The following is a 56858-nucleotide window of genomic DNA, read 5'->3' as shown; positions in this document are numbered from 1 at the left end:
TAAACGGAACCGCATTGCGCGTGGCCACCATTTGTTCGCCCAAGCCAATTCGCTTGCCGTCGCTGTCATTAACGACGAACTTGCGCTGACAGCGAAAGCGAACATTCGCTTTACAAGACAAGTGAAAGAAAACGAGCGCGTAGTGGCGAAAGCGAAAGTGATCGGCGAAAACGAGAACGGACGGACGATTGTCGAAGTAAACAGCTACGTCGGACAAGAGCTTGTCTTTTCTGGAACGTTTGAAATGTATCGATCAAATAACGAAAAAAAGGATGGAGACAGCGATGAAAATAGCCATTGATGCGATGGGCGGCGACCATGCGCCAAAAGAAATCGTCCTTGGCGCCATAAAAGCTGCCCGGCACTTCTCAGATATACATATTACTCTATTAGGAGACGAAAGCAAAATTCGTCCATACCTTTCATCGGAAGATCGCATCACTGTTATTCATACCGACGAAGTAATCGAAGCAACAGATGAACCAGTGCGGGCGGTGAGAAGGAAAAAGCGTTCGTCCATGGTACTAATGGCTGAAGAAGTGAAAGAAGGCCGCGCTGATGCTTGCATATCGGCGGGAAATACAGGCGCGCTGATGGCGGCAGGGTTATTTGTCGTCGGACGGATTGCTGGGATCGATCGGCCGGCATTGGCGCCGACGCTTCCGACGGTTGGCGGCGAAGGATTTTTATTTTTGGACGTCGGCGCAAACGTTGATGCCCGGCCGGAACATTTGTTGCAATACGCTTTAATGGGTGCGGTGTACGCGGAAAAAGTGCGCGGAATTTCACAGCCGCGCGTCGGCCTGTTAAATGTCGGAACGGAAGACCAAAAGGGGAATGATGTAGCAAAGCGGACTTTCCAACTTTTAAAAGAGACGAACCTCCATTTTATCGGTAACGTGGAAGCGCGCGATTTATTACAAGGTGTCGCCGATGTCGTTGTTACAGATGGATTTACTGGAAACGTCGCGCTAAAAACGATTGAAGGCACGGCCATGTCCGTTTTTTCGATGTTGAAAAAAACGTTAACAAGCAGTTTTTCAAGCAAATTAGCGGCAGCCATGTTGAAACCGAAATTAATCAATTTGAAAAAAACGATGGATTACACCGAATACGGAGGAGCAGCACTGTTCGGATTAAACGCGCCTGTCATAAAAGCGCACGGTTCGTCTGATGCGAATGCGATCTTTCACGCCGTCCGTCAGGCGCGGGAAATGGTAATGAACGATATCATCACTACCATAAAAGAGGCGCTTGAACAAAATCATTCATAAAGGAAGGGAAACGTATGGGGAAAATCGCCTTTATTTTTCCAGGACAAGGATCGCAAACGGTAGGGATGGGAAAAGACATCGCGCAAAGCGACGCCAATATTGCTGCGGTGTTTCAGTCCGCGGACGAGCGCCTTGGTTTTGCGCTTTCCTCACTGATTTTCGAAGGACCGCAAGAAACGCTGACATTAACGTACAACGCACAGCCCGCTTTATTGACGACAAGCGTTGCGCTTCTTCAAAAAGTAAAAGAAGCCGGGATTACGGCTGATTACGTCGCCGGCCATAGTCTAGGAGAATATACGGCGCTTGTGGCTGCGGGAGCGCTTTCGTTTACCGATGCAGTATATGCGGTAAGGAAGCGCGGAGAGTTTATGGAAAAAGCGGTGCCAGCGGGAGAAGGAACGATGGCGGCTGTGTTAGGGATGGATGCGGCTGCGCTTGAAGCCGTCACGAAAGAAATTTCCGAACAAGGCGATCCTGTGCAGCTGGCGAATTTAAACTGCCCAGGGCAAATCGTTATTTCCGGTTCCAAAGCAGGAGTGGAAAAGGCAGGAAAACTTGCGAAAGAGCGCGGAGCAAAACGGGTGATTCCGCTTGAGGTGAGCGGTCCGTTTCACTCTTCGCTAATGAAACCGGCAGCAAGCCATTTGCAAGATGTGCTCAACACGATTACGATTTGCGACGCGGAAATCCCTGTCGTTGCCAACGTCACTGCACAGCCGGTTGTAAAAAAAGAAGAGATTTTGCGCCTATTGATCGAGCAATTATATTCTCCTGTCCGCTGGGAGCAGTCGGTAGAAACAATGATCCATTTAGGAGTAGATACATTTGTTGAAATTGGTCCGGGAAAAGTGTTGTCAGGACTTGTGAAAAAAATTAGCCGCAGCGTTCGTGTATACGCAGTGAACGATCTTGCGTCTTTGCAAGCGACCGTTGCGGCCTTGAAAGGAGAATAAACGATGTTGCAAGGGAAAGTCGCGCTTGTCACGGGAGCGTCGCGCGGCATCGGCCGGGCGATTGCGTTGGAACTGGCGCGCCAAGGAGCAAAAATAGCGGTCAATTACGCCGGCAGCGAAGCGAAGGCGAACGAAGTTGTCGAAGAAATTAAAAACATGGGCGGAGAAGCATTCGCTATTCAGGCGGACGTATCCGATGCCCAAGCCGTTGATCGGATGGTTAAAACGGTATTAGAACGATTTGGACGCATCGACATTTTAGTCAACAACGCCGGCATTACCCGCGACAATTTATTAATGCGCATGAAAGAAGAAGAATGGGATGATGTGATTAACATTAATTTAAAAGGGGTGTTTAACTGCACGAAAGCAGTGACGCGCCCGATGATGAAACAACGGTACGGCCGCATCGTGAACATCGCTTCCATCGTCGGCGTCATGGGAAATCCGGGGCAAGCAAACTATGTCGCCGCGAAAGCCGGCGTCATTGGTTTGACAAAAACGGCGGCTCGGGAGCTGGCAAGCCGCAACATTACCGTCAATGCGGTTGCCCCTGGATTTATTACGACCGATATGACCGAGCGCCTTAACGAAGAAATAAAGGCGGAAATGTTAAAGCAAATTCCGCTTGCCCGCTTTGGTGAACCGGAAGATGTCGCAAAAGTCGTTGCCTTCCTCGCATCGGATGCGGCCAGCTATATGACGGGGCAAACGCTTCATGTTGACGGTGGAATGGTCATGTAAAATAGGTTTTTGAAATAGCCGCTAGTATTTTCTAGTCGAATCTACTATAATCATGAAGGGAGGTGAATGCGATGGCAGACGTATTAGAGCGTGTGACGAAAATCATCGTCGACCGTTTAGGTGTCGAAGAATCCCAAGTAACATTGGATGCTTCTTTCAAAGATGATCTAGGTGCCGATTCTCTAGATATCGTAGAGCTTGTGATGGAATTGGAAGATGAATTCAATATGGAAATTTCGGATGAAGAGGCTGAAAAAATTGTCACAGTAGGAGACGCTGTGAACTACATAAAAAGCCACATGTAATATCGTACTAGAAAAGTCCCGTTCAAAAACGGGGCTTTCTATGCTTTTTATCGGTGTAACGCATGGATGAACGGATATAATAGTATAGAAGCATTGCTTCTTGCATATATTTCGCGTGGATGAAGTCGGAGGGCCTTATATATGTCGAAACAAAAAGATAAGGAACGTATCAATGAAAAAAGGCGTGCCAAATTTAAGGAATTGCAAAACAAAATCGGCATTTTTTTTACGAATGAAAAGCTTCTCATTCAAGCTTTTACCCATTCATCGTATGTGAATGAGCATCGGAGACGGCCGCATGAAGACAATGAACGGCTTGAATTTTTGGGCGACGCGGTGCTTGAACTTACCGTTTCGCAATATTTGTTTAAAAAATTCCCCCATATGAGTGAAGGCGAATTGACGAAACTGCGCGCGGCAATCGTATGTGAACCATCGCTTGTGAAGTTTGCCAACGCCTTATCATTTGGTGAACTCGTGCTTTTAGGAAAAGGGGAAGAGTTGACAGGGGGGAGAACAAGACCAGCGCTGCTGGCTGACGTATTCGAAGCGTTCATCGGCGCGCTTTACTTAGATCAAGGAATGGATGCGGTCATGCAATTTTTGGGACAAACGATTTTTCCAAAAATTGATGAAGGTGCTTTTTCTCATGTGATGGATTTTAAAAGCCAATTGCAAGAACTTGTTCAACGCGACGGAATCGGCGTGCTGGAATATAGCATTTTAGAGGAGAAGGGGCCGGCGCACAATAAAGAATTTGTCTCGCGCGTTTCGTTAAATGGGCAAGAACTCGGCATTGGTGTCGGAAAATCAAAAAAAGAGGCGGAGCAACACGCGGCGCAAATGGCATTGCAAAAGCTAAAAACGGCGGTGAAAGAATAAGGGGCTGGCTCTCTGAATAATAGTCAGCCCTTCTTTCGGCTTTTATGCTATAGTGATGGTACAGGTACAACAATAGGAAGATTGTGAGGCGGGGTACGAATGTTCCTCAAACGGTTGGATATTATCGGATTTAAATCGTTTGCTGATCGGGTATCTATTGAATTTGTTCCCGGGGTGACGGCGGTCGTCGGTCCGAATGGGAGCGGAAAAAGCAATATTACTGACGCGATTCGCTGGGTGCTTGGCGAGCAGTCGGCGAAATCGCTGCGCGGCGCAAAAATGGAAGATATTATTTTTGCCGGCAGTGATTCTCGCAAACCGCTGAATGTCGCAGAAGTGACGATCACCCTCGATAACGAAGATCAATTTTTGCCGCTCGATTATCAGGAAGTCAGCATTACGCGGCGTGTTTACCGCTCGGGAGAAAGCGAATTTTTCATCAATAAACAGCCGTGCCGCTTAAAAGATATTGTTGATTTGCTCATGGATTCCGGCCTCGGAAAAGAAGCGTTTTCCATTATTGGACAAGGGCGCGTCGAAGAAATTTTAAGCAGCAAACCGGAAGAAAGACGCACCATTTTTGAAGAGGCAGCTGGTGTGTTAAAGTATAAAATCCGCAAGAAAAAAGCGGAAAATAAGCTTGCTGAAACGCAAGAGAATTTGCACCGCGTGAGCGACATTTTACATGAGCTGGAGCAGCAGCTGGAGCCGCTGAAGATGCAAGCATCGATCGCAAAAGAATATTTGGAAAAGCGCGATGAACTGGAAAGATTTGAAGTAGCGCTGATGGTGCATGACATTGAACAATTGCATCAGCAATGGACGTCGTTAAAGCAACTGCTCGTGCAGCATCAAAACGATGAAATACAGCTTTCCGCTGCATTGCAAAAAGAGGAAGCAGAAATCGAACAGCTGCGCGACCATATTGCGGCGCTGGATGAGTCGATTGATGGCCTTCAGCAAGTGCTGCTCGTTGCGAGCGAAGAGCTGGAAAAGCTCGAAGGACGAAAAGAAGTATTAAAAGAACGAAAGAAAAACGCCGCTCAATATAAAAAGCAGCTCGAAGATACGATCACGTCTCTTTCCGAAAAAAAAGAACGCCTTGAGCTCATGTTAAAGCGTGAAAAAGAACAGCTTGCTCAATTGAAGAAGGCCGTTTCTACTATTCAAGCGGAACTAAAAGAGAAACAAGCTTCCCTTTCTGCCTACGACGCAAATGTTGAAGAGAAAATCGAGCAGTTAAAAAGCGATTATATCGAACTAGTTCACGAACAAGCTTCGTTAAAAAACGAACGCTCCCATTTGCGAGCGATGCTAGAGAAGTTGCAGGCAAAACAAAGTGCGCTTGCCGAGGAAAACCGCAAATATTTGGATGAGCGCAAATATCTTAAAGAGCAATACACAAAACTAGATGAGAAGCGTCAACAAATGGAAAAAGCGCTGCAGCAAAAGGAAACGCTTTTGCAGCAAAAAACCAATGAACTTGCGGCGATGAAAGCCGATTTGGAAAAGAAAGAATCGCTGCTTTATCAAGCGTACCAATATTTGCAGCAAACGAAATCGCGCAAGGAAATGCTTGAAGAAATGCAGCAAGACTATGCGGGGTTTTTCCAAGGAGTAAAAGAAATATTAAAAGCACGCGCGCAGTTTCCGGGCATTCATGGGGCCATCGTCGAATTGATTCAAGTGCCTGACCATTACGAAACGGCGTTGGAAATCGCGCTTGGCGGCGCGATGCAGCACATCGTTGTAGAAAATGAGGAAGTAGCGCGAGAAGCGATCCGTTACTTAAAAGCGCATGCGTACGGCCGCGCCACCTTTTTGCCGCTGAATGTCATGCAGCCGAAAGTGATTTCTCCCGAACAATTTGCTCTTGTTAAAGGCCATCCGGCATTTGTCGGAATTGCCAGTGAGCTGATTCAATATGACAGTACCTACCGTTCGGTGATTGCCCATTTGCTTGGAAACGTGATTATCACGACCGATTTAAAAGGGGCGAATGAACTGGCGCGCTTGCTGCATTATCGCTACCGGCTTGTAACGCTTGACGGCGACGTCGTTAGCCCGGGCGGCGCGATGACCGGCGGTGGAATCGCAAAGAAAACGAATTCGCTGTTAAGCAGAAGCCGCGAATTAGAAACGATTACGGAAAAGCTCCGTGAAATGGAACAGAAAACGGAGCGGCTTGAACGTTTTGTGCAAACGAAAAAGAAGGAGATCCAAAAGGGAGAAGCGGCATCGCTTGCGCTGCGCCAGCAAATAGAGAAGGAGCGTTTTGCCCTGCAAGAAGTAAAAAGCGAATTGCGCGAAGTGCAATTGCAAGAACAAAATATGAACGAACGTTTAGCGCTTTATGATCATGAAAAATCGCACGACGAACAAGAAGCAAAGCAAATGAAAGAAAAACTAACGGTAATTGAAGAACAGCTTCGCGGCTTAGACGAAAAATTGCGGGAAATTGACCGGACGATTGAAACGCTGCAAGCGCAAAAGCAGACGGAGCAGACGTCCAAAGAAGCGCTGCAAACTGCGATGACCGAACAAAAAATTATCCTTGCCGAGACAAAGCAGCGCTTAAACAACGCGCAAGAAAAAGTAGAGCAGCTCAATGCTGAGCGTGCGGATACAGAAAGACAGCTGCAGACAGCCAAACAGGAACTCGCCGCTCTGATCGAAGAAATGAACGCTAGCCATTCTGGAGAAGAAGAATTAGAGAAGACGCGGCAAAAAAAAGCGCAAGACAAACAAAAAACGATTGAGCTGATTGCCAGCCGCCGTGAACAGCGCTTGCAATATCAGGCGAAGCTCGAGCATTTGGAACGGGAATGGAAAGAGAAAAAGCGGCAGCATAAACAGCTTGCCGATATCGTGAAAGATGAAGAAGTAAAACTGAACCGCCTTGACGTCGAACTAGAAAACTTGCTGAACCGTCTTCGCGAAGAATATACGCTTTCGTTTGAAGCGGCGAAAAAAGCGTATCCGTTAACGGTCGATGTACAAGAAGCACGAAAAAAAGTGAAGCTCATTAAACGGGAAATCGATGAGCTTGGGACGGTAAACTTGGGCGCAATCGACGAATATGAACGGGTATTGGAGAGATATCAATTTTTAACGGAGCAAAAAGCGGATCTTCAGCAGGCAAAAGAAACGCTTCATCAAGTGATTGATGAGATGGACCAAGAAATGAAAAAACGGTTTTTATCGACGTTTGAACATATTCGTTCCCACTTTCGCGATGTGTTCCGCCAGCTGTTCGGCGGTGGAAGCGCTGATTTGCGCCTGACGAACCCGTCCGATTTGCTCGAAACGGGCATTGAAATCGTCGCTCAGCCGCCGGGGAAAAAACTGCAACAGCTAAGTTTGCTTTCCGGCGGGGAACGGGCGTTAACGGCAATTGCGCTATTGTTCGCGATTTTAAAAGTGCGCCCTGTTCCGTTTTGTGTGCTTGATGAGGTGGAAGCGGCGCTGGATGAAGCGAACGTGCACCGCTATGCCCAATATTTGAAGCAATTCAGCGACCAGACGCAATTTATCGTCATCACCCATCGAAAAGGAACGATGGAAGAAGCGGACGTGCTATATGGCGTCACGATGCAGGAATCGGGCGTATCAAAACTCGTTTCCGTGCGCTTGGAAGATTCAAAGCAACTCGTAAAGTCGTAATGGAGAAAGGATGGCGTCGATATGAGCTTTTTCAAAAAGCTGAAAGAAAAAATTACAAAACAAACGGATTCGGTTACGGAAAAATTTAAGCAAGGGCTTGCGAAAACACGCGATTCGTTCGCCGGACGCGTCAATGATTTAATCGCCCGCTATCGAAAAGTCGATGAGGAATTTTTTGAAGAACTTGAAGAAATTTTGATTGGCGCCGATGTCGGCGTGACTACCGTCATGGAGCTCGTTGATGAGCTGAAAATGGAAGTGAAACGCCGCAACATTCAAGACCCGCAAGAAATGCAAGCCGTCATTTCCGAAAAGCTTGTGGAGATTTACCGCGGCGATGATGACAAGCCGGCCGAATTAAATATCCAAGAAAACGGCTTAACCGTTATTTTGTTTGTCGGTGTGAACGGAGTCGGAAAAACGACGACGATCGGCAAGCTTGCTCATAAGCTGAAGTCGGAAGGAAAGACGGTGATGTTAGCGGCAGGAGACACGTTCCGCGCTGGGGCGATTGAACAGCTGGAAGTATGGGGAGAGCGCGTCGGTGCGGAAGTCATTAAACAAACGGCTGGTTCCGACCCAGCGGCGGTGATATATGACGCGATCCAAGCGGCAAAAGCGCGCGGTGTCGACGTGCTTTTGTGCGATACGGCAGGACGCTTGCAAAATAAAGTCAATTTGATGAAAGAGCTCGAAAAAGTAAAACGCGTTATTGAGCGGGAAATTCCGGGTGCGCCGCATGAAGTGCTGCTTGTGCTTGATGCGACAACAGGGCAAAACGCGATGAGCCAAGCGAAAACGTTTAAAGAAGTGACAAACGTTACCGGCATTGTATTGACGAAGCTCGATGGCACAGCGAAAGGTGGAATCGTGCTGGCGATCCGCAACGAGCTTCATATCCCGGTGAAATTTGTTGGGCTTGGCGAAAAAGTGGACGACTTGCAGCCGTTCGATCCGGAGCAATACGTATACGGTCTGTTTGCCGATTTATTGGAAGAGAAAAACGAGAAGTAAAATCGGGTAGTAGACAACTACCCGATTTTTTGTAAAGATAAAATCTTGACATCGATAATAAAAAAGGATACACTAATCATCTGTAAAGGTGTTTCACTTAACAAGAGAGGAGGGAGTTTCATGCTTGAAAAAACGATGAGAATGAACTATTTGTACGATTTTTATCAAGCGCTGCTGACGCCAAAACAGCGCAGCTATATGTCGCTTTATTATTTAGACGATTACTCCCTCGGCGAAATTGCACAGCAGTATGAAGTCAGCCGTCAGGCTGTTTATGATAATATAAAGCGAACTGAGGCGATGCTGGAGGAATATGAAAAAAAATTATCGCTCTTTCAGAAGTTTCAAAAGCGAAAACAGCTGTTGAACGAACTGAAAGATTATATTTTTCAAAAATATGGAAACGATCAGCAGCTTTTTCATATTATTGAAGAGCTAGAAGAATTGGAATAAGGAGGTGAAAGCAGATGGCGTTTGAAGGGTTATCGGAGCGTTTGCAAAGCGTCATGAGCAAAATCCGCGGAAAAGGAAAAGTGACGGAAGCGGACGTGAAAGAAATGATGCGCGAAGTTCGCCTTGCGCTTCTTGAGGCGGACGTCAATTTTAAGGTAGTCAAAGATTTTGTCAAACGGGTGAGCGAACGCGCAGTCGGGCAGGAAGTGCTAAAAAGCTTAACACCGGGGCAGCAAGTCATTAAAGTGGTGAAGGAAGAGCTGACCGAGCTGATGGGCGGAGAACAAAGTAAAATTGCCGTTGCCAGCCGCCCGCCGACTGTCATCATGATGGTTGGTCTGCAAGGCGCCGGAAAGACGACGACGACGGGAAAATTAGCGAACTTGCTGCGGAAACGATACAACCGTAAGCCGCTGTTAGTCGCGGCCGACATTTATCGTCCGGCGGCGGTTAAGCAGCTTGAAACGCTTGGCAAACAGCTGAATATGCCGGTTTTCTCTCTAGGCGATCAAGTCAGCCCTGTGGAAATTGCCAAGCAGGCCATCGAAAAAGCAAAGGAAGAACATTACGACTATGTGCTAATCGACACAGCCGGGCGCCTTCACGTTGACGAAGCGTTAATGGATGAATTAAAGCAAATGAAAGAGGTCGCGAAGCCGGATGAAATTTTTCTCGTTGTCGATGCAATGACAGGGCAAGACGCCGTGAACGTCGCGCAAAGCTTTCACGAACAGCTTGGCATTACCGGCGTCATTTTAACGAAGCTAGACGGAGACACGCGCGGCGGGGCGGCACTTTCAATTCGGGCAGTGACAAACACGCCGATTAAATTCGTCGGAATGGGCGAAAAGCTTGACGCGCTCGAGCCTTTTCATCCGGAGCGCATGGCTTCGCGCATTTTGGGAATGGGCGATGTGCTCACGCTTATTGAAAAAGCGCAAGCCGCTGTCGATGAAGAAAAGGCGAAAGAGCTTGAGCAAAAAATGCGCACCGCCACGTTTACGCTCGATGATTTTTTGGAACAGCTCGGGCAAGTGCGCAAGCTCGGGCCGCTTGACGAAATTTTAAAAATGCTTCCCGGTTTCCATAAAATAAAAGGATTGAACAATTTGCAAATTGATGAAAAGCAAATTAGCCGCGTAGAGGCGATTATTCGCTCGATGACGAAAGAAGAAAAAATGCATCCGGAAATTATTAACGGCAGCCGGAAAAAGCGGATTGCCAAAGGAAGCGGGACGTCTGTCCAGGAAGTCAACCGGCTTCTTAAGCAGTTTGACGAAATGAAAAAGATGATGAAAATGATGACAAATATGCCAAAAGGAAAGAAAAAAGGGTTTAAATTCCCGTTTATGTAGAAAATGATGTGTTAAGAAAAAACACTTTACAAACTACATGATTACTGTTAATATACTATCTTGTGTGAACTATTTACGGAGGTGCTAAAATAACATGGCAGTAAGAATTCGTTTAAAACGCATGGGCGCGAAGAAAAAACCTTTCTATCGCATCGTGGTGGCAGACTCTCGTTCTCCGCGCGACGGACGTTTCATCGAAACAATCGGCACGTATAATCCTCTTGCGGATCCAGCGGAAATCAAAATTGACGAGGAACTCGCGCTGAAATGGCTGCAAAACGGCGCAAAACCATCGGATACGGTCCGCAACCTTTTGTCGAAACAAGGCATTTTAGAGAAGTTTCATAACTTAAAATACGGCAAATAATGTCTGTGATGCGCATGAAATCATTAATCGAAACGATCGTACAAGCGCTTGTCGATCATCCTGAAGCGGTTTTTGTGACAAGCGACGAGGATGAACAGACAATCACCTACAAATTGGCTGTGCACAAAGAAGACATTGGCAAGGTGATTGGCAAACAAGGCCGCACGATTCACGCGATTCGCACGGTCGTATATGCTGCGGCGGCGCGTCAGCCGAAACGCGTGATCGTGCAAGTGGAAGAAAAAGGGTGAGGGCGTTTTTTCCTCTCCCTTTTTCTATATTCGTTCTCGTTAGGAGTGACGTTATGAAAATTATCCAAACGATCGAAGTGCGGCAAATCGTCACAGAAAAAAGCAAACAAGCGCTTCGTGAGGCATTTTTGGCGCAAAAACAACAGCTGATGCGGGAATGCGAGCAGCTTCGTTTCGAGCAAAAACGTCTCGAAAAGACTGGAAAATATTCTTCTTCCCTTCTTAAGCAATATTTTTCAAAAGAAATGGATACAAGATTAGAGAAAATAAAACTTCTTGATTTCCAGCTCGAACAATTACATATTTTACCGTTAGGCAGCGAGTTAAAAGAGCGGGAAGTGCAAGCGCTCATTGACGTAGAGATCGGTGACAAATGGGAAAATGTCATTTCCAAACGTGCCATTATCATTGAAGACGGAATCGTCAAAGAGATTCGCTAAGAAGGGGTGAATTCGATGGAAAAGTGGTTTAATGTTGGGAAAATTGTTAATACGCACGGCATTCGCGGCGAAGTGCGCGTGATTTCCCGCACTGATTTTCCAGAGGAACGTTATAAAAAAGGAAATACGTTATATATTTTTATGGAGAAATCGGAAGAACCGATCGAAGTAATCGTCAAAAGCCACCGTGTTCATAAGTCATTCGATTTGCTTTCGTTTGAAGGATATGACAGCATCAACCTTGTCGAAAAGTTTAAAGGCGCGATGCTGAAAGTGCCGGAAAGCCAACTTGGCGAGTTAAACGAAGGAGAATATTATTTTCATGAAATTATTGGCTGTACGGTCGTTACCGAAGAAGGAGAAACGGTCGGAACGGTGAGCGAGATTTTAACGCCGGGTGCCAACGACGTATGGGTGGTGAAACGGAATAACGGCAAAGAAGTGCTTATTCCGTATATAGAGGACGTTGTGAAAAACGTCGATGTAGAAGCGAAAATTATTACTATCCGCCCAATGGAAGGGCTGCTTGAATGATGAGAATCGATATATTGACATTATTTCCAAATATGTTTACAGGTGTATTCAATGAGTCGATTTTGAAAAAAGCCCAAGAGAAGAAAGCCGTTTCGCTAAATGTGATTAATTTTCGCGATTTCGCCGACAACAAGCATAAAACGGTCGATGATTATCCGTACGGCGGCGGGGCGGGAATGGTGCTAAAGCCGCAGCCGATTTTTGATGCGGTTGCCCATGTAACAAAAGATTCCGAACGCCCGCGCATCATCTTGCTCTGTCCGCAAGGGGAGCGGTACACGCAAAAAAAAGCGGAAGAGCTGGCGAAAGAGGACCATTTAGTGCTGATTTGCGGGCATTATGAAGGCTATGATGAACGGATCCGCGAATATTTAGTGACTGATGAAATCTCGATTGGGGATTACGTATTAACAGGAGGGGAATTAGGTGCGATGGTCATCGTCGACAGCGTCGTCCGGCTGCTTCCCGGCGTGCTTGGCAATGAAGCTTCCCCCGTGCATGACTCGTTTAGCTCCGGTTTGCTCGAGCATCCGCATTACACGCGCCCCGCTGATTTCCGCGGCATGAAAGTTCCTGATGTGCTTTTATCAGGAAATCATCGCCTCATTGAAGAATGGCGCGAAAAACAGTCGTTAAAACGAACGTTTTTGCGCCGACCGGATTTGCTAGAAAACTACCCGCTAACAGAAAAGCAAAAACGATGGATCGAAGAATGGAAAAAAGAAGAACAGTAGCTATTGCGCATGATACAAGTTTATGCTACTATATTCCTTGTGTAACTTAAGCAGTTTGCTTAAGCGAGGAAAACGATGTTCCGCTGCAATGATGAAAAAGCATTGTCATGAACATCTGTTGGAAGGAGTGGAAAATGATATGCATCATTTAATTCGAGAAATTACGAAAGAGCAATTGCGGACAGATTTACCGGATTTCCGCCCTGGTGACACAGTGCGTGTGCATGTGAAAGTCATCGAAGGAAACCGTGAGCGCATCCAAGTATTTGAAGGCGTCGTCATTAAACGACGCGGCGCAGGCATTAGCGAAACATTCACGGTCCGCAAAGTGTCTTACGGTGTTGGCGTAGAGCGCACTTTCCCAGTGCATACACCGAAAATTGCGAAATTGGAAGTGGTTCGCCGCGGTAAAGTACGTCGCGCGAAATTGTATTATTTGCGCCAACTTCGCGGTAAAGCAGCGCGCATTAAAGAAAACGTTCAATAATGAACATAGTGAAGCGGGGAAAAGGAGCTTGATGGCAAGCTCCTTTTTTCACATCCCTGTCGTTATGTCATAATAGCTAAAGATTAGGTGGGAGAATGATGGAAAAGAAAAAAAGCGAACTGAAGGAATGGATAAAAGCAATCGTCATCGCCATTTTACTTGCGGGCGGCATTCGTTATTTTATTTTTGCGCCGATTATTGTGGATGGGCTGTCGATGATGCCGACTCTTCATAATCACGATCGGATGATTGTCAACAAGCTTTCTTATAAAATCGGCACACCGCAGCGATTTGATATTATCGTCTTTCATGCTGAAGAAGGAAAAGACTATATTAAGCGGGTCATCGGTTTGCCGGGTGACCATATTGAATATAAAAACGACACGCTGTATGTAAACGGTAAACCGTACGACGAACCGTACTTGGACGAATATAAAAAACAAGTAGTGGATGGCCCGCTGACGGAGCCGTTCACTTTAGAGGAGATTACCGGGCGAAAAACGGTGCCAAAAGGTTATTTGTTTGTGTTGGGCGACAATCGCCGCTTTAGCAAAGACAGCCGCCACATTGGATTTATACCGATGGAGAAAGTCGTCGGGAAAGCTAGTATCGTATATTGGCCGCTTTCTGACGCACGCGTTGTGAAATAATAGCAATTATAGGTGATGCATATGACGATTCAATGGTTTCCAGGACATATGGCAAAGGCGAAGCGCGAAGTGCAGGAAAAACTGAAACTAATCGATATCGTTTTTGAATTGCTCGATGCGCGCATTCCCGTGTCGTCAAGAAACCCAATGATTAATGAAATCCTCGGAAATAAGCCTCGCATCGTTTTATTAAACAAAGCGGATATGGCGGATGAAGCGATCACGCAGCAATGGATTGCCTATTTTCAACAGCGACAGTTGCGCGCGTTAGCGATCGATGCGCAAACCGGTACAGGAATTAAACAAATTGTCGCGGTGTCAAAAGAGATGCTGAAAGACAAATTTGCGAAAATGGCGGCGAAAGGAATAAAAAATCCTCGCCCGATGCGCGCGCTCATTGTTGGGATTCCGAATGTCGGAAAATCGACGCTGATTAATCGCCTTGCCGGAAGAAATATTGCAAAGACAGGTGATAAACCGGGTGTCACGAAAGCGCAGCAGTGGATTAAAGTTGGCAAAGAAATGGAGCTTCTTGATACGCCGGGAATTTTATGGCCGAAGTTTGAAGATGAAGAAGTCGGGCTGAAGCTTGCTACCACCGGCGCAATTAAAGATACGATTTTAAATTTGCAAGATGTTGCCGTATATGCGTTAAATTTTTTGAAACAGCATTATCCAGAACGGTTAAAGGAACGCTATTCGCTTGATGGCATTCCAGAAGAAATCGTGGAGCTGTTTGCTGCGATTGGCAAACGGCGCGGCTGTCTCGTCAGCGGAGGGGCAGTTGACTATGATAAAGTCGCGGAAATCGTGCTTCATGATATTCGTACGGAAAAATTAGGGAGAATTAGTTTTGAAACGCCGTAAAAGCCCGCGAAATGAATCGGGCTTTATTTTTTTGTCGGGATGCCGATATAAATATTAAAGAGAGGGACAGGAGAAGTGAATCAATATACCGTCAAAGAGATACAAGCGTTATTGCAACAAATAAATGACGAACATGATCCGCTGTTTAAGGAGATTGCGCAAGATGAGCGAAAAAGCGTGCAGCAGCTTGTTGCGCGCTGGCATAAGCAAAAGCGGCAAGAAGAACAAGCAAAAAGACAATGGCAAGAAATGTCGCGCTATGAGCGGCAGTTGTTTGCACAAGGAATCGAGTACATAGCCGGCATCGATGAAGCGGGACGCGGACCTCTTGCTGGTCCGGTCGTTGCCGCGGCGGTCATACTGCCGAAAGACGCGTATATACCAGGGTTAAACGACTCGAAAAAGCTGTCGGAAGCAAAGCGGGAAACGTTATTTCACATGATTCAATCGTGCGCGGTTTCGATCGGCATCGGTGTCGTCACCGCTGCGGAAATCGATGAAATCAACATTTACGAAGCGACGAAAAAAGCGATGATCAAAGCTGTCGAACAGCTTTCGCCAAAACCGGATTACTTATTAATTGACGCGATGACGCTTCCTATCCCAACGCCGCAACAAAGCATCGTCAAAGGAGATGCCAATAGCGTTTCGATTGCGGCAAGTTCCGTTATCGCCAAAGTGACGCGCGACCATTTTATGAAACAGCTGGCAAAGCGATATCCGCAATATGGGTTTGAAAAGAACATGGGGTACGGCACCGCCCAACATTTAGAAGCGATTCGCACATACGGCACAATTGATGAACACCGCCGTTCTTTTTCCCCAATTAAAGAAATGATAAAAGCGAAGAAAGAAGGAGAGCAGTATGATGAACCGCATTGACAAAACGTTGCCGATCTTTCCGGCCGGCGATGCGGCACGCGAGCGGTTCCGCCACGGACAAGTCGTCTATGGAAAAATCGAAAGCATACAAGGAGAAACTGAAAAAGAAAAGCTTGCTCTTGTTCGCGTCGGAGATGAAATCGTAACAGCGCGGCTACGCACCCCTTTGCAAGTAGGGAAGCATTATTTATTCGAAGTCATGGCCGAAAACGATACAATCTATTGGAAAATCATTGATAAAGAGGGGAGAAACCATCCATCACTCCCCTTCGATGTCGATGAAGCGGCGCAATATCTGATCCGAAAATGGAAATTGCCGGGCGATGCGCATTCTTTTCTCCGTTTTGTGCTACAAGAAAAAATACCGATTGCTAAAGAAGATATAGGAAAAGCGGTCCAATGGATCGGGCAATTAGAAGATAAGCAAAAAGGCTGGGAAACTTTTCGCTATATGTTTGCCCGGCGTTTTCCGCTTACGAAAAATGTTTTCTTCTCATTGTTGGCGGTGCAAAATGATTCGCCGCTTTTTCGGCAATTGCAAAATGCCGAAAAACTGTTAGCGTCTTTGCCGCCTGAACGACAGACAGAATCATTACAAGCGTTGCGCCGCTATTTGCAAGATATAACGAACAGCCCGAGAAGCGCGTATGAGGTTCTCGTGAAATTGCTAGAATCATTGCGGCAGCCCGAACGAAAGATAGCGCAGCAGCTGCTGAACAAGCTCGGCTTGGCTGCCATGCAAAGCAACATAAGTTCTGAACAGCTGGCAAAATTGCAAGATGCCGTGAAAAACGGGAATTTACAGCAAATCAAGCAATATTTACAGTCGTTGTTTCCAGCCTTTGAAGAGCAGCAATTTTTGGAACGTTTTCAGACGCTTTACGCATCATATGCGGCCGGTTCTCTTGCGGATGAAGAACAACGGCTTTTTTCCACTATTTTAACACAGTCCGACCATCATGTTGCTTCATCGGTTTTTCATGTGCTAAAAGAAGCACTTCAAAAGCTTGGGCTTCAGCATGAGGCCAATATACGCCTGGCGATGGAAACAAAAACGCTTGCGGAGGCGACGATGACATCTTTAAAATCGCTGCTTTTGCAAGCGTTAGAAAACGTGCATGAACCGGAGTTAAAAGAAGCGTTGCAGACGCTTCTGCACCATGTCACCGGTCAGCAACTATTATCCCAAGCTGAAGGACCGCTGCAGCATATATTCATGCAAATTCCGATTCAGCTTGGAGAACAGCGGACGGACGTAGCGATTCACTGGCAAGGAAAACGGCAAAAAAATGGGAAAATCGACCCGGATTATTGCCGCATCGTTTTTTATTTTTATCTAGACAAATTAAAAGAAACGGTAGTCGACGTGCGTGTACAACAACGCATTGTCCATGTTTCTGTCATCAACGACACTCCGCATTTGTCCGAAATCGCAAACGATTTTCAACCGATGCTGAAAGAGCGTCTTGAGGAGCACGGATATACGTTGTCTGCGTTGAAAATCGAAACGCCTAAACAAAAAAAGGCACCTGTGGATTTCGTATTTGAACAACGTTATAGCGGGGTGGATTACCGTATATGAAAAATGAAAAAAAACAAGCAGTGGCGCTTTCCTATAATGCGAACGTCCATGAAGCTCCGGTGGTGGTTGCCAAAGGGAAAGGGCATGTGGCGGAGGCGATCATCGATGCCGCTAAACAACATGGGATTCCGATACAAGAAGATCCGTCGCTCGTCCAATTATTGAGCGAATTGGAAATAAACGAGGTCATCCCCGAAGATTTGTATCATCTTGTCGCCGAGGTATTTGCGTTTGTTTATCGTTTGGACAAACATGTAAAAATGAATGATAGTAACTGAAAAGGTTTTCCCTTTTGAAATTTTTCAATTTTATGTCGAAATGGTGGACAATGTGGAAAATATCATTATAAAATGAAAACGCTAGAACTTTTTTAGTTTTGTACTAGGAGGTTAGCGCATGAATATTCATGAATATCAAGCAAAAGAAATCCTCAGAAGCTACGGTGTCAGCGTGCCAAACGGCCGCGTAGCGTTTACTGTTGAGGAAGCGGTAAAGGCGGCAAAAGAATTAGGGACTCCTGTCTGCGTCGTGAAAGCGCAAATCCATGCCGGCGGGCGCGGAAAAGCCGGAGGGGTAAAAGTAGCGAAAAACTTAGATGAAGTTCGTACATATGCGAGCGAACTGTTAGGAAAAGTGCTTGTTACGCATCAAACCGGTCCGGAAGGAAAAGAAGTAAAGCGCTTGCTCATTGAAGAAGGCTGCGACATTAAAAAAGAATATTACATCGGCTTAGTCGTTGACCGCGCAACTTCGCGCGTCGTATTGATGGGCTCGGAAGAAGGCGGCACCGAAATCGAAGAAGTGGCGGCGAAAACGCCGGAGAAAATTTTTAAAGAGTATATCGATCCGGCGGTAGGTTTGCAAGCGTTCCAAGCGCGCCGTTTAGCATTTAACATCAACATTCCGAAAGAGCTTGTGAATCAGGCTGCCAAATTTATGATGGGACTTTATCAAGTGTTTGTCGAAAAAGACTGCTCGATTGCGGAAATCAACCCGCTTGTTGTGACAGGCGACGGTAAAGTGATGGCGTTGGATGCGAAGTTAAACTTTGATTCGAACGCGCTGTACCGCCATAAAGATATTTTAGAATACCGCGATTTAGATGAAGAAGATCCGAAAGAAGTGGAAGCGTCGAAATATGATTTAAACTATATCGCGCTTGATGGAAACATCGGCTGTATGGTAAACGGCGCCGGCCTTGCGATGGCGACGATGGACATCATCAAATATTACGGCGGCGAGCCGGCCAACTTCTTGGACGTCGGCGGCGGCGCAACAACGGAAAAAGTGACGGAAGCGTTTAAAATCATCCTTTCCGATCCGAAAGTAAAAGGAATTTTCGTCAACATTTTCGGCGGCATTATGAAATGCGATGTCATCGCAAACGGGATCGTCGAAGCAACGAAGCAAGTCGGCTTAAATCTTCCGCTCGTCGTTCGCCTAGAAGGAACGAACGTAGAATTAGGGAAAAAGATTTTACAAGAATCCGGTTTAAATATTATTGCTGCTGAATCGATGGCAGACGGCGCCCAAAAAATCGTGGAGTTAGTACGTTAAGAAGGTGAGGGAGAAACGTGAGCGTTTTTATTAATAAAGATACAAAAGTGATCGTACAAGGGATTACAGGTTCACAAGGATTATTCCATACAAAACAAATGATCGAGTACGGCACGAAAATTGTCGGCGGTGTAACGCCGGGAAAAGGCGGTACAGAGGTCGAAGGAGTGCCGGTGTTTAACACCGTTTCCGAAGCGGTAGAAAAAACGGGAGCAAACGCTTCTGTCATTTACGTTCCGCCAGCATTTGCCGCTGACGCGATTATGGAAGCGGTCGATGCACAATTAGACCTTGTCGTTTGCATTACCGAAGGCATTCCGGTTTTGGATATGGTGAAAGTCAAACGCTACATGGAAGGGAAGAAAACCCGCCTCATCGGGCCAAACTGCCCGGGCGTCATTACGCCGGAAGAATGCAAAATCGGCATTATGCCAGGCTACATTCATAAAAAAGGCCACGTCGGCATCGTTTCCCGCTCCGGCACGTTAACGTACGAAGCAGTTCATCAATTGACACAAGCCGGCATCGGCCAATCGACAGCGGTCGGAATCGGCGGCGACCCGGTCAACGGCACGAATTTTATCGACGTGTTAAAAGCGTTTAACGAAGATGAAGAAACGTATGCCGTCATCATGATTGGCGAAATCGGCGGCACGGCGGAAGAAGAAGCGGCGGAATGGGTAAAAGCGAACATGACGAAACCGGTCGTCGGCTTTATCGGCGGCCAAACGGCACCTCCAGGAAAACGGATGGGACATGCTGGCGCGATTATTTCCGGCGGCAAAGGAACGGCAGCGGAAAAAATTAAGAAAATGAACGAATGCGGCATTAAAGTTGCCGAAACGCCGGCGGTCATCGGCGAAACATTAATTTCTGTTTTGAAAGAACGAGGGCTTTACGAAAAATGCAAAACGCATTAATAGGCATCGTCCCGCATCGCTTTTCATGCGGGGCGATTTTCTTCTATGATTTCCTATTGAATGTGCCTGCTGATTTGGCAGCGTGCCGCGTAAAAATATGCATGCCACAATGTTTTGATGAAACATTTTTGAAGTAAAAACGGAAAGGAAGATACGATGTACTCATCGGTTCGCGAGCGTCTCATTCATCTTCATCATTGCCGCGGGGCGAGCTGGAAAACCATTCATCGGTTGTTTAAAATCGACCCTACCTTCGCCTCTATATTTACTTTTCCATCCTCTGTGTTGCAAACGTATATCCCCTTGTCGTTGCCGCAATATACACTCTTTTTCCAAGATTTACATTCCCTTCATATTCAAAGTATGATAAAAACATATAAGGACAACGATATTCATGTCATCACTATTTTTGACTCAGACTACCCACTTTTGCTAAAACATATTTACGAGCCACCGTGGGTGTTATATGCGAAAGGAAACCTCCGTCTTTTGTCGTCATTAAAAATGATTAGCATTGTCGGCACGAGACAGCCGACAAAAGAAGGAATCAAATCATTGCGGCGATTAGTTCCACCGCTTGTCGCTAACGACTGGATCATTGTAAGCGGCCTTGCGGTTGGCATCGATACGCTGGCGCACGAAATGGCAATGCAAAACGGAGGGAAGACAATTGCTGTCATTGCAGGAGGGGTCAATCATATATATCCAAAGCAAAATCAAAAACTAGCAAAACGATTGATGGACGGACACCTCATTTTATCCGAACATCCGCCGCACGTACGGCCGCAAAAGTGGCATTTTCCGCTGCGCAATCGGATCATCAGCGGAATATCGCTCGGAACGGTAGTCGTGCAGGCGAAAGAGAAAAGCGGCTCATTGATTACCGCTTCGTTGGCGTTAGAGCAAGGCAGAGAAGTGTTTGCCGTCCCTGGACCGATTTTTTTGGAGCAGTCAAAAGGGCCGAACATGTTAATACAGCAAGGGGCAAAATTAGTTCATTCCGCCAGCGATATATTCGAGGAGTTTTCTTGTTTTTTTGCAAAGAGGTGAAGGAATTTTTTCATATCTTGTTTGACAAATGTCATAAGAATCATTAATAATAATGAAGATTTTAAATTTACCTCTTAAGGGAGGAAGTTTGATGTCTGACTATCTTGTCATCGTGGAATCGCCGGCGAAAGCGAAAACAATCGAGCGATATTTAGGAAAAAAATATAAAGTGAAAGCTTCGATGGGACATGTTCGCGATCTGCCAAAAAGCCAAATGGGCGTTGATATAAATAATGGCTATGAGCCAAAGTATATCACGATTCGCGGAAAAGGACAGATCATTAAAGAGCTAAAAACAGCAGCGAAAAAAGCAAAAAAAGTGTTTCTTGCTGCAGACCCGGACCGCGAAGGGGAAGCGATTGCTTGGCATTTAGCAAATATGCTCGATCTTGACATTCATTCCGATTGCCGCGTTGTCTTTAATGAGATTACGAAAGACGCGGTTAAGGAGTCATTTCAACATCCGCGGGCGATCGATATGAATTTGGTGGACGCGCAGCAAGCGCGCCGCGTGTTGGATCGGCTCGTCGGCTACAACATTAGCCCGCTGCTTTGGAAAAAGGTGAAGAAAGGCTTGAGCGCGGGGCGCGTCCAGTCCGTAGCGCTGCGTTTGATCATTGATCGTGAAAAAGAGATTAAACAATTTCAGCCGGAAGAGTATTGGACGATTCAAGCGGAATTTGTGAAAGGAAGCGAAACGTTTACCGCTTCTTTCTATGGAGTGGACGGGCAAAAGCTTGAATTAAAAAACGAAGCAGACGTTTCCGCGATTTTGCGGCGCATCAACGGCAATCACTTTACGGTAACATCGGTGACAAAAAAGGAGCGGAAACGCAATCCAGTGCCGCCGTTTACAACCTCTTCCTTGCAGCAGGAAGCAGCACGGAAACTCAACTTTCGCACGAAAAAAACGATGATGATCGCCCAGCAGCTATACGAAGGAATTGATCTTGGCAGCGAAGGAACGGTCGGATTAATTACTTATATGCGCACGGACTCGACAAGAGTATCGGAAAGCGCGCAACAAGAGGCGCTCTCTTATATAGAAGCGACGTTTGGAAAAGAGTTTGCCGCGCAAGAAAAGCGAAAAGAAAAGAAAAGTGTGAATGCGCAAGATGCGCATGAAGCGATTCGCCCGACGTCTGTGTTCCGCGACCCGGAGAAGGTAAAGCCGTATTTAACCCGCGATCAGTTCCGCTTGTACAAGCTGATTTGGGAACGTTTTATCGCAAGCCAAATGGCGGCCGCGCTTCTAGATACGATGAGCGTTGAGCTGGAAAACGAAGGGGTGATCTTTCGGGCAAGCGGCTCGAAAGTAAAATTTCCTGGTTTTATGAAAGTATATGTGGAAGGAACGGACGACCAAACAGATGAACAGGACCGCTTTCTCCCAGATTTACAGGAAGGAGAAACCGTTGTTAGCAAGGATATTGAACCGAAGCAGCACTTCACTCAGCCGCCTCCTCGCTACACGGAAGCGCGGCTTGTGAAAACGCTAGAAGAGCTTGGCATCGGCCGGCCGTCCACGTATGCGCCGACGATTGATACGATTCAAAAGCGGAACTATGTCGTGCTAGAAAATAAACGCTTTGTTCCGACAGAACTCGGAGAAATTGTGGTGGAACTTATTTTAGAGTTTTTCCCGGAGATTATTGATGTGGAATTTACAGCAAAAATGGAAAAGAATTTAGACGAAATTGAAGAAGGAAAAGTACAATGGGTTAAAGTGGTTGACGAATTCTACCGGGAGTTTGAAAAACGGCTGCAAATCGCGGAGAAGGAAATGAAAGAAGTTGAGATTAAGGATGAACCGGCAGGAATCGATTGCGAAGTATGCGGCAGCCCGATGGTATATAAAATGGGGCGCTTCGGTAAATTTGTCGCTTGCTCGAATTTTCCAGAATGCCGCAACACAAAGCCGATCGTCAAGGAAATCGGCGTCAAATGTCCAAAATGCCATGAAGGCAATATTGTCGAACGCAACAGCAAGAAAAAGCGGATCTTTTACGGATGCGACCGTTTCCCGCAATGCGATTTTGTCTCATGGGATAAGCCGCTTGCCCGTCGATGCCCAAAATGCGAAGGGTTGTTAGTGGAAAAGAAATTGAAAAAAGGTGTGCAAGTGCAATGCACATCATGCGACTACGAAGAAGAACCACAATCTTGACGAATACAAGGAGGAATATATGGTGAACGAACGAACGGTAAATGTCGTTGGCGCTGGCTTAGCGGGAAGCGAGGCGGCATGGCAGCTCGCGAACCGCGGCATCCATGTCCGCCTTTATGAAATGAGACCGATAAAGCAAACGCCTGCCCACCATACGGATCAATTTGCCGAGCTTGTTTGCAGCAACTCGTTGCGCGCTAATTCATTGACGAACGCGGTCGGGGTGTTAAAGGAAGAAATGCGGCGCTTGAATTCCGTCATTATGAAAGCAGCGGATGAATGTTCGGTTCCGGCAGGGAGCGCGCTTGCTGTAGACCGGCATGAGTTTGCTGCGCGCGTCACCAATTTGGTGCAAGGTCATCCAAACGTAACGGTCATTCGCGAAGAAGTTACTGACATCCCTGACGGCCCGACCATTATCGCGACAGGGCCGCTGACGTCGCCGGCACTATCGGAGCGGCTCAAGGAACTGACAGGAGAAGAATATTTGTACTTTTACGATGCCGCCGCTCCGATTGTTGAAAAAGACAGTATTAATATGGACAAAGTGTATGTCAAATCGCGCTATGACAAAGGGGAAGCCGCCTACATCAACTGCCCAATGACCGAAGAAGAGTTCGACCGTTTTTATGAAGCGCTTATTTCGGCGGAAACAGTGCCGTTAAAAGAATTTGAAAAGGAAATTTATTTTGAAGGCTGCATGCCGATTGAAGTAATGGCGCGGCGCGGAAAACAGACGCTTCTTTTCGGTCCGATGAAGCCGGTCGGCTTGGAAGACCCGCGCACAGGAAAGCGGCCATACGCGGTGGTCCAGCTCCGTCAGGACAACGCAGCGGGCACGCTTTACAACATTGTCGGATTCCAAACACATTTGAAATGGGGGCCGCAAAAGGAAGTAATTCGCTTGATTCCTGGGCTCGAAAACGCGGAAATTGTCCGCTACGGGGTGATGCATCGCAATACGTTTATCAACTCCCCAAAATTATTACGTCCGACGTATCAATATAAAGAACGCGATGATTTATTTTTTGCCGGGCAAATGACCGGTGTGGAAGGTTATGTCGAATCGGCGGCATCAGGGCTTGTCGCTGGCATTAATGCTGCGCGTCTCGTATTGGGGCAAGATCTCGTTGTTTTTCCTCGTGAAACGGCGATCGGCAGCATGGCACATTATATTACGTCGGCGAATCCGAATCATTTTCAACCGATGAATGCCAATTTCGGTTTATTTGCCCCGCTTGAGGAAAAAATTAAAGATAAGCAGCAGCGCAACGAACGTTACGCTCAACGCGCATTGAGCACAATTCAGAATTTTATAAAAAGTGATTGCAAGGGCTGCTAATTATATGTTACTATTTAGTAGCCCTTGTGAGGTGTGAAAAATGGAAAATTCGAAAATTGCGTTACAATCGTTCATAGAATATTTACAAATTGAAAAAAATTATTCACAATATACTATTGTGTGTTACCAACGAGATATCGAACAATTTTTTGAGTTTATGAATGAACAAGGGATTCACGAGTTGGATGAAGTAACGTATAGCGATGTTCGCCTTTATTTGACGAAGCTGTATGAGCAAAAACAGTCAAGTCGTTCCGTTTCGCGGAAAATTTCCAGTTTGCGAAGCTTCTATAAGTTTTTGCTGCGGGAAAAAAAAGTATCGGAAAATCCGTTTGCACTTGCGGCGCTTCCGAAAAAAGAACAAAAAATTCCTAATTTTTTATATGAGCAGGAATTAGAAAGCCTTTTTCATGTCAATGATGTGAATACAGCGATCGGACAGCGTAACCAAGCGATTCTCGAACTTCTTTATGCGACGGGTGTCCGTGTTAGTGAATGTTGTCACATTCAACTTTCCGATATCGATTTTTCGAGTTCCACCATTTTAATTCATGGCAAAGGAAATAAACAGCGCTATGTCCCGTTTGGCCGCTTTGCCAAAGAAGCGTTGGAGCGCTACATTCGCCATGGACGGCGCGAGCTTTTGCAAAACGCAAGAGCCGCCCATGCGTATTTGTTTGTCAACGCCCGCGGCAATCCGTTAACGCCTCGAGGGGTGCGTTATATTTTGGATGAAATAGTAAAAAAAGCGGCGCTGACTCAACATGTTAGCCCGCACGTGCTAAGACACACGTTTGCGACACACTTGCTAAATGAAGGAGCCGATATGCGCGCGGTTCAAGAACTGCTCGGGCATGCGCATCTTTCGTCTACGCAAGTGTATACGCATGTAACGAAAGACCGGTTGCGCCATATTTATTTGCATACGCATCCGCGAGCATAAATGCCGTCACTAGTGGAAAGGAGGCTGGGGAGCGATGGAACAGTTCCATGCGACGACGATTTTTGCGATTCATCATAATGGAAAAGCGGCGATGGCAGGGGACGGTCAAGTGACGTTTGGAAATGCGGTTGTGATGAAACATACGGCCAAAAAAGTACGGAGATTGTTTCAAGGAAAAGTGCTGGCGGGGTTTGCTGGGGCGGTCGCAGATGCGTTTACATTGTTTGAAATGTTTGAAGGCAAACTCGAAGAATTTAACGGAAACTTGCCGCGCGCCGCTGTCGAATTGGCAAAGGAATGGCGCAGCGATAAAGTGTTGCGCCGCCTAGAGGCGATGCTGATCGTGATGGATGAACGCCATTTGCTTCTCATATCAGGAACGGGCGAAGTGATTGAACCCGATGACGGGATGTTAGCGATCGGTTCCGGCGGGAATTACGCGCTGGCGGCAGGGCGCGCGTTAAAACAGTACGCGGGAGACCAGCTATCGGCGAAAGAAATCGCGAAAGCGGCGTTAGAAATAGCCGCGAATATTTGTGTGTATACGAATGGCCATATTATTGTGGAAGAATTGTAAAGGAGAGGAGGGAACAGCGGTGTCTGAAGCTTTAACACCTCGGCAAATCGTTGAAAAGCTTGACCAATTTATCGTCGGACAAAAGGAAGCGAAAAAAGCGGTTGCGATTGCCCTGAGAAACCGTTATCGCCGCAGTTTGCTTGATGAAAAACTGCGGGATGAAGTGGTTCCGAAAAACATTTTGATGATCGGTCCGACGGGGGTCGGGAAAACAGAAATTGCCAGACGGCTGGCGAAGTTGGTCGGCGCTCCGTTTGTAAAAGTGGAGGCGACAAAGTTTACGGAAGTCGGATATGTTGGCCGCGATGTGGAGTCGATGGTGCGCGATCTTGTGGAAACGTCCGTTCGAATGGTAAAAGAGCGGAAAATGAACGAAGTGAAAGATCGCGCCGAACAGCAGGCAAATAAACGGCTCGTTGAGCTGTTAGTGCCGGGAAAGCAAAAACAAACGATGAAAAACCCTTTTGAACTATTATTTGGAGGAGTACAAACGTCGCAGCAAGACACAAATCAAGCGCACGAGGACGAGCACATTGAACAAAGACGAAGACAAGTTGCCTGGCAGCTTGCAAACGGCCAGCTGGAAGATGAAATTGTCACGATAGAAGTGGAAGAACAACAGCCGATGTTTTTTGATTTTTTACAAGGCGCCGGCATTGAGCAAATGGGGATGAACATGCAAGACGCGTTGAACAGCCTCATTCCGAAGCGCCGCAAAAAGCGCAAATTGAAAGTAAGTGAAGCGCGCAAAGTGCTTACGAATGAGGAAGCGCAAAAGTTAATCGACATGGATGAGGTGACGCAAGAAGCGATACGTCTTGCCGAACAATCCGGCATCATTTTTATCGATGAAATCGATAAAATCGCGCGCAGCGGGCAAGTTACTTCTTCAGCAGATGTATCGCGAGAAGGGGTGCAGCGCGATATTTTGCCGATTGTCGAAGGATCGACGGTGATGACGAAATACGGCCCCGTGAAGACAGATCATATATTGTTTATCGCCGCTGGCGCGTTTCATATGGCGAAGCCGTCCGACTTAATTCCAGAGCTTCAAGGACGTTTTCCGATTCGCGTCGAATTAACGAAACTTTCGGTCGACGATTTCGTAAAAATATTAGTAGAGCCTAATAATGCGCTGATTAAACAATATCAGGCACTTTTGGCGACGGAAGGTATAAATCTTGAATTTTCTGACGATGCTATTCGTAAGATTGCTGAAGTCGCTTTTGAAGTGAATCAGACGACCGATAATATCGGGGCAAGACGGCTTCATACGATCATGGAAAAGCTGCTTGAAGATTTATTGTTTGAAGCTCCCGATATTACGTTAGACAAAGTCGTCATTACGCCGCAGTATGTCGAACAAAAATTAGGTGACATTGTCAAAAACAAAAATTTAAGTGAATTCATTTTGTAACAAATTAAATGAGGAGGAGAATGAACCTATGAATTTATTACAAAAGACAAGAACGATTAACGCAATGCTGCAAAGAGCGGCAGGAAAACCAGTAAACTTTAAAGAAATGGCGGAGACACTTTGCGAAGTGATCGAGGCGAACGTATTCGTCTTGAGTCGCCGCGGCAAATTGCTTGGTTTTGCGATTAAGCAATCGATTGAAAATGAACGAATGAAAAAAATGTTAGAAGAGCGGCAATTTCCAGAAGAGTATACGAAAAGTTTATTTAACATTACAGAAACATCCCCTAATATTGATATTAATAGCGAATATACCGCATTTCCAGTGGAAAATCGTGACTTGTTTAAAACCGGCTTGACGACGATCGTACCGATCAATGGTGGCGGCGAACGGCTCGGGACGTTAATTTTGTCGCGGTTGGATCGCGAATTTAACGATGACGATCTCATTTTAGCTGAGTATGGTGCAACCGTTGTCGGGATGGAAATTTTGCGCGAAAAAGCGGAGGAAATTGAAGAAGAAGCGCGCAACAAAGCGGTTGTGCAAATGGCGATTAGCTCCCTTTCTTACAGCGAACTAGAAGCAATTGAACATATTTTTGAAGAACTCGACGGCACAGAAGGGTTGCTTGTCGCAAGCAAAATTGCCGATCGTGTCGGCATTACTCGTTCCGTTATCGTAAACGCTCTTCGCAAGCTAGAAAGCGCTGGCGTAATTGAGTCACGTTCGCTCGGTATGAAAGGGACGTATATTAAAGTGTTAAATGATAAATTTTTGACAGAATTAGAAAAATTGAAATCCAGTTAATCATCGTTAATAAAAGAAAACCGGCCTAAAAGTGAATCTGCTTTTAGGCCGGTTTTTTATATGATTGTTTGGTCAGCATGCGCATAAAAATGACAAATATAAACAAAATTCGTCTTTTTTTCCCTATTTTCGTCTTTTTTTTCTCTATTTAGTAATAAAAAATAGTACAATCTTCCGTCTATACAACATTTTTTCATTCTCGTAAAATGGTAATAGCAATATATTGTCGAAAAATGGGATAAAAGAGGGGATACTTTTGACATTGTTCTCACGTACCATTACGATGCTTGAGCAAGGGCTTGATTATGCGGCATTAAGAGAAAAAGTGATCGCCAACAATATTGCCAACGTAGATACGCCTAATTACAAGGCGAAAGACGTTCGGTTTAGGACGGAATTGGATCGTGCGCTTCAGCCGTTGGAAGCGAAACGAACGCATCCAAAGCATTTGCCGTTTCGTCATCAAATACCAAATGAATTTCTCGTGACGGCAAGGACGGATGTAGTATACAATCATAATGGAAATAATGTCGATATTGATAAAGAAATGGCAGATTTAGCAGAAAATCAAATTTATTACAACGCTTTAATCGAGCGACTTAACGGAAAATTCACAACGTTAAAGACAGTAATTAAGGGAGGAAAATAACGAATGTCTATTTTCCAAAATTTAGATATAACGGCATCTGCGCTTACGGCACAGCGGTTGCGCATGGATGTGGTTTCCTCCAATATGGCTAACGTTGATACGACGCGCGCTCGATTTGTCAATGGACAATGGGAGCCGTACCGGCGCAAATTGGTCGTCATGGAGCCACGTCAGGAAGGGTTTTCTACATATTTGCAGGCTGCAATGAACGGCCGCGCTTCTGTTGGCGACGGGGTCCAAGTCACAAAAATTGTCGAAGATCAAACTCCTTTCAAACTTGTTTACGATCCTTCTCATCCTGACGCGGACCGCAACGGATATGTCCGCCTTCCTAACGTCGATCCGTTGAAGGAAATGGTCGATTTAATGAGCGCTACGCGGTCATATGAAGCAAATGTCACTGTTTTTAACGCAACAAAAGGAATGTTAATGAAAGCATTAGAAATTGGAAAATAAAGGAGATATGAGCAATGATACAAGGAATTGATCGCTCATTGTTTTCAGGGACGGCAAATGCGGTTTCACAAGCGGTAAAACCGGCTGATGCGCAAAAGGAGTTCTCCGCCTTTTTAAAAGACGCGCTAAATAAAGTAAACGAGCAACAAATACAGGCTGATCAGCTGACGGAAAAATTGGTGAAAGGCGAAAATGTCGATTTGCATCAAGTAATGATTGCGGCGCAAAAAGCAAGCATTTCTTTGCAGCTTGCGTTGGAAGTGCGCAACAAAGTGATTGAAGCGTATCAAGAAATGATGCGAATGCAAATATAGCAATATCGACTGTGAAATAATCGGGGGAATAGTATGAACGACAAACTAAAAAAATGGCTAAATCGATTTACTTTATTTTGGAAAGAAAGAACAAAAAAACAAAAATGGATCGCTATTGCTAGCCTTGCCCTTCTCCTGATGATTATCGGCGCTACCGTATTTTTTGTGACAAGGACGGAAATGGTGCCGCTATATAGCAACTTAACGCCGCAGGAAGCGGGGCAAATTAAAGCGACGCTCGATCAGCGGAAAATTAAATCGGAAGTAGCCGATAACGGCACGACGATTAAAGTGCCGAAAGAGTTGGCAGATTCGTTGAAAGTTGAGTTAGCGGCGGAAGGAATTCCGAATAGCGGCGTGATCGACTATTCTTTCTTTGGGAAAAACGCAAGCTTCGGAATGACGGATAATGAGTTTAATGTCGTCAAACTCGAGGCAATGCAAAACGAACTGGCAAATTTAATTAAAAGCATTGACGGCGTGGAAGACGCCAAAGTAATGATTAATCTTCCACAGCCGAGCGTGTTTGCGTCCGATGATCAAGGGGAAGCTTCAGCATCGATCGTGCTGAAAACGAAACCGGGATACCAATTTAGTGACCAGCAAATCAAGGCGCTATATCATCTCGTTTCCAAAAGTGTTCCTAACCTTCCTACAGATAATATCGTCATTATGAACCAGTTTTTTGAGTATTTTGATCTGAAAAATGATGAAAAAAATTCGACAGGCACAACGTTTGCCGCACAGCAGGAAATGAAAAAACAAATTGAGCGCGACATTCAACAGCAAGTGCAGCGAATGTTGGGAACGATGATGGGACAAGATAAAGTAGCTGTTTCGGTGACAGCTGATATTGATTTTACGCAAGAAAAACGAGAAGAAAACCTTGTTGCTCCAGTTGATGAGAAAAATAACGAAGGCATTGCCGTCAGCGTGCAGCGCATTAAAGAAACTTACTCTGGAAATGGTGTGCCACCAGGCGGCACAGTTGGCACAGGGACAAACGAAGTGCCAAGCTATCAGGCTGGGGCAAACGGAGCAAATGGAAATTATGAGCGGACCGAGGAAACGATCAATAACGAAGTGAATCGGATTAAAAAGCATATCGTCGAAAGTCCATATAAAATTCGTGATTTAGGCATCCAAGTGATGGTGGAGCCGCCGGATCCGAAAGATCCAAACTCTCTGCCGCAGCAAACGATCGACGATATTCAAAAAATATTAGGAACGATTGTCAGAACGTCGATTGACAAACAATATGGTCAAACATTAACCGATCAGGATATTCAAAATCGCGTCGTCGTGTCTGTACAAAAGTTTAACGGAAAAGCGAAATTTGAGGAACCGAAACCTGCGATTCCAATGTGGGTGTATATCGTTGGCGGAATCGGCCTCGTTCTTCTTATCGCATTGCTCATCTTATGGTGGCGCGGACGCAAGGATGATGAGGAAGAAGAGGAAGAAATTTTGGAGCAGCCAACGGTTCAAGAAATTCCGGATATTCACGAAGAGCAAGAAACAGAATCGACTATGCGTCGCAAACAGTTAGAAAAATTAGCAAAAGAAAAGCCGGATGAATTTGCAAAGCTGTTGCGAACATGGCTATCGGAAGAGTAGGAGGAACGGAAAATGGAAAAACAGGGAAAACAAAGCGGGCTGACGGGGAGACAAAAAGCGGCGATCCTTCTTATTTCCCTTGGCCCAGATGTATCCGCCTCCGTTTATAAACATTTATCGGAAGAAGAAATTGAAAAGCTAACTTTAGAAATTTCGCGAATGCGTCAAGTGGGAGCAGATGAAAAAGAAGAAGTGATGGAAGAATTTCATCAAATCGCGCTGGCGCAAGATTATATCGAACAAGGCGGAATCGCCTATGCAAAGGAAGTGCTTGAAAAAGCGCTCGGTCCGGAGAAAGCGATGAATATTATCAACCGGCTAACGTCCGCCTTGATGGTGCGACCGTTCGATTTCGCCCGTAAAGCTGATCCTGCGCAAATATTAAACTTTATTCAAAACGAACATCCGCAGACGATTGCCCTTATCCTTTCTTATCTGGAACCGGCGCAAGCAGGGCAAATTTTATCGGCTTTACCGCAAGAAATGCAGGCGGATATCGCCAGACGCATCGCGTTAATGGATAGCACATCGCCTGAGATCATTAATGAAGTGGAGCAAATTTTGGAACGAAAACTATCGGCAACGGTTGTGCAAGATTATACACAAACTGGCGGTGTTGAAACCGTTGTTGAAGTGTTAAATCAGGTTGACCGCAGCACGGAACGTACGATTCTCGATGCCCTTGAAATTCAAGATCCTGAACTTGCGGAAGAAATCAAAAAACGGATGTTTGTCTTCGAAGATATTGTCACTCTTGATAATCGCTCGATTCAGCGCGTGATTCGCGAAGTCGACAACAACGATTTAGTGTTAGCGCTCAAAGTAGCAAGCGACGAAGTAAAAGAAGTGGTGTTTCGCAACATGTCAACGCGCATGGCAGAGACATTGAAAGAAGAGATGGAATTCACCGGACCTGTTCGGCTACGTGATGTTGAAGAGGCGCAGTCACGGATTGTCTCGGTGATTCGCCGCTTGGAAGAAGCGGGAGAAATTGTGATTGCTCGCGGTGGGGGAGATGATATTATTGTCTAACGTCATTAAAGCGCCATTTACGGAAACCAATCGCGCTGGCAAAAAAATGATCGAAATTAAACGCTTTGTTTTTGAGCAGCCAACCGCGCCAGACGAGCAGCAAAAAAATCATGAAGCGGCGATTGAACATGCCAAACATGAGGCAGAACAAATCAAGCGGGAAGCGGAACAATATTATGAATCGATTCAACAGCAATTGCAAAAAGAACGGGAAGCGTGGCAAATCGAAAAGGAGCAGCTCATTCAATCAGCGCGCGAAGAAGGGTATAAAGACGGATTTCAGCAAGGGAAAGAAGAAGCGCTACATCGTTACCGTGAGCTGATTGAACAGGCTCGGCACATTACGGAGGCCGCGAATGTTCAATTTTACGAACAAATCAACGCATCGGCTGAGACGGTCCTCCGCATCGGAATAAAAGTTGCGGAGCGCATTATTGGTGAAAAATTGGCGGAAAATCACGATAATTTTTTATCACTAGTAAAACGGGCGATAAAAGAAGTTCGCGAACAATCAGAAGTGACGATTTACGTTCATCCGCTTTCTTATGAAACGATCGTGAGGCGAAAAGAAGAGCTAAAAGCGTTATTTCATCATGAAGCGGATGTGTTCATTCATCCAGATGAACAGCTGGAAGAACATAGTTGCATCATTGAAACTCCGTTCGGTCGCATCGACGCAAGCGTTGATACGCAGCTAGAGCAAATAAAAGAAAAGCTGTTCGAACGGATGAAGGAGGGAATGTCCGCTGAATTGGCAAACTCTTCTTGACGAAATCGATACGATTGATTCATATAAACGGTTTGGCAAAGTTTCGCGGGTTATTGGTTTAATGATTGAAGCGAAAGGACCGGAAAGCTCGGTCGGCGATATTTGCTATATTCATACCGGAAGCGGAAAGCAAAAACAAAGGATTGCAGCAGAAGTCGTTGGATTTAAAGAGCAGCATGTATTGTTAATGCCGTTTTCTACCGTTCAACATATTTCACCGGGATGCATCGTCGAAGCGACTGGAAAACCGTTACAAATTCGCGTTGGTTTTCCACTAATCGGAAAAGTGCTTGATCCGCTCGGCTATCCTCTCGATGGCAGTCCGTTGTCGAAAGGATTGCAGCCAATTTCGATTGAGCGCAATCCACCTAATCCACTCGCAAGACCGCCGATCAGCGAACCGATCGAAGTTGGCGTGCGCGTCATTGACAGTTTGCTGACGGTTGGCAAAGGGCAGCGTGTCGGAATTTTCGCTGGTTCAGGAGTTGGAAAAAGCACATTGATGGGAATGATTGCACGCCATACGAACGCAGACATCAACGTTATCGCGTTGATCGGTGAGCGTGGGCGCGAAGTTCGTGAATTCATCGAACGAGACCTCGGCCCCGAAGGTTTGGCGCGCTCCATCGTTGTTGTTGCGACTTCCGATCAGCCAGCGCTGATGCGGGTAAAAGGAGCATACACCGCCACGGCGATTGCCGAGTATTTCCGCGACCAAGGGATGGATGTCATGTTTATGATGGACTCGGTCACGCGCGTTGCGATGGCACAGCGGGAAATTGGACTGGCGATCGGCGAGCCGCCGACAACAAAAGGATATACACCGTCCGTGTTTGCGATATTGCCGAAACTGCTGGAACGCACAGGAACGAACGCTTACGGTACGATCACCGCGTTTTATACGGTGCTTGTCGACGGCGACGATATGAACGAGCCGATCGCCGATACAGTGCGCGGCATTTTGGACGGACATTTCGTCCTTGAACGCAGTTTGGCCAATAAAGGGCAGTATCCGGCGATTAACGTATTAAAAAGCGTCAGCCGCGTGATGAATCACATTATTTCTCCAGAGCACCGGCAAGCGGCGGATAAGCTCCGTCAGCTTCTATCCACTTATATTAATTCGGAAGACTTAATCAATATCGGGGCGTACAAGCGGGGATCGTCAAAAGAAATTGATGAAGCGATTCGCTATTACCCAGAAATCATTTCTTTTTGCAAACAAGATATTGATGAGAAAGTGACAAAAGATGAAAGTATTGAGACGCTCATTCATTTAATGCATACAGGGTGAAAAACGATGGGATACGTGTTTAAGTTGCAAAAAGTTTTAACAATGAAAGAAAACGAGAAAAAGCAAGCAGTGGGAGAATACACCGAAGCTGTGCAGCGTTTTCAGGAAGTGGCGGAAAAATTATACCATTTTCTTAAGCAAAAGGAACAATACGAAGAAATGCATAAACAAAAACTTCAAGCAGGATTGCCGATTCAAGAAATTCGTCATTTCCAGCAGTTTATTTCCAATCTTGAACGGACGATCCGCCATTATCAGCTTCTGGTCATGCAAGCAAGGGAACAAATGCAGCGCAAGCAAATAAAATTAACAGAGCTTAATATAGAAGTGAAAAAATTTGAAAAAATGAAAGAAAAATATATGCAAGCTGTTGTTGATGCGGAAAGAATTGCAGAAAACAAATGGATGGACGAAATTTCGATTCAACGTTTTGTGCATCGGGGAGATTAGGAGAGATGGCAGAAAATCAAGAAATGGAGAAAGAAAAAAAAGGAAGCAAACTCCAATGGTTTTTGTTTATCATCGTCATTCCAACATTGTTTGCGGCAGCGTTGGCCTTTGTCATTATGGCAATTGCCGGGATCAACGTTTTTGACGCGGTGAAAAAGCATAGCAAAGACATTCCGGTTGTTTCACAATATGTAGATGTGCAAAAAGCCAAGAGCGAATGGAAAAAAGAATTCGGAAAAACAATCGAAGAGAAAAACAAAATCATCGCGAAACAGCAGAAAGAAATCAAAAAATTGGAAAATGAACTAGCCACGAAACAGCAGGAAGTAGATGATCTAAAAACAGAAGTCGACAGCTTACACGAGGAATTATCAGCCGCTGAAACGGCAGGAGGAGCCAATGCGCAAGCACCAGCACCAACGATGGAAGACGTTGCGCGAATGTATGAAACGATGTCGGAGAAAAACGCTGCAATGATTTTGGCCAAAATGCCTGAAAGCGAAGTGTTGGCGATCTTATCCTCATTAGACAGCGAGAAAGCGGCGGCGATTTTAGAAAACATGTCACCTGATGATGCGGCAAAATACACATCGATGCTAGCACAACGCGCTAAAGAAAATCCACCCGTTGAGGAGGCGGCAAGGTGAAAATTGGGACTAGCTATCAACCGTTCATTCAACAAATGGTAGGACCGCCAAAAGAAGCGGCCGCGAAATCAGCGGCGGGAAACGGAGAAACAAGTCCGTTCCAGCAGCTGCTAACGATCATGGGAACGAATACAAAAAATGAGGAAGGAAACGTTCTCGTTTCTCGTGGGAGTGTTTCCGAGCCATCGAAACAACAGGAAGATGCAACAGGCCAAATGGCGATAGAGGAATGGCTTCTTTTTCTCCTTTTCATATGGAACAACATGCAAGAGGCGAATCAGATGGATGATTCTTCTGCTTTTCCTAGCCGCCCAATAGGGCAAGCTGTTGCAAATAATGAAGCGATGGCGCGGTTCATCAGGCAAATGGACAAAGACATGCTCATGAAACAAGTAAGCAACGTTATTAATGATGAATTGCCGTCACGCTTGCTTTCCCTTTTTGATAGCGACGCGTTTGTCCAGTTTATCAAGCAAATAGACAAACACGCACTCACAGAACAAATAAGCAATGTGATTAATGGCGAGTCATCATCTCGTTTGTACTCTTTTCTTGATGCTGATATGCATCCTTTGCTGCAAAACGGGTCAGAAAGAAAAGAACAGATCATCGATATACAAACGCTTTTGCGAGAAACGCTGGAGAGATTGAATAGACAAGAAGAAAAAAGCGCAAAAGTTTCTAGTAACAGTATTAAAACAGGGATGTTGCAAAATCGGTTTTTGCCTTCATCTCCGTCCGTTTTCAGTAAAAGCTTTGATTTGTCGTTGGGCAATGTAGCGGATGCTGAAAACATAGAAAAACAGAAAAATAGCGGCATGACGTTGTTTAATGTGTCGTTGCCAAACGGAAATACCGTTGTATCACAAGAGAACGCGCCGGTTATTGTTGTTGACAAAAAAGCCAATGGCTCATTTCTCCAACAATTAACAAATATTATCCAATCAAGCCGGTTTACTCGTTTCCAAAATGGAAATGCACAACTTGTCATTCGCCTTTATCCCGAACATTTAGGAACATTGACCGTCAAAATTATGCGGGAACATGGAATGTTGACGGCAAAGCTGATTGCATCGACAGATTCGGCAAAAGAGCTTTTGGATGCAAATTTGCCGCAGCTTTATCACGCTTTGTCAACGGAAAATATAACGGTTGAAAAGTGGAACGCATTGGCGCAAGATCGCTACATGCCTGCATTTTATCAAGAAGAACGCGGACATGAACAAAAGGAGCGCCAGCAGCGAAAGGAAGAAAAAGCAAAGAAACAATCTTTCCATGACAAGTTTATGACAGAAATAATCGATACGGAAGTGTAGGAGGGGAAGCCGTGACAACAAATGGAATTGATCCAAGCTTGCTGTTGGAGAATTATAATCCGCCCGAACGGAAAACCGGAAATCAAATATTAGGAAAAGACGATTTTTTGAAAATTTTGCTTGCCCAATTGCAAAACCAAGATCCGTTAAACCCGATGGAAGATAAAGAGTTTATCGCGCAAATGGCCAATTTTTCTACTCTAGAACAAATGATCAATATTTCAAGCATGTTCGAGCAGTTGATGCAAACGCAAAATAATCAAGCGCTGCTTCGCTACAGTGAATGGATCGGCAAAAATGTGTATTGGCAAGAAGAGGGAAACACGAAAAGCGGGATCGTGAAATCGGTGTCGCAAAAAGATAATCAAATTTTTCTAGAATTGGATAACGGCGCAACAATCGATGCGAGCCTTGTTATGAAAGTAGAATCTAAATAAATGAAAGGGAGAGGATTGCAATGCTTCGTTCCATGTATTCGGGAATTAGCGCGATGAAAAACTTCCAAGTAAAGTTGGATGTCATCGGAAACAACATCGCCAATGTCAATACGTATGGATTTAAAAAAGGAAGAACGATTTTTAAAGATTTAGTGAGCCAGCAAATCGCGGGGGCAAGCGGCCCGACAGCAAATCGTGGCGGAGTAAACCCGAAGCAAGTTGGTTTAGGAATGCAGCTAGCAGCCATTGATACCGTCCATACGCAAGGAAGCACGCAACCGACAGGGCGCCCGCTAGATTTGGCGATTTCTGGCGACGGATTTTTCGTCCTAGAAGATGCAAATGGAACCAATCGATTATACACAAGAGCAGGTAATTTTTACTTAGATGCTGGAGATGGTACTAACAGATATATCGTCAGTGCTGACGGACGCTATTTACTTGGTACAAGCGGACGCATCGGAATTCCTGTAACTGCGCAAAGCGTTAGTATCGGGACGGATGGAACCGTCAGCTACGTAGATGCAAACGGACAATTACAGACGGCAGGTAAAATCCAACTAGCAAAATTTTCTAATAATGAAGGGTTAGAAAAGGTGGGGGACAACCTTTTCAGACCGACAGCCAACTCTGGAGCAGCAAATATAGGTGATCCTGGCGCTAATGGCATTGGCACGATCGTCGCCGGCGCTCTTGAAATGTCCAACGTCGACCTTGCCGAAGAGTTTACGGAAATGATCGTCGCGCAGCGCGGTTTCCAAGCGAATACGCGCATTATTACAACATCCGATGAAATTTTGCAAGAGCTTGTCAACTTGAAGAAATAGTAAAGGGGGGAGGGTACTAGCCGCCGGCTAGTGCCCTGCGCATCCATGATTACGTTAACGCGGCTAAACGGAAAAAAGTTTGTATTAAATGCCATTTATATTGAACAAGTCGAAGCATTTCCGGATACAACGATTACATTAACGAATGGAAAAAAATTTGTCGTACGCGAATCAGTGCAAGACGTTATCGCGTTGGTAAGCGACTTCTACCGGCAAATTGCGGTGCTGCGCTTACCGGAAGGCTTAGGAGGATCAGAAAGTGAAAGGTAACCTAATCAAAACGATGCTAATCATCCTAGTGGTTATTGCACTCATCGGTGCGATCGCTTTAATTGCTGTGCTGAAACTGACGGGAGCAAAAGGCGAAAGCGCGCCAAGCGCCGATGAAATTGTCGAAAGTTCGATTGACATCCCTGAAATAACGACGAATTTAGCAGACGGAAGATATGTGAAAATTTCCTTTAAGATTCAAACAAATAGCAAAGAAGGGAAAGAAGAAGCGGAAAAACGCGACTTTCAAATTAAAAATATTATTATCGAAGAACTTTCTGAAATGAAAGCAGAAAGTTTTAAAGGAAAAAAAGGGATGACTTCCTTTGAAGAGCGTTTAAAACAGCAAATTAATCAAATTATGCAAAATGGAAAAGTGGAGCAAGTATACATTACCTCCTTTGTCCTCCAATAGTTTGTACCGTTAGGAGGGAACAACGATCATGACGACTGGCGAAGTATTATCGCAAAGCGAAATCGACGCGTTGTTGGCCGCATTGTCTACGGGGGAAATAAGCGCGGAAGAATTGAAAAAGGAAGAAGAAGGAAAACGTGTCAAAGTGTATGACTTTAAGCGGGCGCTTCGCTTTTCAAAGGATCAAATCCGCAGTTTAACGCGCATTCACGAGAATTTTGCAAGATTATTGACTACTTTTTTCGCGGCGCAATTGCGTACATACGTGCAAATATCGGTGGCGTCGGCCGATCAAATACCGTATGAAGAGTTTATTCGTTCCCTTCCGAAATTGACGTTTTTAAACGTCTTTGAAGTTCCGCCGCTGAATGGACATATATTAGTGGAAGTGAATCCAAACGTCGCCTATGCGATGCTTGATCGCGTGATGGGTGGAAGTGGAACGAGTGTGAACAAAGTCGATAATTTAACGGAAATTGAAACGCGGATTATGTCCAATTTATTTGATAAAGCTTTTTCCAATTTGCGCGACGCATGGGAATCAGTGGCGGAAATTGATCCTGTTTTCACAAATTTTGAAGTAAATCCGCAGTTTTTGCAAATGATCTCTCCGAATGATACGGTTGTTGTGATTTCGCTGAACACACAAATCGGTGAGACGAGCGGAATGATGAATATTTGCATTCCTTATATTGTACTAGAGCCGGTTATGCCAAAGCTTTCTGTCCATTATTGGATGCAGGCGCAAAAAAAAGAGAGTTCGCCGGAAGAAACAGAAGCGCTGGAACGGCGAATTCGCTTCGCGAAACTCCCGATTATCGCCGAACTTGGCACGTCCACTATCACCATTCAAGAATTTTTGCAGCTGGAAGTCGGCGATGTGATCGAGCTCGATCAGTCCATTCAGCAGCCGCTTCTTGTCAAAGTCGGGAACATTCCAAAATTTATTGGTCAGCCAGGCAGAAAAAATAAAAGGTTGGCGGTGCAAATTTTAGACACGTTTAAGGGGGAAGAAAATTACGATGATGAATGATGATATGCTATCCCAAGATGAAATCGATGCGCTGTTGCGCGGGACAGACGAAAATGACGATATTCCCCAGCTGGATGAGGTATTGTCGCCGCTCGAGCGAGACGCGCTTGGGGAGGTTGGCAACATTTCGTTTGGAAGTTCGGCAACGGCGCTGTCGGTGTTGTTAAATCAAAAAGTGGAGATTACAACGCCAAGCGTCTCGATCATTCAAAGAAAAAACATTGACAGCGAATTTCCGCAGCCGTACGTGGCGATTCAAGTCAATTATACGGATGGATTTTTAGGGACGAATTTGCTCGTCATTAAGCAAGAAGACGCGGCTATTATCGCGGACTTGATGCTGGGCGGTGATGGGACGAATACAGCGGGTGAATTGGGAGAAATTCAATTAAGCGCTGTGCAGGAAGCGATGAACCAAATGATGGGGTCAGCGGCGACGTCGATGTCCACCATTTTCGGCAAACGTGTCGATATTTCTCCCCCGACCGTTCACCTGTTGGACATAAAAGAAAAAAAAGGAATCGAATATTTGCCGGACGAAGATATACTTATTAAAGTTTCCTTTCGCTTGAAAATTGGCGATTTAATTGATTCGAACATTATGCAGCTATTGCCCATTGATTTTGCGAAAGAGCTTGTGCAACAGCTGCTTCATTCCAATGGTGAAACAAATTCTTCCAACAGCGCGGCAGAAGCGGGAAAAGAAACTGCTGCGCAAGAGGCGGCAGTCTCCCAACCGTCTGTAACTGCTGAAACAATCGGAGCCCAGCCATCTTACGAACCCTCCAAAACGGCGGCGCGTGAAACGACAAATCGTTTTGGAGCGAACGCTAGAGCAGGAGAACGGCAAATTCAATCGGTTGATTTTGCTGAATTTGAGCCGTCTCCATCGGTGGATACGGAAGTGAAAAACTTATCGCTTCTCCTTGACGTTCCGCTTCAAGTCACCGTTGAACTCGGCCGTACGAAACGTTCTGTTCAAGAAATTTTGCATTTATCATCAGGCTCGATTATCGAATTGGACAAATTGGCTGGAGAACCTGTTGATATATTAGTAAACAATAAGCTTATCGCTAAAGGGGAAGTTGTTGTGATCGATGAAAATTTTGGCGTGCGCGTTACAGATATTATTAGTCAAAGCGATCGCTTAAAAAGGCTAAAATAATTGTTTAGGAGGTTAGTAGACAATGGCAAGAATATTGGTTGTCGACGATGCTGCGTTTATGAGAATGATGATCAAGGATATTTTAACAAAAAATGGGCATGAAGTAGTAGCGGAAGCAGCCGATGGCTTGCAAGCGATTGAAAAGTATAAAGAAACTCGTCCCGATATCGTCACGATGGACATTACGATGCCGGAGATGGACGGTATTACTGCATTGAAAGAAATTAAAAAAATTGATAGCAATGCAAAAGTCATTATGTGTTCGGCGATGGGGCAGCAGGCAATGGTCATTGACGCCATTCAAGCAGGTGCAAAAGATTTTGTCGTCAAACCGTTCCAAGCTGACCGTGTCATTGAGGCGATCAATAAAACGCTTGGATAAAGTGTAAGAGGTGGAGCGAGTTTGCTACAGTCACGAATCATTCCGTTGTTTTTCTGCATCGTTGTCGCGATTGCTGCGCAACCAGGATTTCCTGTTTTTGCGGAGCAATCGCCGACCGTGGAAGAATGCTTAAAGCATCCTGACTTGTGCGAGCAGCCGGCTGATTCACATAAAAACGAAGTTGCGCCAACGCCGGATGAGCAAACGTCGCCTTTTTCCGTTTGGGATGCCATCAAACTCATTGGCGCAACGGCGTTTGTGCTTTTGCTCATTTACGGATTGCTAAAATTTCTCCATCGTCAAGGCCAGTTGTTTTCCGGAAAAAAAGGAGTCATTGAACATCTTGGCGGGACAAGCGTTGGCAGCAATCGTTCAGTCCAATTGGTAAAAGTGGGAAATCACATTCTTGTGATCGGTGTTGGCGAATCGATTCAATTATTGCGGGAAATCGACGATGAGCAAGAAATAAACGAAATTTTAGCGATGCATAATGAACGATTGCAGCAAATGTTGGAACCGGGTAAATGGGGAGCCCGCATGCGCGGTTATTTCACAGCGAAACGAAAACAGACAGACGATCGCCATGATGAGTTTCGCGAGATGTTCACAAGACAAATGCAGGAGCTGTCAATGAAGCGTAAAGAACTATTGAAGCAGATTGAACAGAAAGGAACGGCATCCGATGAATGAATTTGTGCAAATGTTTAATCAAGTCGCTCCTGAAAATGTTTCTACATCCGTGAAGCTGCTGCTGCTGTTAACCGTATTGTCCATCGCTCCTGGCATTTTAATTATGATGACGTGCTTTACGCGCATTATTATCGTTTTATCGTTTGTCCGCACATCGCTTGGAACGCAGCAAACGCCGCCAAACCAAGTATTGATCGGTTTAGCGATGTTTTTAACATTTTTCATTATGGCGCCAACTTTTAAAGAAATAAACGATCAGGCGCTACAACCGTTGTTTTCGGAAAAAATTAATTTGGAGCAAGCGTATGAACGCGCTTCTGTGCCGATAAAAGAGTTTATGAGCAAGCATACGCGGCAAAAAGATTTGGCATTGTTTTTATCATATAGCGGCGCGGAAAAGCCGAAAACTGTGCAAGATATTCCGCTGTCAACGCTTGTTCCGGCGTTTGCGATTAGCGAAATAAAAACGGCATTTCAAATGGGGTTTATGATTTTTATTCCGTTTCTTGTCATTGATATGATTGTCGCGAGCGTGTTGATGTCGATGGGAATGATGATGCTGCCGCCTGTGATGATTTCATTGCCGTTTAAAATTTTGCTATTTGTTCTTGTCGATGGATGGTATTTAGTCGTGAAATCGCTGTTAGAAAGCTTTCAATAAAGTAGGTGGCAAATATGAGCGCCGATTTTGTCATTCGTGTGGCGGAGCAAGGAGTATATGTAGTTTTAATGGTGTGCGGTCCGCTTCTCTTGTTGTCCCTTGCCGTTGGACTGATTATTAGCATTTTCCAGGCGACGACGCAAATTCAAGAGCAGACGCTCGCATTTGTACCGAAAATCGTCGCAGTGTTAGTCGGGCTTGTTTTTTTCGGGCCGTGGATGTTGACGAAAATGGTGTCATATGCATATGAGATTTTGAACAATTTAACAAAATATATAGGCTGATGAGTGATGGAGCAATTATTATTACATTTTCCGGCGTTTTTGCTCGTTTTTGCGCGGGTCGCTTCCTTTTTTGCGACATTGCCGCTGTTTTCGTATCGAACGATTCCAATGGCGCATAAAATCGGACTATCGTTTTTTCTAAGTTGGATGATGTTTTTTGCCATTTCTAAACCGACGGTCGCTTTAGACGAAACGTATGTGCTGCTTGTGGTCAAAGAAGTGCTCGTTGGCCTTTGCATTGGCTTATTTGCCTATATGATCATATCGGCGATTCAAATCGTCGGCGGGCTGATCGACTTTCAAATGGGATTTGCCATCGCAAACGTCATCGACCCGCAGACAGGCGCGCAAAACCCGTTGATGGGGCAATATTTTTACACGTTTGCTTTGTTGCTGTTGCTTTCTGTAAATGGACACCATCTTTTGCTCGACGGAGTGTTTTACAGCTATCGGTTTATTCCGCTTGACCATTGGCCGCGTTTGGATCACGGCCATGTCGCCGAATACGTCGTTCAATCGTTTAGCGCGATGTTTGCCATTGCTTTTCAAATGTCGGTCCCGCTTGTCGGCTGTTTATTTTTAGTCGATGTTGCGCTTGGAATTATGGCGCGGACAGTCCCACAGCTCAATATTTTCGTCGTCGGGTTTCCGGTGAAAATTGCGGTGGGGTTTATATTGCTAATTGTAACGATGGCAGCGATGTTTATCGCTGTCCGCCACTTGTTCGATACGATGTTTTTGTCGATGCGTGAGCTGATGAAGCTTTTAGGGGGACCGTAAATGAGCGAATTGCGCCTTGATTTGCAATTTTTTGCCGGCGAAAAAACGGAGAAAGCGACTCCGCGAAAGCGGCAAGAAGTTCGCGGAAAAGGGCAAGTTGCCAAAAGCGCCGACGTTAACACGGCGCTTGTCATGCTCGTTGTTTTTCTCGTTTTGCACTTCTCCGGCACTCATTATAAAGAGCTGTTTTTGCGATTAATGCATCAATCGTTTGAACAATATACGCTCGTGGATCTAACCGTTGATTCGGTTCACCGCATTTTTCTCACATTGTTAAAAAATGTAGCGATGATTGTCGCGCCGATTTTTCTCGCGGCAGTGGCCGCCGCTTGTTTGGCCAATTTTTTGCAAGTAGGATTTTTGTTTACGGCAGAACCGCTGAAAATAAACTGGACTAGGCTTGATCCCATTCAAGGGTTTAAGCGGATGATATCGCTGCGTGCGCTCGTCGAACTGCTAAAATCGCTTTTAAAAATTAGCGTTGTCGGGCTTGTTACGTTTGCTTTGCTATGGTTTCAGCTTGATCATATTTTGTCGCTAACGACGAAATCGTTGGGAGCGACATTAAGCGCATTAGCTAGTTTAACGGTAAAAATGGGGCTTTATGCTTCTTTTTCCCTGTTGTTTCTCGCCATTTTCGATTATTTATATCAGCGTTTTGAATTTGAGAAAAATATCCGAATGTCAAAACAAGATATTAAAGACGAATACAAAAAAACAGAAGGAGACCCATTAATTAAGTCTAGAATTAAGCAAAAGCAGCGGGAAATGGCGATGAGGCGGATGATGCAAGAGGTGCCGAAAGCCGACGTCGTCATCACGAACCCGACGCACTATGCAGTGGCGCTAAAATATGAAGACGGAAAAATGGATGCGCCGATTGTCGTCGCAAAGGGCGTCGATTACGTTGCTATAAAAATCAAGCAACTTGCGAAAGAGCATGATGTCGTGACGGTAGAAAATCGTCCGCTTGCCCAGGCGCTTTACCGGCAAACGGAAGTAGGCGATATGATTCCGGAAGAGTTTTTTAAAGCGGTAGCGGAAATTTTAGCGTACGTGTACCGCTTGAAGCGAAAAGTCTAGCAGTAGGGAGAGAACATGTATGCAAGCAAGAGATTTATCAGTGTTATTGATGGTTGTCTTAATTGTGGCAATGCTGATTATACCACTACCGTCATGGCTATTGAGCGTGCTGATCATTATCAATATTTCGCTTGCGCTGCTGGTTCTCCTTACGTCGATGAATATGAAAGAGCCGCTGCAGTTTTCGATTTTTCCGTCCCTTTTATTGCTCCTTACACTATTTCGGCTGGGGTTAAACGTTTCTACGACTCGTTCGATTTTAAGCAAAGGAGAAGCGGGAGGAGTCGTCGAAACGTTCGGGACGTTTGTTGTTGGCGGCAACGTCGTCGTCGGCTTCGTCGTGTTTTTGATTTTAATTATTATTCAATTTGTCGTCATTACAAGAGGCGCTGAACGCGTATCAGAAGTGGCGGCACGCTTTACGCTCGATGCAATGCCGGGGAAGCAAATGAGCATTGACGCGGATTTAAATGCCGGAATGATTTCAGAGCAAGAAGCGCGGCAGCGCCGCGAAAAAATCGCCCAAGAAGCGGACTTTTACGGGGCGATGGATGGGGCAAGCAAATTTGTCAAAGGCGATGCGATTGCCGGAATGGTGATTGTCGTCATTAACATGCTATTTGGCATGGTGATTGGCGTCGTTCAACAAGGTCTTGACATATCTGAAGCGGCACAGCGCTACACGCTTTTAACCGTTGGCGATGGAATCGTCAGCCAAATTCCCGCATTATTAATCTCAACAGCTACAGGAATTGTCGTGACAAGAGCTGCATCGGATAGCAATCTCGGCGGCGATATTATGAAGCAGCTGTTTGCGTTTCCGAAAATGCTGTATGTAACAGCAGGAACGATTTTCTTATTAGGTTTGCTCACGCCGATTAATGATGTGCTTACGGTTCCAATCGCCGGCTTGCTTGCGCTTGGCGGATATCGTTTTGCCGCACAAGCGGCCCGTCAGGAAGCGGCGCCTTCGCAAGAAGAAACGGAAGAGACGGAAATGGATGAATTGAAAAGTCCTGAAAGTGTCATTCATCTGCTTAATGTCGATCCGATTGAGTTTGAGTTTGGCTATGCCTTAATTCCGCTAGCCGATGCGAACCAAGGCGGCGATTTGCTTGATCGGATTGTCATGATCCGCCGGCAGCTCGCCCTAGAGCTGGGGTTGGTTATTCCGGTCGTCCGCATCCGCGATAATATTCAACTTCAGCCTAATGAGTATCGCTTGAAAATTAAAGGGAATGAAGTAGCGCGCGGCGAGTTGCTCTTAGATCATTATTTAGCAATGAGCCCAGGAATCGAAGACAATTCCATTGAAGGGATCGATACGGTGGAGCCGGCGTTTGGACTTCCAGCAAAATGGATTTCTGAAGATATGAAAGATCGGGCGGAAATGTTGGGCTATACCGTTGTTGACCCGCCGTCCGTCGTTTCCACGCATATTACAGAAGTGTTAAAAGCGCATGCTCATGAACTGTTAGGGCGTCAGGAAACGAAACAGCTTGTTGATCATTTAAAAGAATCGTATCCGGTATTAGTGGAAGAAGTGACCCCGAACCCGCTTTCGATCGGCGAAGTACAGAAGGTGCTAGCGAAACTATTAAAAGAAAAAGTATCGATCCGAAATTTGCCGCTCATTTTTGAAACGTTGGCTGATTTTGCCCGCATGACGACAGATACGGACATATTAACTGAATACGTGCGGCAAGCGTTAGCGCGGCAAATTACGAATCAATATGTTATTCCAGGAGAACCGCTAAAAGTAATTACGTTATCGGGAAAAGTTGAAAAAACGATTGCCGATGCAGTACAACAGACCGAACACGGCAGTTATTTATCGCTTGATCCGGCGTTGTCGCAGTCGATCATCGAAGCGATTGCCGCGCAACTTGAACAGCATCCGTTTGCGAATCAAACGCCGATTTTGCTTTGTTCCCCTGCTGTGCGCATGTATGTGCGGCAATTGACGGAACGACATTTTCCAAACTTGCCAGTTTTATCTTACAATGAACTTGAGGCGAATGTGGAAGTTCAAAGCGTTGGGATGGTGGATATAGAATGAAAGTAAAAAAATTTGTGGCACCGTCGATGCCGGAAGCGATGAAAATGATTCGCGCCGAACTGGGAAACGATGCGGTGATTCTAAATTCAAAAGTCGTTCGGAAAGGCGGATTTTTTGGATTGTTTACCAAAAAAAATATTGAGGTGATAGCCGCCGTCGATCCGCAGCCCACGCGCCAAAGATCGGAGAGAAAAAAGGAGGAGGCCCCATTTTCCGCCTCGTTTCTTGCCGAAAAAAAGCAGAAAGAAGATGCGAATTTGCTTCATGAACTGAAAGAGTTAAAAACAATGTTAAAACAGCTGTCAACGAACGTCAATGCCGGCTTTTCCCAATATCCAGGACTATTGAATGAAGTGCACTACCGGCTTGTAAAACAAGAAATTTCCGTTCCGTTTGTGCAAGAAATCATGGCTGATTTGCTAGAACGATGGTACACCAACGGCGGAAACGCGACGGAAAGACAAGTGTTCGCTTGGGCAAAAGAAATAATGAGGGAAAAATTATCACCGCTTCCGTTCGGCGGAATCTCCTTTCAAAAAAAATATATTAATGTCGTCGGGCCGACAGGGGTAGGAAAAACAACGACATTGGCCAAAATCGCAGCACGCTGCGTTTTGCAGCATGGAAAAAACATTGCGTTTATTACGACGGATACGTATCGGATTGCGGCTATCGATCAATTGAAAACATATGCGAAAATTTTAAATGTACCGCTTGAAGTTTGTTATAATTTGCAAGATTTCCATGAAGCGAAGAAAAAGCTGTCCGATCGCGACGTTGTGCTTATTGATACGGCAGGACGAAATTTCCGCCATCCACAATATGTCAAAGATTTGCGAAATATTATCGATTTTGACGAAGAAATGGAGACATTTCTCGTATTTGCGCTGACGGCAAAATATGACGATATGAAGGCCATTTATGAACAGTTTTCCCTCATTCCGATTGATCGCTTCATTTTTACAAAATTGGATGAAACAACTCGTTACGGTGCGATGTTTAATTTAATGATGGAATATAAAGTAGGGGCGTCTTACTTAACAAACGGCCAAAATGTTCCCGACGATATGGTCGAAGCATCTGTTGAACACATTATCAATATGTTGTTTGGAGTCGAACAACTATGAGAGATCAAGCGGAAAGCTTACGGTTGCGATTAAGTAGGCAAAGCGAACGGCAAAGAGAAACAAAAGCGATTGCGATCACCAGCGGAAAAGGCGGGGTCGGCAAATCGAACGTTTCGCTAAACTTTTCGATCACGTTGTCCAAACGCGGTTTTCGTGTATTGTTGCTTGACATGGATATTGGGATGGGAAACATCGATATCTTGCTCGGCCAATCGTCTAGCGCGACTATCATTGATTTATTTCACAAACGACTTTCGTTGTATGAGCTTATTAAAAACGGTCCGGAAAATATTTCGTTTATTGCTGGGGGAACGGGACTGGCAAATGTGTTTACAATGGATGATGAAAAAATCGACTACTTTTTGACACAGTTACAATCAGTTTCAGAACAATACGACTATTTGATTTTCGATATGGGAGCGGGTATTTCCGAAGACCGCCTCCGTCTTTTAAAGTCGGTTCATGAGATTTTTATCGTCACGACACCGGAACCGACAGCGGTTACGGATGCATACGCGATGATGAAATATGTTCACATGCAAGAAAAGAATGTCCCGTTTTATGTCATCGTCAACCGGGCCCAAACGGAGCAAGAAGGGTGGGATACGCTTCAGCGCTTGAAACGTGTGGCGAAACAGTTTCTTGGTAAAGATATCATTCCGTTGGGCATTTTGCCGGAAGATCGTTCCGTCTCTAAGGCGGTGGTGCGGCAAACTCCGTTTTTGTTGTTCGATCCTGTTTCCAAAGCTAGCCGCGCAATGCATATGTTAACTGACCGTTATTTGTCGGCGCGGTTCATTGATGAAGAACGAGTCCATCGTCCGTTTAACTTCTTTGCTAGACTGCGGCATTTTCTTTTAGAAAGGTAGAGCATACATGAGCAAGGTAAAAGTACTCGTTGTGGATGACTCAGCTTTTATGAGGAAGCTGATTACTGATTTTCTTTCTGAAAGCCCTCAAATCGAAGTCGTCGGAACGGCTAGAAACGGAAAGGAAGCGTTAGAAAAAGTTTCCGTGTTAAACCCGGATGTTGTTACATTGGATGTCGAGATGCCGGTGATGAATGGGCTTGAAGCGCTTAAACAAATGATGAAAAAACATCCGCTTCCTGTTGTTATGTTATCTAGCACGACGACAGAAGGCGCGGAAAATACGATTACCGCTATGCAATATGGGGCGATCGACTTTGTCGCGAAACCGTCTGGCGTCATTTCGCTAGATTTATATAAAGTGAAGGAAGAATTGATAAACAAGGTGCTGCTGGCAAGCCGCGCCAACGTGCGGGCGATCTCCCGAGACGACGAGGGAGAAATGGGGGCAAACCAACGGATAAGAACGTTTTACGAGCAAAAGCATCAACGCAAAAAAATCGTTTGTATCGGAACGTCGACGGGAGGGCCACGCGCGTTGCAGCAAGTGTTAACGAAATTGCCGGAAAATATCGCCGCACCAATTATGATCGTTCAACATATGCCAAAAGGGTTTACAAAATCATTGGCGCAAAGGCTTGATTCGCTTTCAGCGATTGCCGTGAAAGAGGCGGAAGACGGGGAAACGTTGCAAAACGGCACCGCTTATATTGCGCCCGGCGGGTTTCATCTATTAGTTCATGAGGCAAAAGGATCGCTTACTGCTTGCGTGGAACAGTCGCCGCCGCGAAACGGTCATCGCCCATCTGTGGATGTATTGTTTGAGTCAATAAGCGCATTGACAGACTATGAGAAAATTGCGGTGATTATGACAGGGATGGGTTCGGACGGAACGGCGGGATTGCGGCGATTAAAAGAAAGCGGAAATGCAAAAGTGATCGCTGAAGATGAAAAAACGGCGGTAGTGTTTGGGATGCCGAAAGCGGCGATTCAAGCAAACGTAGTAGATGTGGTCGTGCCTTTAGAACAAATTGCGGACATGATTGTTAAATATGTAGAGGGGTAAGGGGGAAAAGGCGATGGACATGAGTCAATATTTGGAAGTTTTCATTGATGAAAGTAAAGAGCATTTGCAAACGATCAATGAACAGTTGCTAGAATTGGAAAAAACGCCTGAAGACATGTCGATTGTAAATGAAATTTTCCGTTCAGCGCATACGCTGAAGGGAATGTCTGCGACAATGGGGTTTGAGGATTTAGCGAATTTGACCCATCAAATGGAAAATGTGCTTGATGGGATTCGCAACCATAAAATTACCGTTACTTCAGAAATATTAGATGTCGTCTTTCAAGCGGTTGATCATTTGGAAGCGATGATTATGTCCATTGCGGAAGGCGGTGATGGTAAGCGCGACGTAAAAGAGGTAGTGGAACAATTAAAGCGGATTGAACGTGGAGAGTCACCGGCTGAATTGATAACGGTAGCAGAGCGCCCTAGTTCTTCGGTGTCGCTTTCCCAAACTTACGGAGAATTTGAGTACAATGTGTTGCAACAATCAAAAGAGCAAGGTTTTTTCGCATATGAAATACGCGTCAAATTGCGGGACGATTGTTTATTAAAAGCGGCGCGCGTGTTTATGGTTTTTGAGGCGCTAAACGAAGCGGGAGAAGTGATTAAATCAAACCCGCCTGTAGAGATGCTGGAAGAGGAGCAGTTTGACCAAGAATTTGTCGTAACCGTTGTATCGAAAAAATCCGCTGAAGAATTATACGAACGGATTATGAAAGTTTCTGAGATTGAAGAAGTAGAGGTCGTGCCGTTTGATGTGGAGGAGCGGAAGAAAACGAGCGTTGCTGAAGCCGCCCAAGCGGAAGCACGGCAGCAAGAAGCAGCAACGGTTCAAGCCGAGCAGCAAAAACAAAAGAAAGATTCTGAGCCAAACGCAACGACAAAGCAGTCGGCATCAGTGAATAAAACGATTCGCGTTAATATCGAACGCCTCGATATTTTAATGAACTTATTCGAGGAACTTGTTATCGACCGTGGACGTTTGGAACAAATTTCCCGGGAATTGAACCATCCGGAGCTTCATGAAACGGTTGAACGAATGTCGCGCATTTCCAGCGATTTGCAAAACATTATTTTAAATATGCGCATGGTGCCGGTAGAAACGGTTTTTAACCGCTTTCCGCGCATGGTTCGCCAGCTGGCGCGCGAATTAGGGAAAAAAGTAAATTTGGAAATCATCGGTGCGGAAACAGAGCTGGACCGCACGGTTATTGACGAAATCGGAGACCCGCTCGTTCACCTTCTCCGCAACGCGATTGACCATGGCATTGAAATGCCGGATGTGCGCCGAGCAAACGGCAAACCGGAAGAAGGAACGGTCAAGCTGAAAGCATATCATAGCGGCAATCATGTGTTTATTGAAATAGAGGACGATGGTGCCGGCATTAATCGTGATAAAGTGTTGCAAAAAGCGATCGATAAAGGTATTGTTTCCAAACAAAACGCCGACAATTTAACGGATCGACAAATATATGAGCTTATTTTCTCTCCTGGTTTTTCGACGGCGGACAAAATTTCCGATATTTCCGGACGCGGCGTCGGGCTTGATGTCGTCAAAAGCACGATCGAATCACTTGGCGGCACAGTTGCAGTGGATTCCGAAGAAGGAAAAGGCACCATCTTTTCCATTCAGCTTCCGCTGACATTGTCGATTATTTCAGTATTACTTGTTGAAATTCAGCAAGAAAAATATGCGATTCCGTTGTCGTCTATTATTGAAACGGCGATCATTAAAAAAGAAGACATTTTTCATGCACATAACCAACAAGTCATTGATTTTCGCGGAAAAGTTGTCCCGCTTGTGTTCTTGAAAGAAATTTTTGAAATACCGACCGTTGCGGAAGAGGAAGAATTTGTTTCAATTGTCATCGTTCGCAAAGGAGAAAAAATGGCTGGCCTTGTTGTTGATTCATTCATTGGGCAGCAGGAAGTAGTATTGAAATCATTAGGAAACTATTTAACTTCCGTGTTTGCCATTTCCGGCGCAACGATATTGGGTGATGGGCAAGTGGCGCTTATCATCGATTGCAATGCGTTAATCAAATAAACGACGCTTTGACCGAAAGGAGGAAAGAAAGATGGCTGCCGTTCAAGAATCAGAATTGAAAGTCATTGTCTTTCAATTGAAAAATGAAGAATATGCGCTCCCTGTTCAATTCGTTCGTTCCATTGAAAAAGTTCAGCATATTACTCGTGTTCCGCGTACGGCGCATTATGTGAAAGGAGTTATTAATCTCCGCGGCGTCGTGACACCGATTATTGACTTGAGGGAACGGTTTGGTTTTTCGCCTGTCCCTCATTCCGAACAAACTCGGATTATTATCGTTGCGCTTCAAGATATAGAAGTCGGATTGATTGTCGACGCTGCCAGCGATGTACTCGATGTACCAGTTTCAAGCATTGAACCGCCGCCAGAGACGATTGAAGCGGTGGAAGCGGATTATATTCATGGGGTGGCAAAAGTTGGAAAAAGATTGCTCATTTTGTTAAATTTAGAGAAAGTGCTTGGGACTGAAAGTCGTTCATCATAATAACGTTTCACGTTCATTCGGGGGAGGGGTTGCTAGTCTATGGAACAGATTAATAAATTGAGCGGCACCCATATTGATATTTTAAAAGAGATTGGCAATATCGGGGCGGGAAACGCAGCGACAGCGTTGTCCAAACTATTGAATAAAAAAATCGAAATGGCTGTGCCGCATGTGCAAATTGCTGCATTTAATGAAATGATGGAGCTGATCGGCGGCGCGGAACAAGTAGTGGCATGTGTATATTTGCGCATTGAAGGGGATGCGCCAGGGAATATGTTTTTCGTGCTTTCATTGGCGCAGGCGGCGCGGTTTATCCGGCAAATGACGGGTGATGAGACGTTTACGTTGGATGGACATTTGTCAGAACTAGGACGATCAGCGCTGCAAGAGCTAGGAAATATACTTGCCGGCTCCTATCTTTCTGCATTGGCTGATTTTACTAATTTAACCCTTTATCCGTCCGTTCCGATGTTGACCGTTGATATGATCGGGGCGATTTTGCAATATGGGTTGCTCGAATTGTCCCGCGTTGGCGATTATGCCATTCTTATCGATACTGCTTTATATGATGAGCGGCGCCCAGAAGACAGCGTCAATGGCCATTTCTTCTTGCTTCCTGATCCAGATTCGTTCGCTTCTATTTTTCGCGCGCTAGGTGTGGATCTTTCGTGAGCGAAACCGTTCATGTCGTGAAAGTCGGCATTGCCGATATGAACGTTGTGCATGCACCAAATTTAATCCGAACATCTGGATTGGGATCATGTGTCGGCGTCGTGATTTTTGATCATTTAAAAGAAGTGGCAGGGTTGGCACATGTGATGCTCCCTGATTCTTCCATGGCAAGATCGGAAGCGATTAACGTCGCAAAATATGCGGATACAGCGGTTGAAGCATTAATCCGTCTCGTTGTTCGAGCGGGAGGAAGAAGGGAGATGCTAAAGGCGAAAATGGCAGGCGGGGCGCAAATGTTTTCCTTTTCGTCCAAAAGCACGGATGCGATGCGAATTGGAGAAAGAAACGTTGAGGCGCTTAGACAGCAGCTGAATCGGTTCCATATTCCGATTGTTGCAGAGGACGTCGGGGGCAGCAGCGGGCGGACGATCGAATTTAATCCGAAAACGACGGTTTTGTCGATTCGCACAGTGAATCGGGGGGTTAAAGAAATATGATGGAATGGATTGATGATTTATCGCTGAAAGGAATGGTATTATTATAACAAACAGCGGCATTTTGTAGAGGATGAGGTGGAATCGCATGGCGAACGTTTTAGCAGGTGAAGAGCGCAAATATTGGGAGCGTTGGATCTATGACCGTGATCCACAAGCTGGAAATCAGCTCGTGCAAACATATATGCCGCTTGTTCATTATCATGTTCAACGAATCGCTGCGTCGCTGCCGAAAAATATTAGCAAACAAGAGTTGATCAGCCTTGGATTAATCGGACTTTACGACGCGCTCGAAAAATTTGACCCCTCCCGTGATTTAAAGTTTGACACGTATGCTTCATTTCGCATCCGCGGTGCGATTCTCGATGGACTCCGCAAAGAAGACTGGCTTCCGCGCAGCGTAAGGGAAAAAGCGAAAAAAATTGAAGAGACGATCGAAAAGCTGGAACAGCGCTACATGCGGTCCGTTACTGCAAAAGAAGTCGCCGATGAATTAGGGATCACCGAAGCGGAAGTATACACGGTAGTAAATGAGAATTTCTTTGCAAATGTCCTATCCTTTCAACATGTTGCTACAGAAAACGAGGAAGAAGAAAACGCGCTTTTAGCGATTCGCGATGAAAAAGCTCCTTCTCCAGAGGAAGAAGTCTTAAAACAGGAATTATATGAAAAATTAGCGGAAGTCATTCGGCAGCTAAGCGAAAAAGAGCAGCTTGTCCTTAGCTTGTTTTATAAAGAAGAACTTACTTTTACGGAAATTGGAGAAATTTTAGGACTTTCCACCTCAAGAATTTCCCAGCTTCATTCCAAAGCGATTTTTAAGTTGCGTAAAATTTTGGAACAGGCGCTTTAGCCGAAAAAGGAAGTGGGATAATATGGATATGAAATTAGTCGAGTTGCAAATCGCTCTGCCAAAAACGTATGATGCCGGAAAAATACAACATGATGTCCATTATTATCCACAGCTCGCGCAATCGCAGCTTGCTGAAACGACAAAAAAGCAAATGGAGCGGGCGCGAAGAAAAGTGACGGAAAAGCGTACGAGCGCCAACGTTAGCCGAGAACAAAACAAACAACACGTTCATCCATATAAAGGAAAAACAATTGACATTGTAGGATAGAGGGATTCGATGATTGCACTGCTGCTTGTTATTAGTTTTGTACTCCATGCGCTTTCATTGTTTCTGATTATTTTGCTTTATTTACGATTATCAAAAGTGAAGGAAACGGAAAAGCGTCAACAACAAATGACAGAGGAGATGGAACAAACGTTTTCTGCATATTTATTAGAATGGAAGGAAGAAAACGAGCGTTTTCTAAAAAAACTGTCCGGCATGATGGGCAATCGTTCTAAGGAAGATGTGAAAAAAAAACCTTCTATCGTTCATACGACATCGGCAGAAGAAGAGCTGCCCGACTATTTTCCTAACGTCGGCGATGTGAAAGACATCGTTGATATACGCCATCAAGCGGCGCCTTCTTTGCTCGCTGACGAGGCGTGGGAGCTTTATAAACAAGGAAAAACAATTGAAGAAATCGCGAAAATTTTAAAAAAAGGAAAAACGGAAATCGAGCTGTTGCTAAAATTTCACCAAAAGTAGGCAAATAATTGCTTGATTGTCGTAAGTAGTTATGATATATTTTTACGTGGTGTGAATACACACGCTCATGGATTTAAGCAACGGTGCTGACATTTGTCAGTCTTGCTTAAAAATGATATGGGCGGAGGAACGAAAACCAAACAAATAGGAGGAGCTATAATGTCAGTTATTTCCATGAAGCAATTGCTTGAAGCAGGTGTTCATTTCGGACATCAAACTCGCCGTTGGAACCCAAAAATGAAAAAATATATTTTCACAGAACGCAACGGCATTTATATTATCGACTTGCAAAAAACCGTCAAAAAAATGGAAGAAGCATATAATTTTGCAAAAGAATTAGCAGCGAACGGCGGTAAAATTTTGTTTGTCGGTACGAAAAAACAAGCACAAGAGTCTGTGAAAGAAGAAGCAGAACGTTGTGGCATGTTTTATGTGAACCAACGCTGGTTAGGCGGCACGTTAACAAACTTCGCAACGATTCAAAAGCGGATTAAGCGCCTAAAAGAAATTGAAAAAATGGAGGAAGACGGCATCTTTGACGTACTTCCGAAAAAAGAAGTCATCCGCTTGAAAAAAGAGCAAGAACGCCTAGAGAAATTTTTAGGCGGCATTAAAGAAATGAAAGAATTGCCGGACGCGTTGTTTGTCATTGATCCGCGCAAAGAGCGCATCGCGGTTGCGGAAGCGCGCAAATTAAACATTCCGATTATCGGCATTGTTGATACAAACTGCGATCCGGATGAAATTGACTATGTCATTCCAGCAAATGACGATGCGATTCGCGCTGTAAAACTTCTTACTTCCAAAATTGCCGACGCGGTGTTGGAAGCAAAACAGGGCGAAGAAGCAGTCGTCGCTGCTGAGTAACGTGTTTCGCGAAAGGTGATAAGAGGGGAAAGCCTTTTATCACCTTTTTTTGAGACAGAAAACAGCCGTTGTTGGCTATACTAATAGGTACGGAAGAGAGCGGAATTTCGCTCAAATGATACATACATGCGAGGTTAAAGGAGGATTTTTATTTATGGCGATTACAGCACAAATGGTAAAAGAATTACGCGAAAAAACGGGCGCGGGGATGATGGATTGCAAAAAAGCGCTCACCGAAACAAACGGCGATATGGAAAAAGCGATCGATTGGCTTCGTGAGAAAGGAATCGCCAAAGCGGCGAAAAAAGCGGATCGCATCGCTGCCGAAGGAACAACGCTCATCGAAGTCGATGGCAACACCGCTGTTATTTTAGAAGTAAACTCAGAAACGGATTTCGTAGCGAAAAACGAAGCATTCCAAACGCTAGTAAAAGAGCTTGCTGCCCACTTGTTAAAGCATAAGCCTGCCACGCTTGAAGAAGCGCTTGGGCAAACAATGGACAACGGAGTGACGGTTCAAGATCACATTAATGCCGCGATCGCAAAAATTGGTGAAAAATTGACGTTGCGTCGTTTTGAAACTGTGGAAAAAGGCGACAATGAGGTATTTGGCGCATACTTACACATGGGCGGACGCATCGGCGTATTAACATTATTAGAAGGAACAGCAAACCAAGAAGTCGCGAAAGATATTGCGATGCATATCGCCGCATTGCGTCCGAAATACGTTTCTCGCGACCAAGTGCCGCAAGAAGAAATTGATCGTGAACGCGAAGT

The 56858-nt window shown here is 45.3% G+C and carries 65 protein-coding genes (2 of these 65 running past the window's edge); all 65 read left to right on the top strand.

The genetic code is table 11. From position 1 onward, the window contains the following. Positions 1-301 carry the 3' portion of a transcription factor FapR gene (fapR, locus tag MWM02_RS13400; RefSeq protein WP_064551067.1) on the top strand. Its footprint begins 296 nt before the window's first position, so 301 of the gene's 597 nt are visible here — the last part of the coding sequence; its start codon lies off the left edge, out of view; it ends in the stop codon at positions 299-301. Next, positions 285-1274: a phosphate acyltransferase PlsX gene (gene plsX / locus MWM02_RS13395; protein ID WP_064551066.1), complete on the top strand. Its 990-nt coding sequence runs from the start codon at positions 285-287 to the stop codon at positions 1272-1274. Before fapR ends, plsX begins: the two co-directional genes overlap by 17 nt. Before the next feature lie 14 nt (positions 1275-1288). Continuing rightward, positions 1289-2230, top strand: a complete 942-nt coding sequence (fabD, locus tag MWM02_RS13390; protein WP_244402217.1) for an ACP S-malonyltransferase — start codon at positions 1289-1291, stop codon at positions 2228-2230. Between the two features lie 3 nt (positions 2231-2233). Next, positions 2234-2974 carry a 3-oxoacyl-[acyl-carrier-protein] reductase gene (gene fabG / locus MWM02_RS13385; protein WP_064551064.1) on the top strand — a complete coding sequence of 247 codons (741 nt, stop codon included), beginning with the start codon at positions 2234-2236 and terminating at the stop codon, positions 2972-2974. Between the two features lie 71 nt (positions 2975-3045). Further along, the gene (locus tag MWM02_RS13380; RefSeq protein ID WP_003251806.1) at positions 3046-3279 is read left to right on the top strand and encodes an acyl carrier protein; all 234 of its coding nucleotides are present in this window, start codon (positions 3046-3048) and stop codon (positions 3277-3279) included. A gap of 141 nt (positions 3280-3420) precedes the next feature. Next, positions 3421-4161 (top strand): ribonuclease III, encoded by a 741-nt coding sequence (gene rnc, locus MWM02_RS13375; protein ID WP_244402216.1) that lies wholly within the window; start codon positions 3421-3423, stop codon positions 4159-4161. A gap of 99 nt (positions 4162-4260) precedes the next feature. Then, on the top strand, positions 4261-7824 hold the full coding sequence (gene smc, locus MWM02_RS13370) for a chromosome segregation protein SMC (RefSeq protein WP_244402215.1): 3564 nt from the start codon (positions 4261-4263) through the stop codon (positions 7822-7824). Between the two features lie 21 nt (positions 7825-7845). Continuing rightward, positions 7846-8838, top strand: a complete 993-nt coding sequence (ftsY, locus tag MWM02_RS13365) for a signal recognition particle-docking protein FtsY (protein ID WP_244402214.1) — start codon at positions 7846-7848, stop codon at positions 8836-8838. A gap of 120 nt (positions 8839-8958) precedes the next feature. Continuing rightward, a complete protein-coding gene (locus MWM02_RS13360; RefSeq protein ID WP_064551060.1) occupies positions 8959-9291 on the top strand; it encodes a putative DNA-binding protein in 333 nt (110 codons plus the stop codon). Positions 9292-9305: 14 nt separating this feature from the next. Next, the gene (gene ffh, locus MWM02_RS13355) at positions 9306-10646 is read left to right on the top strand and encodes a signal recognition particle protein (RefSeq protein WP_244402213.1); all 1341 of its coding nucleotides are present in this window, start codon (positions 9306-9308) and stop codon (positions 10644-10646) included. Positions 10647-10740: 94 nt separating this feature from the next. Continuing rightward, on the top strand, positions 10741-11013 hold the full coding sequence (gene rpsP, locus MWM02_RS13350; protein WP_064551058.1) for a 30S ribosomal protein S16: 273 nt from the start codon (positions 10741-10743) through the stop codon (positions 11011-11013). A gap of 14 nt (positions 11014-11027) precedes the next feature. Beyond that, positions 11028-11264 (top strand): KH domain-containing protein, encoded by a 237-nt coding sequence (locus MWM02_RS13345; protein WP_064551287.1) that lies wholly within the window; start codon positions 11028-11030, stop codon positions 11262-11264. 53 nt (positions 11265-11317) lie between these two features. Continuing rightward, a complete protein-coding gene (locus MWM02_RS13340) occupies positions 11318-11704 on the top strand; it encodes a YlqD family protein (RefSeq protein ID WP_064551057.1) in 387 nt (128 codons plus the stop codon). A 15-nt stretch (positions 11705-11719) separates the two neighbouring features. Then, positions 11720-12238, top strand: a complete 519-nt coding sequence (gene rimM / locus MWM02_RS13335) for a ribosome maturation factor RimM (RefSeq protein ID WP_244402212.1) — start codon at positions 11720-11722, stop codon at positions 12236-12238. Beyond that, positions 12238-12972 carry a tRNA (guanosine(37)-N1)-methyltransferase TrmD gene (trmD, locus tag MWM02_RS13330; protein WP_167359573.1) on the top strand — a complete coding sequence of 245 codons (735 nt, stop codon included), beginning with the start codon at positions 12238-12240 and terminating at the stop codon, positions 12970-12972. Before rimM ends, trmD begins: the two co-directional genes overlap by 1 nt. Positions 12973-13111: 139 nt before the next feature. Then, the gene (gene rplS, locus MWM02_RS13325; protein WP_064551286.1) at positions 13112-13459 is read left to right on the top strand and encodes a 50S ribosomal protein L19; all 348 of its coding nucleotides are present in this window, start codon (positions 13112-13114) and stop codon (positions 13457-13459) included. A gap of 98 nt (positions 13460-13557) precedes the next feature. After that, positions 13558-14109, top strand: a complete 552-nt coding sequence (gene lepB, locus MWM02_RS13320) for a signal peptidase I (RefSeq protein ID WP_064551054.1) — start codon at positions 13558-13560, stop codon at positions 14107-14109. Positions 14110-14130: 21 nt separating this feature from the next. Continuing rightward, positions 14131-14976: a ribosome biogenesis GTPase YlqF gene (ylqF, locus tag MWM02_RS13315; RefSeq protein WP_064551053.1), complete on the top strand. Its 846-nt coding sequence runs from the start codon at positions 14131-14133 to the stop codon at positions 14974-14976. 75 nt (positions 14977-15051) lie between these two features. Next, entirely contained in the window at positions 15052-15858 is an 807-nt protein-coding gene (locus tag MWM02_RS13310; protein ID WP_244402211.1) for a ribonuclease HII, read from the top strand. Further along, positions 15845-17440: a hypothetical protein gene (locus tag MWM02_RS13305; protein WP_244402210.1), complete on the top strand. Its 1596-nt coding sequence runs from the start codon at positions 15845-15847 to the stop codon at positions 17438-17440. Before MWM02_RS13310 ends, MWM02_RS13305 begins: the two co-directional genes overlap by 14 nt. Further along, on the top strand, positions 17437-17718 hold the full coding sequence (locus MWM02_RS13300) for an EscU/YscU/HrcU family type III secretion system export apparatus switch protein (RefSeq protein ID WP_064551050.1): 282 nt from the start codon (positions 17437-17439) through the stop codon (positions 17716-17718). Before MWM02_RS13305 ends, MWM02_RS13300 begins: the two co-directional genes overlap by 4 nt. 118 nt (positions 17719-17836) lie before the next feature. Further along, positions 17837-18997 (top strand): ADP-forming succinate--CoA ligase subunit beta, encoded by a 1161-nt coding sequence (gene sucC, locus MWM02_RS13295; protein WP_244402209.1) that lies wholly within the window; start codon positions 17837-17839, stop codon positions 18995-18997. Positions 18998-19014: 17 nt separating this feature from the next. Next, positions 19015-19917 (top strand): succinate--CoA ligase subunit alpha, encoded by a 903-nt coding sequence (gene sucD / locus MWM02_RS13290; protein WP_064551048.1) that lies wholly within the window; start codon positions 19015-19017, stop codon positions 19915-19917. Between the two features lie 156 nt (positions 19918-20073). Next, positions 20074-20967 carry a DNA-processing protein DprA gene (gene dprA / locus MWM02_RS13285; RefSeq protein WP_244402208.1) on the top strand — a complete coding sequence of 298 codons (894 nt, stop codon included), beginning with the start codon at positions 20074-20076 and terminating at the stop codon, positions 20965-20967. Between the two features lie 91 nt (positions 20968-21058). Further along, a complete protein-coding gene (topA, locus tag MWM02_RS13280; protein ID WP_064551046.1) occupies positions 21059-23134 on the top strand; it encodes a type I DNA topoisomerase in 2076 nt (691 codons plus the stop codon). Between the two features lie 19 nt (positions 23135-23153). Beyond that, complete coding sequence (gene trmFO / locus MWM02_RS13275; RefSeq protein ID WP_064551045.1) at positions 23154-24476, top strand: FADH(2)-oxidizing methylenetetrahydrofolate--tRNA-(uracil(54)-C(5))-methyltransferase TrmFO; 1323 nt, start codon at positions 23154-23156, stop codon at positions 24474-24476. Positions 24477-24516: 40 nt separating this feature from the next. Next, positions 24517-25419: a tyrosine recombinase XerC gene (xerC, locus tag MWM02_RS13270; RefSeq protein WP_244402207.1), complete on the top strand. Its 903-nt coding sequence runs from the start codon at positions 24517-24519 to the stop codon at positions 25417-25419. Positions 25420-25453: 34 nt separating this feature from the next. Continuing rightward, positions 25454-25996: an ATP-dependent protease subunit HslV gene (gene hslV / locus MWM02_RS13265; protein ID WP_064551043.1), complete on the top strand. Its 543-nt coding sequence runs from the start codon at positions 25454-25456 to the stop codon at positions 25994-25996. Then, positions 25968-27413 (top strand): ATP-dependent protease ATPase subunit HslU, encoded by a 1446-nt coding sequence (gene hslU, locus MWM02_RS13260; protein WP_099458888.1) that lies wholly within the window; start codon positions 25968-25970, stop codon positions 27411-27413. The genes hslV and hslU overlap by 29 nt, the downstream gene beginning before the upstream one ends. Positions 27414-27441: 28 nt before the next feature. Further along, positions 27442-28221: a GTP-sensing pleiotropic transcriptional regulator CodY gene (gene codY / locus MWM02_RS13255; RefSeq protein ID WP_064551041.1), complete on the top strand. Its 780-nt coding sequence runs from the start codon at positions 27442-27444 to the stop codon at positions 28219-28221. A gap of 256 nt (positions 28222-28477) precedes the next feature. Next, entirely contained in the window at positions 28478-28870 is a 393-nt protein-coding gene (flgB, locus tag MWM02_RS13250; protein WP_064551040.1) for a flagellar basal body rod protein FlgB, read from the top strand. 3 nt (positions 28871-28873) lie between these two features. After that, entirely contained in the window at positions 28874-29326 is a 453-nt protein-coding gene (gene flgC / locus MWM02_RS13245) for a flagellar basal body rod protein FlgC (protein ID WP_244402206.1), read from the top strand. 14 nt (positions 29327-29340) lie between these two features. Next, positions 29341-29640 (top strand): flagellar hook-basal body complex protein FliE, encoded by a 300-nt coding sequence (gene fliE / locus MWM02_RS13240; RefSeq protein WP_064551038.1) that lies wholly within the window; start codon positions 29341-29343, stop codon positions 29638-29640. A gap of 33 nt (positions 29641-29673) precedes the next feature. Continuing rightward, complete coding sequence (gene fliF / locus MWM02_RS13235; RefSeq protein ID WP_064551037.1) at positions 29674-31257, top strand: flagellar basal-body MS-ring/collar protein FliF; 1584 nt, start codon at positions 29674-29676, stop codon at positions 31255-31257. A gap of 12 nt (positions 31258-31269) precedes the next feature. Continuing rightward, complete coding sequence (fliG, locus tag MWM02_RS13230; protein ID WP_064551036.1) at positions 31270-32289, top strand: flagellar motor switch protein FliG; 1020 nt, start codon at positions 31270-31272, stop codon at positions 32287-32289. Next, complete coding sequence (fliH, locus tag MWM02_RS13225) at positions 32273-33058, top strand: flagellar assembly protein FliH (protein WP_244402205.1); 786 nt, start codon at positions 32273-32275, stop codon at positions 33056-33058. Before fliG ends, fliH begins: the two co-directional genes overlap by 17 nt. Then, the gene (gene fliI / locus MWM02_RS13220; protein ID WP_081260230.1) at positions 33036-34352 is read left to right on the top strand and encodes a flagellar protein export ATPase FliI; all 1317 of its coding nucleotides are present in this window, start codon (positions 33036-33038) and stop codon (positions 34350-34352) included. The genes fliH and fliI overlap by 23 nt, the downstream gene beginning before the upstream one ends. Positions 34353-34358: 6 nt before the next feature. Continuing rightward, positions 34359-34802, top strand: coding sequence for a flagellar export protein FliJ (gene fliJ / locus MWM02_RS13215; RefSeq protein WP_064551033.1), 444 nt, complete (start codon positions 34359-34361; stop codon positions 34800-34802). A 5-nt stretch (positions 34803-34807) separates the two neighbouring features. Further along, positions 34808-35449 carry a MotE family protein gene (locus MWM02_RS13210; protein WP_064551032.1) on the top strand — a complete coding sequence of 214 codons (642 nt, stop codon included), beginning with the start codon at positions 34808-34810 and terminating at the stop codon, positions 35447-35449. Then, positions 35446-36765 (top strand): flagellar hook-length control protein FliK, encoded by a 1320-nt coding sequence (locus tag MWM02_RS13205; RefSeq protein ID WP_244402204.1) that lies wholly within the window; start codon positions 35446-35448, stop codon positions 36763-36765. The genes MWM02_RS13210 and MWM02_RS13205 overlap by 4 nt, the downstream gene beginning before the upstream one ends. 11 nt (positions 36766-36776) lie before the next feature. Continuing rightward, a complete protein-coding gene (gene flgD, locus MWM02_RS13200) occupies positions 36777-37202 on the top strand; it encodes a flagellar hook assembly protein FlgD (RefSeq protein ID WP_244402203.1) in 426 nt (141 codons plus the stop codon). Positions 37203-37222: 20 nt separating this feature from the next. Continuing rightward, positions 37223-38029, top strand: a complete 807-nt coding sequence (gene flgG, locus MWM02_RS13195) for a flagellar basal body rod protein FlgG (RefSeq protein ID WP_064551029.1) — start codon at positions 37223-37225, stop codon at positions 38027-38029. A 45-nt stretch (positions 38030-38074) separates the two neighbouring features. Next, entirely contained in the window at positions 38075-38299 is a 225-nt protein-coding gene (locus tag MWM02_RS13190) for a flagellar FlbD family protein (RefSeq protein WP_064551028.1), read from the top strand. Then, positions 38289-38714, top strand: coding sequence for a flagellar basal body-associated protein FliL (fliL, locus tag MWM02_RS13185; protein WP_064551027.1), 426 nt, complete (start codon positions 38289-38291; stop codon positions 38712-38714). Before MWM02_RS13190 ends, fliL begins: the two co-directional genes overlap by 11 nt. 28 nt (positions 38715-38742) lie before the next feature. Next, positions 38743-39747 carry a flagellar motor switch protein FliM gene (gene fliM / locus MWM02_RS13180; RefSeq protein ID WP_244402202.1) on the top strand — a complete coding sequence of 335 codons (1005 nt, stop codon included), beginning with the start codon at positions 38743-38745 and terminating at the stop codon, positions 39745-39747. Further along, a complete protein-coding gene (gene fliY / locus MWM02_RS13175; RefSeq protein WP_244402201.1) occupies positions 39737-40912 on the top strand; it encodes a flagellar motor switch phosphatase FliY in 1176 nt (391 codons plus the stop codon). Before fliM ends, fliY begins: the two co-directional genes overlap by 11 nt. Positions 40913-40934: 22 nt before the next feature. Further along, entirely contained in the window at positions 40935-41294 is a 360-nt protein-coding gene (locus tag MWM02_RS13170) for a response regulator (protein ID WP_013401257.1), read from the top strand. 21 nt (positions 41295-41315) lie between these two features. After that, positions 41316-41984: a flagella biosynthesis regulatory protein FliZ gene (fliZ, locus tag MWM02_RS13165; protein WP_064551024.1), complete on the top strand. Its 669-nt coding sequence runs from the start codon at positions 41316-41318 to the stop codon at positions 41982-41984. Continuing rightward, complete coding sequence (fliP, locus tag MWM02_RS13160; RefSeq protein WP_064551023.1) at positions 41977-42645, top strand: flagellar type III secretion system pore protein FliP; 669 nt, start codon at positions 41977-41979, stop codon at positions 42643-42645. The genes fliZ and fliP overlap by 8 nt, the downstream gene beginning before the upstream one ends. A gap of 14 nt (positions 42646-42659) precedes the next feature. Next, a complete protein-coding gene (fliQ, locus tag MWM02_RS13155; RefSeq protein WP_064551022.1) occupies positions 42660-42929 on the top strand; it encodes a flagellar biosynthesis protein FliQ in 270 nt (89 codons plus the stop codon). Between the two features lie 6 nt (positions 42930-42935). Next, the gene (fliR, locus tag MWM02_RS13150) at positions 42936-43709 is read left to right on the top strand and encodes a flagellar biosynthetic protein FliR (RefSeq protein WP_064551021.1); all 774 of its coding nucleotides are present in this window, start codon (positions 42936-42938) and stop codon (positions 43707-43709) included. Further along, positions 43710-44792, top strand: a complete 1083-nt coding sequence (flhB, locus tag MWM02_RS13145; RefSeq protein ID WP_244402200.1) for a flagellar biosynthesis protein FlhB — start codon at positions 43710-43712, stop codon at positions 44790-44792. Between the two features lie 19 nt (positions 44793-44811). Next, the gene (gene flhA / locus MWM02_RS13140) at positions 44812-46851 is read left to right on the top strand and encodes a flagellar biosynthesis protein FlhA (protein WP_064551019.1); all 2040 of its coding nucleotides are present in this window, start codon (positions 44812-44814) and stop codon (positions 46849-46851) included. Further along, positions 46848-47978, top strand: a complete 1131-nt coding sequence (gene flhF, locus MWM02_RS13135; protein WP_244402199.1) for a flagellar biosynthesis GTPase FlhF — start codon at positions 46848-46850, stop codon at positions 47976-47978. The genes flhA and flhF overlap by 4 nt, the downstream gene beginning before the upstream one ends. Further along, complete coding sequence (locus MWM02_RS13130; protein ID WP_244402198.1) at positions 47975-48847, top strand: MinD/ParA family protein; 873 nt, start codon at positions 47975-47977, stop codon at positions 48845-48847. The genes flhF and MWM02_RS13130 overlap by 4 nt, the downstream gene beginning before the upstream one ends. Positions 48848-48854: 7 nt before the next feature. After that, positions 48855-49913 carry a protein-glutamate methylesterase/protein-glutamine glutaminase gene (locus MWM02_RS13125; protein ID WP_244402197.1) on the top strand — a complete coding sequence of 353 codons (1059 nt, stop codon included), beginning with the start codon at positions 48855-48857 and terminating at the stop codon, positions 49911-49913. A 13-nt stretch (positions 49914-49926) separates the two neighbouring features. Further along, positions 49927-51963, top strand: coding sequence for a chemotaxis protein CheA (locus MWM02_RS13120; RefSeq protein WP_064551015.1), 2037 nt, complete (start codon positions 49927-49929; stop codon positions 51961-51963). A 31-nt stretch (positions 51964-51994) separates the two neighbouring features. Continuing rightward, on the top strand, positions 51995-52447 hold the full coding sequence (locus tag MWM02_RS13115) for a chemotaxis protein CheW (RefSeq protein ID WP_064551014.1): 453 nt from the start codon (positions 51995-51997) through the stop codon (positions 52445-52447). A gap of 39 nt (positions 52448-52486) precedes the next feature. Further along, positions 52487-53119: a chemotaxis protein CheC gene (locus MWM02_RS13110; protein WP_064551013.1), complete on the top strand. Its 633-nt coding sequence runs from the start codon at positions 52487-52489 to the stop codon at positions 53117-53119. A gap of 38 nt (positions 53120-53157) precedes the next feature. Continuing rightward, positions 53158-53616 (top strand): chemotaxis protein CheD, encoded by a 459-nt coding sequence (locus MWM02_RS13105; protein WP_198401566.1) that lies wholly within the window; start codon positions 53158-53160, stop codon positions 53614-53616. Between the two features lie 85 nt (positions 53617-53701). Further along, positions 53702-54466: a FliA/WhiG family RNA polymerase sigma factor gene (locus MWM02_RS13100; protein ID WP_064551011.1), complete on the top strand. Its 765-nt coding sequence runs from the start codon at positions 53702-53704 to the stop codon at positions 54464-54466. A 22-nt stretch (positions 54467-54488) separates the two neighbouring features. Then, positions 54489-54734, top strand: coding sequence for a hypothetical protein (locus MWM02_RS13095; RefSeq protein WP_064551010.1), 246 nt, complete (start codon positions 54489-54491; stop codon positions 54732-54734). A 9-nt stretch (positions 54735-54743) separates the two neighbouring features. Further along, positions 54744-55214 carry a hypothetical protein gene (locus MWM02_RS13090; RefSeq protein ID WP_244402196.1) on the top strand — a complete coding sequence of 157 codons (471 nt, stop codon included), beginning with the start codon at positions 54744-54746 and terminating at the stop codon, positions 55212-55214. 159 nt (positions 55215-55373) lie between these two features. Beyond that, the gene (gene rpsB / locus MWM02_RS13085; protein WP_003251698.1) at positions 55374-56081 is read left to right on the top strand and encodes a 30S ribosomal protein S2; all 708 of its coding nucleotides are present in this window, start codon (positions 55374-55376) and stop codon (positions 56079-56081) included. Between the two features lie 154 nt (positions 56082-56235). Beyond that, positions 56236-56858, top strand: partial view of a translation elongation factor Ts gene (gene tsf / locus MWM02_RS13080; RefSeq protein ID WP_064551008.1) — the 5' portion only. The gene runs 262 nt beyond the window's last position; only the first 623 of its 885 coding nucleotides appear in the window; the start codon lies at positions 56236-56238; its stop codon lies beyond the right edge, outside the window.

The sequence above is a fragment of the Parageobacillus sp. KH3-4 genome (assembly GCF_022846435.1).
In the GTDB taxonomy this organism is placed as follows: domain Bacteria; phylum Bacillota; class Bacilli; order Bacillales; family Anoxybacillaceae; genus Parageobacillus; species Parageobacillus thermoglucosidasius_A.
The sequence above is the reverse complement of the archived record's forward strand: the minus strand, read 5'-3'. Positions and strand labels throughout refer to the sequence as shown.

What these genes read in the sequence shown, in the direction of transcription:
- plsX (WP_064551066.1), top strand. Translation starts at nt 285, where the DNA reads ATGAAAATAGCCATTGATGCGATGGGCGGCGACCATGCGCCAAAAGAA.
- fabD (WP_244402217.1), top strand. Translation starts at nt 1,289, where the DNA reads ATGGGGAAAATCGCCTTTATTTTTCCAGGACAAGGATCGCAAACGGTA.
- fabG (WP_064551064.1), top strand. Translation starts at nt 2,234, where the DNA reads ATGTTGCAAGGGAAAGTCGCGCTTGTCACGGGAGCGTCGCGCGGCATC.
- MWM02_RS13380 (WP_003251806.1), top strand. Translation starts at nt 3,046, where the DNA reads ATGGCAGACGTATTAGAGCGTGTGACGAAAATCATCGTCGACCGTTTA.
- rnc (WP_244402216.1), top strand. Translation starts at nt 3,421, where the DNA reads ATGTCGAAACAAAAAGATAAGGAACGTATCAATGAAAAAAGGCGTGCC.
- smc (WP_244402215.1), top strand. Translation starts at nt 4,261, where the DNA reads ATGTTCCTCAAACGGTTGGATATTATCGGATTTAAATCGTTTGCTGAT.
- ftsY (WP_244402214.1), top strand. Translation starts at nt 7,846, where the DNA reads ATGAGCTTTTTCAAAAAGCTGAAAGAAAAAATTACAAAACAAACGGAT.
- MWM02_RS13360 (WP_064551060.1), top strand. Translation starts at nt 8,959, where the DNA reads ATGCTTGAAAAAACGATGAGAATGAACTATTTGTACGATTTTTATCAA.
- ffh (WP_244402213.1), top strand. Translation starts at nt 9,306, where the DNA reads ATGGCGTTTGAAGGGTTATCGGAGCGTTTGCAAAGCGTCATGAGCAAA.
- rpsP (WP_064551058.1), top strand. Translation starts at nt 10,741, where the DNA reads ATGGCAGTAAGAATTCGTTTAAAACGCATGGGCGCGAAGAAAAAACCT.
- MWM02_RS13345 (WP_064551287.1), top strand. Translation starts at nt 11,028, where the DNA reads ATGAAATCATTAATCGAAACGATCGTACAAGCGCTTGTCGATCATCCT.
- MWM02_RS13340 (WP_064551057.1), top strand. Translation starts at nt 11,318, where the DNA reads ATGAAAATTATCCAAACGATCGAAGTGCGGCAAATCGTCACAGAAAAA.
- rimM (WP_244402212.1), top strand. Translation starts at nt 11,720, where the DNA reads ATGGAAAAGTGGTTTAATGTTGGGAAAATTGTTAATACGCACGGCATT.
- trmD (WP_167359573.1), top strand. Translation starts at nt 12,238, where the DNA reads ATGAGAATCGATATATTGACATTATTTCCAAATATGTTTACAGGTGTA.
- rplS (WP_064551286.1), top strand. Translation starts at nt 13,112, where the DNA reads ATGCATCATTTAATTCGAGAAATTACGAAAGAGCAATTGCGGACAGAT.
- lepB (WP_064551054.1), top strand. Translation starts at nt 13,558, where the DNA reads ATGGAAAAGAAAAAAAGCGAACTGAAGGAATGGATAAAAGCAATCGTC.
- ylqF (WP_064551053.1), top strand. Translation starts at nt 14,131, where the DNA reads ATGACGATTCAATGGTTTCCAGGACATATGGCAAAGGCGAAGCGCGAA.
- MWM02_RS13305 (WP_244402210.1), top strand. Translation starts at nt 15,845, where the DNA reads ATGAACCGCATTGACAAAACGTTGCCGATCTTTCCGGCCGGCGATGCG.
- MWM02_RS13300 (WP_064551050.1), top strand. Translation starts at nt 17,437, where the DNA reads ATGAAAAATGAAAAAAAACAAGCAGTGGCGCTTTCCTATAATGCGAAC.
- sucC (WP_244402209.1), top strand. Translation starts at nt 17,837, where the DNA reads ATGAATATTCATGAATATCAAGCAAAAGAAATCCTCAGAAGCTACGGT.
- dprA (WP_244402208.1), top strand. Translation starts at nt 20,074, where the DNA reads ATGTACTCATCGGTTCGCGAGCGTCTCATTCATCTTCATCATTGCCGC.
- topA (WP_064551046.1), top strand. Translation starts at nt 21,059, where the DNA reads ATGTCTGACTATCTTGTCATCGTGGAATCGCCGGCGAAAGCGAAAACA.
- trmFO (WP_064551045.1), top strand. Translation starts at nt 23,154, where the DNA reads ATGGTGAACGAACGAACGGTAAATGTCGTTGGCGCTGGCTTAGCGGGA.
- xerC (WP_244402207.1), top strand. Translation starts at nt 24,517, where the DNA reads ATGGAAAATTCGAAAATTGCGTTACAATCGTTCATAGAATATTTACAA.
- hslV (WP_064551043.1), top strand. Translation starts at nt 25,454, where the DNA reads ATGGAACAGTTCCATGCGACGACGATTTTTGCGATTCATCATAATGGA.
- hslU (WP_099458888.1), top strand. Translation starts at nt 25,968, where the DNA reads ATGGCCATATTATTGTGGAAGAATTGTAAAGGAGAGGAGGGAACAGCG.
- codY (WP_064551041.1), top strand. Translation starts at nt 27,442, where the DNA reads ATGAATTTATTACAAAAGACAAGAACGATTAACGCAATGCTGCAAAGA.
- flgC (WP_244402206.1), top strand. Translation starts at nt 28,874, where the DNA reads ATGTCTATTTTCCAAAATTTAGATATAACGGCATCTGCGCTTACGGCA.
- fliE (WP_064551038.1), top strand. Translation starts at nt 29,341, where the DNA reads ATGATACAAGGAATTGATCGCTCATTGTTTTCAGGGACGGCAAATGCG.
- fliF (WP_064551037.1), top strand. Translation starts at nt 29,674, where the DNA reads ATGAACGACAAACTAAAAAAATGGCTAAATCGATTTACTTTATTTTGG.
- fliG (WP_064551036.1), top strand. Translation starts at nt 31,270, where the DNA reads ATGGAAAAACAGGGAAAACAAAGCGGGCTGACGGGGAGACAAAAAGCG.
- fliH (WP_244402205.1), top strand. Translation starts at nt 32,273, where the DNA reads ATGATATTATTGTCTAACGTCATTAAAGCGCCATTTACGGAAACCAAT.
- fliJ (WP_064551033.1), top strand. Translation starts at nt 34,359, where the DNA reads ATGGGATACGTGTTTAAGTTGCAAAAAGTTTTAACAATGAAAGAAAAC.
- MWM02_RS13210 (WP_064551032.1), top strand. Translation starts at nt 34,808, where the DNA reads ATGGCAGAAAATCAAGAAATGGAGAAAGAAAAAAAAGGAAGCAAACTC.
- flgG (WP_064551029.1), top strand. Translation starts at nt 37,223, where the DNA reads ATGCTTCGTTCCATGTATTCGGGAATTAGCGCGATGAAAAACTTCCAA.
- MWM02_RS13190 (WP_064551028.1), top strand. Translation starts at nt 38,075, where the DNA reads ATGATTACGTTAACGCGGCTAAACGGAAAAAAGTTTGTATTAAATGCC.
- fliM (WP_244402202.1), top strand. Translation starts at nt 38,743, where the DNA reads ATGACGACTGGCGAAGTATTATCGCAAAGCGAAATCGACGCGTTGTTG.
- fliY (WP_244402201.1), top strand. Translation starts at nt 39,737, where the DNA reads ATGATGAATGATGATATGCTATCCCAAGATGAAATCGATGCGCTGTTG.
- MWM02_RS13170 (WP_013401257.1), top strand. Translation starts at nt 40,935, where the DNA reads ATGGCAAGAATATTGGTTGTCGACGATGCTGCGTTTATGAGAATGATG.
- fliP (WP_064551023.1), top strand. Translation starts at nt 41,977, where the DNA reads ATGAATGAATTTGTGCAAATGTTTAATCAAGTCGCTCCTGAAAATGTT.
- fliQ (WP_064551022.1), top strand. Translation starts at nt 42,660, where the DNA reads ATGAGCGCCGATTTTGTCATTCGTGTGGCGGAGCAAGGAGTATATGTA.
- fliR (WP_064551021.1), top strand. Translation starts at nt 42,936, where the DNA reads ATGGAGCAATTATTATTACATTTTCCGGCGTTTTTGCTCGTTTTTGCG.
- flhB (WP_244402200.1), top strand. Translation starts at nt 43,710, where the DNA reads ATGAGCGAATTGCGCCTTGATTTGCAATTTTTTGCCGGCGAAAAAACG.
- flhA (WP_064551019.1), top strand. Translation starts at nt 44,812, where the DNA reads ATGCAAGCAAGAGATTTATCAGTGTTATTGATGGTTGTCTTAATTGTG.
- flhF (WP_244402199.1), top strand. Translation starts at nt 46,848, where the DNA reads ATGAAAGTAAAAAAATTTGTGGCACCGTCGATGCCGGAAGCGATGAAA.
- MWM02_RS13130 (WP_244402198.1), top strand. Translation starts at nt 47,975, where the DNA reads ATGAGAGATCAAGCGGAAAGCTTACGGTTGCGATTAAGTAGGCAAAGC.
- MWM02_RS13125 (WP_244402197.1), top strand. Translation starts at nt 48,855, where the DNA reads ATGAGCAAGGTAAAAGTACTCGTTGTGGATGACTCAGCTTTTATGAGG.
- MWM02_RS13120 (WP_064551015.1), top strand. Translation starts at nt 49,927, where the DNA reads ATGGACATGAGTCAATATTTGGAAGTTTTCATTGATGAAAGTAAAGAG.
- MWM02_RS13115 (WP_064551014.1), top strand. Translation starts at nt 51,995, where the DNA reads ATGGCTGCCGTTCAAGAATCAGAATTGAAAGTCATTGTCTTTCAATTG.
- MWM02_RS13110 (WP_064551013.1), top strand. Translation starts at nt 52,487, where the DNA reads ATGGAACAGATTAATAAATTGAGCGGCACCCATATTGATATTTTAAAA.
- MWM02_RS13105 (WP_198401566.1), top strand. Translation starts at nt 53,158, where the DNA reads ATGAACGTTGTGCATGCACCAAATTTAATCCGAACATCTGGATTGGGA.
- MWM02_RS13100 (WP_064551011.1), top strand. Translation starts at nt 53,702, where the DNA reads ATGGCGAACGTTTTAGCAGGTGAAGAGCGCAAATATTGGGAGCGTTGG.
- MWM02_RS13095 (WP_064551010.1), top strand. Translation starts at nt 54,489, where the DNA reads ATGGATATGAAATTAGTCGAGTTGCAAATCGCTCTGCCAAAAACGTAT.
- MWM02_RS13090 (WP_244402196.1), top strand. Translation starts at nt 54,744, where the DNA reads ATGATTGCACTGCTGCTTGTTATTAGTTTTGTACTCCATGCGCTTTCA.
- rpsB (WP_003251698.1), top strand. Translation starts at nt 55,374, where the DNA reads ATGTCAGTTATTTCCATGAAGCAATTGCTTGAAGCAGGTGTTCATTTC.